The organism is Streptomyces sp. NPDC049915 (genome assembly GCF_040656475.1).
In the GTDB taxonomy this organism is placed as follows: Bacteria; Actinomycetota; Actinomycetes; order Streptomycetales; family Streptomycetaceae; genus Streptomyces.
Genome location: NZ_JBFAMH010000006.1, coordinates 1 through 56,246 on the forward strand (window position 1 = coordinate 1; position 56,246 = coordinate 56,246).

At 73.4% G+C, this 56,246-nt stretch carries 50 protein-coding genes and 2 pseudogenes (1 of these 52 running past the window's edge); 23 read left to right on the forward strand and 29 right to left on the reverse strand.

Annotated elements, in window-relative coordinates; genetic code table 11:
• Positions 1–315: 315 nt before the first annotated feature.
• Both AB0J12_RS12110 and AB0J12_RS12115 read left to right on the forward strand, forming a co-directional pair.
• Entirely contained in the window at positions 316–552 is a 237-nt protein-coding gene (locus AB0J12_RS12110; protein WP_361632579.1) for a hypothetical protein, read from the forward strand.
• A 169-nt stretch (positions 553–721) separates the two neighbouring features.
• On the forward strand, positions 722–1,249 hold the full coding sequence (locus AB0J12_RS12115; protein ID WP_363264183.1) for a hypothetical protein: 528 nt from the start codon (positions 722–724) through the stop codon (positions 1,247–1,249).
• A 251-nt stretch (positions 1,250–1,500) separates the two neighbouring features.
• Here the strand turns inward: AB0J12_RS12115 and AB0J12_RS12120 are convergent, their stop codons facing one another.
• A complete protein-coding gene (locus AB0J12_RS12120; protein WP_363264184.1) occupies positions 1,501–2,868 on the reverse strand; it encodes an MFS transporter in 1,368 nt (455 codons plus the stop codon).
• Positions 2,869–3,276: 408 nt separating this feature from the next.
• On the opposite strand from AB0J12_RS12120, the gene AB0J12_RS12125 reads away from it, so the two are divergent.
• Both AB0J12_RS12125 and AB0J12_RS12130 read left to right on the forward strand, forming a co-directional pair.
• Positions 3,277–4,302: an NAD-dependent epimerase/dehydratase family protein gene (locus tag AB0J12_RS12125; protein ID WP_363264185.1), complete on the forward strand. Its 1,026-nt coding sequence runs from the start codon at positions 3,277–3,279 to the stop codon at positions 4,300–4,302.
• Entirely contained in the window at positions 4,299–5,249 is a 951-nt protein-coding gene (locus AB0J12_RS12130; RefSeq protein ID WP_363264186.1) for a glycosyltransferase family 9 protein, read from the forward strand. The genes AB0J12_RS12125 and AB0J12_RS12130 overlap by 4 nt, the downstream gene beginning before the upstream one ends.
• A 97-nt stretch (positions 5,250–5,346) precedes the next feature.
• Here the strand turns inward: AB0J12_RS12130 and AB0J12_RS12135 are convergent, their stop codons facing one another.
• Entirely contained in the window at positions 5,347–5,913 is a 567-nt protein-coding gene (locus AB0J12_RS12135) for a hemerythrin domain-containing protein (protein ID WP_363264187.1), read from the reverse strand.
• 270 nt (positions 5,914–6,183) lie between these two features.
• Between AB0J12_RS12135 and AB0J12_RS12140 the strand changes: the two genes are divergently transcribed.
• Positions 6,184–7,344 (forward strand): CoA transferase, encoded by a 1,161-nt coding sequence (locus AB0J12_RS12140; protein WP_363264188.1) that lies wholly within the window; start codon positions 6,184–6,186, stop codon positions 7,342–7,344.
• Positions 7,345–7,385: 41 nt separating this feature from the next.
• Here AB0J12_RS12140 and AB0J12_RS12145 read toward each other — a convergent pair whose 3' ends face one another.
• A complete protein-coding gene (locus tag AB0J12_RS12145) occupies positions 7,386–8,276 on the reverse strand; it encodes a hypothetical protein (RefSeq protein WP_363264189.1) in 891 nt (296 codons plus the stop codon).
• A gap of 196 nt (positions 8,277–8,472) precedes the next feature.
• Here AB0J12_RS12145 and AB0J12_RS12150 point away from each other — a divergent pair, with 196 nt between their 5' ends.
• The 3 genes from AB0J12_RS12150 to AB0J12_RS12160 all read left to right on the forward strand — a co-directional run bounded on the left by AB0J12_RS12150 (position 8,473) and on the right by AB0J12_RS12160 (position 11,914).
• The gene (locus AB0J12_RS12150; RefSeq protein ID WP_363264190.1) at positions 8,473–10,056 is read left to right on the forward strand and encodes a hypothetical protein; all 1,584 of its coding nucleotides are present in this window, start codon (positions 8,473–8,475) and stop codon (positions 10,054–10,056) included.
• A gap of 259 nt (positions 10,057–10,315) precedes the next feature.
• Positions 10,316–11,641, forward strand: coding sequence for a lipase family protein (locus AB0J12_RS12155; RefSeq protein ID WP_363264191.1), 1,326 nt, complete (start codon positions 10,316–10,318; stop codon positions 11,639–11,641).
• Positions 11,642–11,692: 51 nt separating this feature from the next.
• The gene (locus AB0J12_RS12160; protein ID WP_363264192.1) at positions 11,693–11,914 is read left to right on the forward strand and encodes a hypothetical protein; all 222 of its coding nucleotides are present in this window, start codon (positions 11,693–11,695) and stop codon (positions 11,912–11,914) included.
• Between the two features lie 68 nt (positions 11,915–11,982).
• Here the strand turns inward: AB0J12_RS12160 and AB0J12_RS12165 are convergent, their stop codons facing one another.
• Positions 11,983–12,312 (reverse strand): ANTAR domain-containing protein, encoded by a 330-nt coding sequence (locus tag AB0J12_RS12165; RefSeq protein ID WP_363264193.1) that lies wholly within the window; start codon positions 12,310–12,312, stop codon positions 11,983–11,985.
• Positions 12,313–12,772: 460 nt separating this feature from the next.
• Between AB0J12_RS12165 and asnB the strand changes: the two genes are divergently transcribed.
• On the forward strand, positions 12,773–14,614 hold the full coding sequence (asnB, locus tag AB0J12_RS12170; protein WP_363264194.1) for an asparagine synthase (glutamine-hydrolyzing): 1,842 nt from the start codon (positions 12,773–12,775) through the stop codon (positions 14,612–14,614).
• Positions 14,615–14,621: 7 nt separating this feature from the next.
• Here asnB and AB0J12_RS12175 read toward each other — a convergent pair whose 3' ends face one another.
• The 8 genes from AB0J12_RS12175 to AB0J12_RS12210 all read right to left on the reverse strand — a co-directional run bounded on the left by AB0J12_RS12175 (position 14,622) and on the right by AB0J12_RS12210 (position 23,406).
• Positions 14,622–15,404 carry a maleylpyruvate isomerase family mycothiol-dependent enzyme gene (locus AB0J12_RS12175; protein ID WP_363264195.1) on the reverse strand — a complete coding sequence of 261 codons (783 nt, stop codon included), beginning with the start codon at positions 15,402–15,404 and terminating at the stop codon, positions 14,622–14,624.
• Between the two features lie 45 nt (positions 15,405–15,449).
• Positions 15,450–17,342, reverse strand: a complete 1,893-nt coding sequence (locus tag AB0J12_RS12180) for a DUF2264 domain-containing protein (protein WP_363264196.1) — start codon at positions 17,340–17,342, stop codon at positions 15,450–15,452.
• Positions 17,339–18,370: a hydroxyacid dehydrogenase gene (locus tag AB0J12_RS12185; RefSeq protein WP_363264197.1), complete on the reverse strand. Its 1,032-nt coding sequence runs from the start codon at positions 18,368–18,370 to the stop codon at positions 17,339–17,341. The genes AB0J12_RS12180 and AB0J12_RS12185 overlap by 4 nt, the downstream gene beginning before the upstream one ends.
• Positions 18,371–18,391: 21 nt before the next feature.
• The gene (locus AB0J12_RS12190; RefSeq protein WP_363264198.1) at positions 18,392–19,255 is read right to left on the reverse strand and encodes a carbohydrate ABC transporter permease; all 864 of its coding nucleotides are present in this window, start codon (positions 19,253–19,255) and stop codon (positions 18,392–18,394) included.
• Complete coding sequence (locus AB0J12_RS12195; RefSeq protein ID WP_363264564.1) at positions 19,252–20,214, reverse strand: sugar ABC transporter permease; 963 nt, start codon at positions 20,212–20,214, stop codon at positions 19,252–19,254. Before AB0J12_RS12195 ends, AB0J12_RS12190 begins: the two co-directional genes overlap by 4 nt.
• Before the next feature lie 33 nt (positions 20,215–20,247).
• A complete protein-coding gene (locus tag AB0J12_RS12200) occupies positions 20,248–21,588 on the reverse strand; it encodes a sugar ABC transporter substrate-binding protein (RefSeq protein WP_363264199.1) in 1,341 nt (446 codons plus the stop codon).
• Positions 21,589–21,710: 122 nt separating this feature from the next.
• Positions 21,711–22,814: a substrate-binding domain-containing protein gene (locus tag AB0J12_RS12205; RefSeq protein WP_363264200.1), complete on the reverse strand. Its 1,104-nt coding sequence runs from the start codon at positions 22,812–22,814 to the stop codon at positions 21,711–21,713.
• A gap of 139 nt (positions 22,815–22,953) precedes the next feature.
• The gene (locus tag AB0J12_RS12210) at positions 22,954–23,406 is read right to left on the reverse strand and encodes a hypothetical protein (protein ID WP_363264201.1); all 453 of its coding nucleotides are present in this window, start codon (positions 23,404–23,406) and stop codon (positions 22,954–22,956) included.
• A gap of 226 nt (positions 23,407–23,632) precedes the next feature.
• On the opposite strand from AB0J12_RS12210, the gene AB0J12_RS12215 reads away from it, so the two are divergent.
• From AB0J12_RS12215 to AB0J12_RS12230, 4 genes are all read left to right on the forward strand, one after another.
• On the forward strand, positions 23,633–24,466 hold the full coding sequence (locus tag AB0J12_RS12215) for a PP2C family protein-serine/threonine phosphatase (protein ID WP_363264202.1): 834 nt from the start codon (positions 23,633–23,635) through the stop codon (positions 24,464–24,466).
• A 680-nt stretch (positions 24,467–25,146) separates the two neighbouring features.
• Complete coding sequence (locus AB0J12_RS12220) at positions 25,147–26,130, forward strand: MASE1 domain-containing protein (protein ID WP_363264203.1); 984 nt, start codon at positions 25,147–25,149, stop codon at positions 26,128–26,130.
• Positions 26,131–26,243: 113 nt separating this feature from the next.
• Positions 26,244–27,884 carry a phosphoglucomutase (alpha-D-glucose-1,6-bisphosphate-dependent) gene (pgm, locus tag AB0J12_RS12225; protein WP_363264204.1) on the forward strand — a complete coding sequence of 547 codons (1,641 nt, stop codon included), beginning with the start codon at positions 26,244–26,246 and terminating at the stop codon, positions 27,882–27,884.
• Positions 27,885–28,043: 159 nt separating this feature from the next.
• Entirely contained in the window at positions 28,044–28,721 is a 678-nt protein-coding gene (locus tag AB0J12_RS12230) for a ScbR family autoregulator-binding transcription factor (RefSeq protein WP_363264205.1), read from the forward strand.
• Between the two features lie 33 nt (positions 28,722–28,754).
• Here the strand turns inward: AB0J12_RS12230 and AB0J12_RS12235 are convergent, their stop codons facing one another.
• Positions 28,755–29,453: an alpha/beta hydrolase gene (locus AB0J12_RS12235; protein WP_363264206.1), complete on the reverse strand. Its 699-nt coding sequence runs from the start codon at positions 29,451–29,453 to the stop codon at positions 28,755–28,757.
• Positions 29,454–29,856: 403 nt separating this feature from the next.
• On the opposite strand from AB0J12_RS12235, the gene AB0J12_RS12240 reads away from it, so the two are divergent.
• The 3 genes from AB0J12_RS12240 to AB0J12_RS12250 all read left to right on the forward strand — a co-directional run bounded on the left by AB0J12_RS12240 (position 29,857) and on the right by AB0J12_RS12250 (position 33,592).
• Positions 29,857–30,924: a YihY/virulence factor BrkB family protein gene (locus AB0J12_RS12240; protein WP_363264207.1), complete on the forward strand. Its 1,068-nt coding sequence runs from the start codon at positions 29,857–29,859 to the stop codon at positions 30,922–30,924.
• A 240-nt stretch (positions 30,925–31,164) separates the two neighbouring features.
• On the forward strand, positions 31,165–33,222 hold the full coding sequence (locus AB0J12_RS12245) for a hypothetical protein (protein WP_363264208.1): 2,058 nt from the start codon (positions 31,165–31,167) through the stop codon (positions 33,220–33,222).
• A gap of 10 nt (positions 33,223–33,232) precedes the next feature.
• Positions 33,233–33,592 carry a transglycosylase family protein gene (locus AB0J12_RS12250; RefSeq protein WP_363264209.1) on the forward strand — a complete coding sequence of 120 codons (360 nt, stop codon included), beginning with the start codon at positions 33,233–33,235 and terminating at the stop codon, positions 33,590–33,592.
• Positions 33,593–33,596: 4 nt separating this feature from the next.
• Here the strand turns inward: AB0J12_RS12250 and AB0J12_RS12255 are convergent.
• The 8 genes and pseudogenes from AB0J12_RS12255 to AB0J12_RS12290 form a co-directional block, all read right to left on the reverse strand.
• Positions 33,597–33,953, reverse strand: a pseudogene (locus tag AB0J12_RS12255) (response regulator transcription factor); the annotation flags it as partial.
• Positions 33,954–34,121: 168 nt separating this feature from the next.
• A complete protein-coding gene (locus AB0J12_RS12260; protein ID WP_363264210.1) occupies positions 34,122–34,490 on the reverse strand; it encodes a DUF4190 domain-containing protein in 369 nt (122 codons plus the stop codon).
• Positions 34,491–34,564: 74 nt separating this feature from the next.
• Complete coding sequence (locus AB0J12_RS12265) at positions 34,565–35,020, reverse strand: TerB family tellurite resistance protein (RefSeq protein WP_363264211.1); 456 nt, start codon at positions 35,018–35,020, stop codon at positions 34,565–34,567.
• Positions 35,021–35,284: 264 nt separating this feature from the next.
• Positions 35,285–35,944: a hypothetical protein gene (locus tag AB0J12_RS12270; protein ID WP_363264212.1), complete on the reverse strand. Its 660-nt coding sequence runs from the start codon at positions 35,942–35,944 to the stop codon at positions 35,285–35,287.
• A complete protein-coding gene (locus tag AB0J12_RS12275) occupies positions 35,941–36,540 on the reverse strand; it encodes a DUF6114 domain-containing protein (RefSeq protein WP_363264213.1) in 600 nt (199 codons plus the stop codon). Before AB0J12_RS12275 ends, AB0J12_RS12270 begins: the two co-directional genes overlap by 4 nt.
• Entirely contained in the window at positions 36,531–37,151 is a 621-nt protein-coding gene (locus AB0J12_RS12280) for a DUF6230 family protein (RefSeq protein WP_363264214.1), read from the reverse strand. The genes AB0J12_RS12275 and AB0J12_RS12280 overlap by 10 nt, the downstream gene beginning before the upstream one ends.
• Positions 37,152–37,466: 315 nt before the next feature.
• Positions 37,467–39,047 carry a glycerol-3-phosphate dehydrogenase/oxidase gene (locus AB0J12_RS12285; protein WP_363264215.1) on the reverse strand — a complete coding sequence of 527 codons (1,581 nt, stop codon included), beginning with the start codon at positions 39,045–39,047 and terminating at the stop codon, positions 37,467–37,469.
• On the reverse strand, positions 39,044–39,643 hold the full coding sequence (locus AB0J12_RS12290; RefSeq protein ID WP_363264216.1) for a TetR/AcrR family transcriptional regulator: 600 nt from the start codon (positions 39,641–39,643) through the stop codon (positions 39,044–39,046). Before AB0J12_RS12290 ends, AB0J12_RS12285 begins: the two co-directional genes overlap by 4 nt.
• A gap of 146 nt (positions 39,644–39,789) precedes the next feature.
• Here AB0J12_RS12290 and AB0J12_RS12295 point away from each other — a divergent pair, with 146 nt between their 5' ends.
• The 4 genes from AB0J12_RS12295 to AB0J12_RS12310 all read left to right on the forward strand — a co-directional run bounded on the left by AB0J12_RS12295 (position 39,790) and on the right by AB0J12_RS12310 (position 43,612).
• Positions 39,790–41,388 carry an FAD-binding oxidoreductase gene (locus AB0J12_RS12295; protein ID WP_363264565.1) on the forward strand — a complete coding sequence of 533 codons (1,599 nt, stop codon included), beginning with the start codon at positions 39,790–39,792 and terminating at the stop codon, positions 41,386–41,388.
• A 69-nt stretch (positions 41,389–41,457) separates the two neighbouring features.
• A complete protein-coding gene (locus AB0J12_RS12300; RefSeq protein ID WP_363264217.1) occupies positions 41,458–42,339 on the forward strand; it encodes a YegS/Rv2252/BmrU family lipid kinase in 882 nt (293 codons plus the stop codon).
• A gap of 183 nt (positions 42,340–42,522) precedes the next feature.
• Entirely contained in the window at positions 42,523–43,011 is a 489-nt protein-coding gene (locus tag AB0J12_RS12305; protein ID WP_363264218.1) for an SRPBCC family protein, read from the forward strand.
• 97 nt (positions 43,012–43,108) lie between these two features.
• Positions 43,109–43,612, forward strand: a complete 504-nt coding sequence (locus AB0J12_RS12310; protein WP_363264566.1) for a hypothetical protein — start codon at positions 43,109–43,111, stop codon at positions 43,610–43,612.
• Positions 43,613–43,722: 110 nt separating this feature from the next.
• Here the strand turns inward: AB0J12_RS12310 and AB0J12_RS12315 are convergent, their stop codons facing one another.
• The gene (locus tag AB0J12_RS12315; protein ID WP_363264219.1) at positions 43,723–44,277 is read right to left on the reverse strand and encodes a hypothetical protein; all 555 of its coding nucleotides are present in this window, start codon (positions 44,275–44,277) and stop codon (positions 43,723–43,725) included.
• A gap of 230 nt (positions 44,278–44,507) precedes the next feature.
• The gene (locus AB0J12_RS12320) at positions 44,508–44,879 is read right to left on the reverse strand and encodes a hotdog domain-containing protein (RefSeq protein WP_363264220.1); all 372 of its coding nucleotides are present in this window, start codon (positions 44,877–44,879) and stop codon (positions 44,508–44,510) included.
• Between the two features lie 187 nt (positions 44,880–45,066).
• Here AB0J12_RS12320 and AB0J12_RS12325 point away from each other — a divergent pair, with 187 nt between their 5' ends.
• Positions 45,067–47,394 carry an FdhF/YdeP family oxidoreductase gene (locus tag AB0J12_RS12325; protein WP_363264221.1) on the forward strand — a complete coding sequence of 776 codons (2,328 nt, stop codon included), beginning with the start codon at positions 45,067–45,069 and terminating at the stop codon, positions 47,392–47,394.
• Positions 47,382–48,215, forward strand: a complete 834-nt coding sequence (fdhD, locus tag AB0J12_RS12330; protein WP_363264222.1) for a formate dehydrogenase accessory sulfurtransferase FdhD — start codon at positions 47,382–47,384, stop codon at positions 48,213–48,215. The genes AB0J12_RS12325 and fdhD overlap by 13 nt, the downstream gene beginning before the upstream one ends.
• On the opposite strand, the gene AB0J12_RS12335 is transcribed toward fdhD, so the two are convergent.
• Together AB0J12_RS12335 and AB0J12_RS12340 are read right to left on the reverse strand one after the other, a co-directional pair.
• Positions 48,210–49,139, reverse strand: a complete 930-nt coding sequence (locus tag AB0J12_RS12335) for a LysR family transcriptional regulator (RefSeq protein ID WP_363264223.1) — start codon at positions 49,137–49,139, stop codon at positions 48,210–48,212. The genes fdhD and AB0J12_RS12335 overlap by 6 nt on opposite strands.
• 226 nt (positions 49,140–49,365) lie before the next feature.
• Positions 49,366–50,109 carry a hypothetical protein gene (locus tag AB0J12_RS12340; RefSeq protein ID WP_363264224.1) on the reverse strand — a complete coding sequence of 248 codons (744 nt, stop codon included), beginning with the start codon at positions 50,107–50,109 and terminating at the stop codon, positions 49,366–49,368.
• Positions 50,110–50,302: 193 nt separating this feature from the next.
• Here AB0J12_RS12340 and AB0J12_RS12345 point away from each other — a divergent pair, with 193 nt between their 5' ends.
• Positions 50,303–51,766 carry an NAD(P)/FAD-dependent oxidoreductase gene (locus AB0J12_RS12345; RefSeq protein WP_363264225.1) on the forward strand — a complete coding sequence of 488 codons (1,464 nt, stop codon included), beginning with the start codon at positions 50,303–50,305 and terminating at the stop codon, positions 51,764–51,766.
• Here AB0J12_RS12345 and AB0J12_RS12350 read toward each other — a convergent pair.
• From AB0J12_RS12350 to mdlC, 4 genes and pseudogenes are all read right to left on the reverse strand, one after another.
• Positions 51,747–52,121 (reverse strand): VOC family protein, encoded by a 375-nt coding sequence (locus AB0J12_RS12350; protein WP_363264226.1) that lies wholly within the window; start codon positions 52,119–52,121, stop codon positions 51,747–51,749. The genes AB0J12_RS12345 and AB0J12_RS12350 overlap by 20 nt on opposite strands.
• 211 nt (positions 52,122–52,332) lie before the next feature.
• Positions 52,333–53,576, reverse strand: a pseudogene (locus tag AB0J12_RS12355) (aromatic acid/H+ symport family MFS transporter).
• A gap of 54 nt (positions 53,577–53,630) precedes the next feature.
• Complete coding sequence (locus AB0J12_RS12360) at positions 53,631–55,085, reverse strand: benzaldehyde dehydrogenase (RefSeq protein WP_363264227.1); 1,455 nt, start codon at positions 55,083–55,085, stop codon at positions 53,631–53,633.
• A gap of 31 nt (positions 55,086–55,116) precedes the next feature.
• A protein-coding gene (gene mdlC, locus AB0J12_RS12365) for a benzoylformate decarboxylase (RefSeq protein WP_363264228.1) crosses the window boundary here: on the reverse strand, positions 55,117–56,246 show its 3' portion. 451 nt of this gene lie beyond the right edge of the window; 1,130 of the gene's 1,581 nt are visible here — the last part of the coding sequence; its start codon lies off the right edge, out of view; it ends in the stop codon at positions 55,117–55,119.

The window sequence follows — 56,246 nt, forward strand, 5'->3', positions numbered from 1 at the left end:
GTCCGCCCGCAGCGGCCGGCACCGGCACACTGAGCGCTCGTCGGGAACGGGCGGCCGGACCGAGGACGGACACCCCCCACCCCGGCCCCGACCCACAACGAACCGAAGGCGCCAGGCACGCCACGACGCACCGCAACGGGCCGCCGCAGGCACAAAAGGGGCGCGGGAACGACGCGACCAGCCACAACGAAACCCGCACCCGAAACACGACCCGGCGCCGCAGGCACCGGCAGGCAAAGGCGTGTGGCAGCACCCCGCACGGGTACCCGCCCGTCACACGGACGGCAACCGCTGAATCGGACGGAGGATGCCCGCATGACCAGCAACACGGAGACCGGCGGCGTCACCGGCACGCAGGACAAGGACTACAACCTGATCTGGTACGTCGAGGCGTGCCTGAGCAACGCGCTCCGGCTGGAGAACTACATCCAGGACGCCGAGCGCGAGAAGGACACCGAGGTCGCCGACCTGTTCCGCAAGGCCCAGGCGGACAGCCGCAAGGGCGCCGAGCTGGGCAAGGAGCTGCTGCGTGCGCGGCTGAGCGGCAGCTGAACCCCGCGGACGAGGATGGGCCCGTATCCGGAGAAGGGTGCGGGCCTTTTCGCGTCCCGTTGCGGTGGATGTGGTCGAAACCACGCCGTCGGCGGGGACCGGGGCGGCGGGGGCAGGGGCTACCGTTCTGTGCATCCCCCTTCCTCCAGCGGCTTCGGACGGCCTCGCAGTGCACGCAGACCTCTCCCCGCTCATCGCGGCGACCTCCCACTGGCTGACCAGCGCCTACCCGGCCTGCGGCGGCGCGCTCTCGTCCGCCCTGTGCGAGGTCCAGGCCCGGCAGGCCGTGACGGTCGCCGCCTGGCTGCGCTACCCGACCGTGATGGACGCCGCCCTCGTCGGGATGGCGGGGCCCGGTGGCTCGGCCCGGCTCGACTGGATCACCGGCGCGGACGGGGCCGCGGCGGCGGACGGCGATGAGGACGCCTGGCGCAGCTGGGTCGACGAGGTCGTGGCCAGCTGGGCGGCCTGCCTGCTGGTGGACGCGGAACTGGCCGCGCTGGCCGTGGCCGCGCTCATGGAGGGCGATCACGCGACCGGCCTGCCGGTGGAGTTCCGCCGCCTGGTCACCCCCGACGACGGCGACCGCCGCGCTGCGGCACTGCTGCGGCACCCGGATCTGCTCGCCCCCGTGGCCGAGCTGCACCACGCCCCACTGCTGGACCTGCTCCGGCCGGGACAGGCACTCATCGCCTGAGCGAGGGGCGCCGCCGGTTGATCTCCGGCGGCCGCACGGGCCTCGCTCATCCAGCCGAGGCCCTCACCCCGCAGAATGCCCTCACCTCGGTAGAGGGCCCGGGCCCTCATCTCGCAGAAAGCTCTCGCCTCGGTAGACGGCCCCTCACCCCGCAGAAGGCCCTCACCTCGGTAGAAGGCCTCCGCCCGGCGCAATGCCCCCGCCCCGGTAGAAAACCCTCGCCCCGGAGACCCCACCCCCCGGAGAAAGCCTCACGCCGCCGTGCTCAGCGACTCGCGCCCGGTCAGGTCGCCCTCCTGGGGCCGCAGGGTCACCGGCGTCGTGGCGCGGCGGTCGCGCAGCAGCAGGCCCGCGCCGATCGTGCCGGCGATGAGGAGACCGCCCGCGACCAGGGCGCCGCGCGCGCCCGCCCACTCCATCAGCAGACCGAGCGCCGGCGGCCCGCCGAGGCCCCACACCGTGCCGATGCTGCCCCACACGCCCAGCACCCGGCCGCGCAGATGGGCCGGCGGGTCCGTCTGGAGCACGGCCGTGCCCGCGGTGTCGGAGACGGACTCCACCACGGCCATCGGCAGCACCATCACCAGCAGCACCGCCAGCGACGGCGACAGCCCGGCGATCGCCTGCAGCAGCCCGCCCGCGGCGGCCAGCATGCCCACCAGCCACACCGACGGCCGGTGCAGTCGTGCGCCGAGGACCGCGCCGAGCATGCCACCGACGGCGAGCACGGTGGAGACGGTGCCGAAGGAAGCCGCGCCGCCCGCGAGGGGTCCGGTGACGAGGACGGCGAGCGTCAGCTGGTAGTTGCGGCCGAAGACCGCGCTGATGCCGGTGATGCCGGCCAGCGCCAGCAGCCTGGGCCGGCGGGCGAAGAACGCGAGCCCCTGCCGCACGGTCATGTCCTGCCCCCGGTCGCGCCGCGGCGCCGTGGCCAGGCGCGCCGCACCCTCGCCGCGCCCGGGCGCCCCGGGTGCGGGTCGCAGGAAGGGGATCACGGCGGCGACGAACAGGAACGACAGTCCGTTCCCGGCGTACGCGGCGGCCGTCCCGAGGAAGCCGACGGTGACGCCCGCCAGGGCCGCGCCGGTGAGCCGGCCGGCGTTGTGCACGAGGGCGCCCACGCCGATGGCGGAGGGGAGGTCCTCCACGGGCACGAGGTCGTTGCCGAGCAGGGCGCACGCCGGTCCGTCGACCGTGGCGACCAGGCCCGTGACGGCCGCGAGGATCATCAGCGAGGTCATGTCCAGCCGGTCCAGCGCCACCAGCAGCGCCGTCACGAAGGCCACGGCCCCGAGCAGTGCCTGGCTGACGGCCGCCGTCACCTTCCGTGGCCAGCGGTCGACGGCCGCGCCGCCCACCAGGCTCATGAACAGCGCGGGCGCGGCCTGCACCGACATCGAGAGGCCGGTCGCGGCGGCTGACCCGGTGATCTGCAGGACCAGCAGGTTCTGCACGGTGAGCTGCATCCACGTACCGGCGTTGGAGACGAAGTTCGCCAGCGACCACCAGCGCATGCTGCGGTGGCGCAGGGCGCGCCAGGGCGAGCGGGACGCGCGGGAGCGCGGCGCGGCGGCGATGTGGGCAGGACTGGGCAGGGCGGGGTGAGGCGAGGAAGACACAGTGCGGCACTCGAAGACGAGTCGGGGCCCGGAGGGGCGCGTCGGCGGTCACAGGGAACGCCGGCTGCGCTGCACGGTCGTTCGGATGCCGGATCACGGCGCGGACCATCGTGGCAGAAGGGGATGCCGAGTGCTGGCCACCGCCCGCCGAGCGACCGTCCGGAAGCCCCCAAAGGGCCTGAGGCATACGGCATTTGAGAGGCGAGTGGGTTTGCTCACAGAGATCGACGAGCCGGTGCGGGAGCCGCCGGCCGTGTGGCGGCCGTCACCCTGTGACACCTGCGGGACCCCACTGGCCCCACCGACCCCCTCTCCACCAGACGTCAGAGCATGAAAGCGACTCGGAGGGGCACCCGGGAGCGGCGCCAGCGCGGCGGCAGGCACCACCGGGGAAGGAGGGTCCTTCTCATGACGTCGGCACCCACGCTCGGCTCTGCGCCCCCGTGGCGCCGGGCCCTGGTCACGGGGGGAGCCGGTTTCCTCGGCTCGCACCTCGTGACGCGCCTGCTGGATTCAGGGGTCGAAGTCGACTGTCTCGACGATCTGTCGACGGGCCGCCCGGAGAACGTCGCCCCGGTGGCCGACCACCCCGGTTTCCGCTTCCTCGAGCTGGACGTGGCCGACTCCGGCTGCCTCGACATCCTGAGCGGCCCTTACGACCTGGTCCTGCACCTCGCCGGTCCCGCCTCGCCCGCCGACTGCCGGCGCCGCCCGCTGCAGACGCTGGACGCCGGCAGCCTCGGCACCCGCCACGCGCTCGCCGTGGCCGAACGTGACGGGGCCCGCTTCCTGTTCGCCTCCGCCTGCGAGGCGTGCGAACTCGCCGGTGGGTCCGGGGGCCCGTGCACCGGCGACGGACACGCCTATGCCGACCCGGTCGACCCGTGCGGTGCCTACGCCGAGACCAAGCGCTTCTCCGAGGCGCTGGTCGCCGCCCATGCCGGCGCCCGCGGCAGCAACGCCGGCATCGTGCGGGTCTTCGACACCTACGGCCCGCGGATGCGCGCCGACGACGACCGCCCGCTCTCCCGGCTGCTGGCCCAGGCCGAGCGCGGCGAGCCCGTCACCGTGGCCGGTGACGGCAGCCGGACCGTGTCGCTGTGCTACGTCGACGACGCCGTGGACGGAATGCTGCGGGTGGCCGCCGGCCGTTCGGTACGGCCCCTCGACATCGGCGGCGAGGAGCAGGTGCCGCTCGGGGAGCTGGCCCGCCGGGTGATCGAGCTGACCGGATGCGGCGCGCCGCTGGAGTTCGCGGACGGTACGGCCGGCGCACCCGGCCCGCGCCGACCGGACACCGGCTTCGCGCGTGAACTCTTCGGCTGGCGGCCCAGGGTCTCCTGGCAGGAGGGCCTGGAGCGCACCGTGGCCGCCGCCCGGCCCGCGCCCGCCCCCGTGACCGTGGCAGCGGGCGGCAGCGGGTGGCTGTCGTGACGGCGCTCGTCGCACGGCTCGACGGATTCGACGGCGTCCTGCTCACGGGACCGGCCGTGCGGGCGGTGGCCGCTCGCAGCGGTGCCGTCACGATGCTCTGCACCCCCGCCGGAGCACCCGCGGCCCGGCTGCTGCCGCACGTGGACGACGTCGTCGTATGGGAACCGGCCGGCCCCGAGAGCGCGGGAGGCCGCGATGCGGAGCTGCTGCGGCGGCTGCGGACGACGGCGTACGACACCGCGGTGGTGCTCACCCCGTCCGGGCACAGTCCGCTGCCCGTCGCCCGGCTGCTGCGTTCGGTGCGCGGGGCGGCCCGGATCGGGGCCGAGGGGGACGAGTCCGCCGGTGTCCTCGATGTCTGCCACCGGCGCGAGCCCGGCCGGCACGAGGCCCAGGCGGCCCTCGACACGGCCGCCGCGATGGGGTTCCGGCCCCGGACGGGTGACGACGGCCGGCTGCGGGTACTGCCCGCGCCGGACACCGCTCAGCTGACCGGCGGCAACGGGCCGTACGTCGTGCTGCATCCCGGAGCGGCGGCGCGGTCCCCGGAGTGGGGTACCGAGCGCTGTGCGCGGACCGCCGCCCTGCTCGCGGACGCCGGGCACCGGGTCGCCGTGACCGGGACCGCGCAGGAGGCCGCCGTCACCGGGCGGGTCGCCGGTGACACCGCCGTAGACCTGGGCGGGCGGACCTCACCGCGCACGCTCGCCGGAGTGCTGCGCAACGCTGACTGCGTGCTCGCCGGGGACGCGGACACCGCCCACCTGGCGGCGGCCGTCGGCACCCCCGTCGTCTCGCTGCCTTCGAAGGCGGCACCTGTGGGGGACGACCGGGCGCCGTACAAGGTGCCCGCGGTCCTCTTCGGGGACGACACCTGCGCCGGGGCGGAGCGGGAGGCCACCCCGCGGGACATCGTCGAGGCCGTGGGACGGTTGCTGACCGGGTGAGGTGCCCCGCGCCTGCGCGCAACACGAGGTGGTCACGTGGAAAGGGCCCGCCGTCCCCGAGACGGCGGGCCCTTCCCTGTCTGATCCCTGTGTGACGTCAGGCGTGCTTGCCGCGTCCGGACAGGGCGTCCCGGATCCGGTCCACCAGTCCCGTGCCGGGCGCCAGCATCTTGTTCGCCGGCGGCTTGTCCGGCGCCATGGGGTGCGGGCGGGTCGGGGCCATCTTCTTCGCCTGGCGCACCTTGTCGCCCAGCTGGTCGAGGGCCTGCGGGGGGCACGCGGCGCGCAGCTTGGGGAAGAGGTTGCCCTCCTCGTCGGCCACGTGCGAGCGGATCTCGGTCATGAGCCTGCCGATGAGCCGGTCGAACTCCGGGTCGGTCGCGTCGCAACCCTCCAGATCCTTCATGATCTGCTCGGCCTCGGCGTGGTCCTCGAGCTCCTTGTCGGCGATGGCGTCACCGCCGGGCACGTGCTCGCGCACGGCCGGGTAGAGGTAGGCCTCCTCCGCCACCGAGTGCCGTACCAGTTCCATCGTCACCTTGTCGGCCAGGAGCTTTCGGTCCTTGCTGCCGGGCGGCAGCGCCTCGATCTGGCCGAACATCTCCTCGACTTCCCGGTGATCGGTCACCAGTTCGTCGATGACGTTTCCTCCATGGCCAGCCATGTTCTTTCACCTCCGGGGCAGGGCGCGCGGCGGTCCCGGCCGGAACCGCCGTGCGCCACGAGTGCCCCCGCGCCCCCAGGGCTAACGCCCTGCCGGGGCGCGTGACACGTCCGGCCGTGCGGCCGTCCATTGGACACGGCGGCGTGCGGGCAGGGGGCGGTGCGGGACATTCCGTCGAGTGCGGCGCCGCCGCCCCGCCCGGAGAATGACCGCCGCACGCCCCACGTCCCGCCCCGGGCGCGATGAGCGCCCGCTCGGAAAGGCACGCCGATGCCGCACAGCGCAGCAGCCCGCAGTCCTCTGGCCGGAGTCCTCGTCGCCGACTTCGGACGCGTCCTGGCCGCCCCGTACGCCACCATGCTGCTGGCCGACCTCGGCGCCGACGTGATCAAGGTGGAGCATCCGGACACCGGCGACGACACCCGGGCCTGGGGACCGCCGCACGCCCACGGCGAAGCCACGTACTACCTGTCCGTCAACCGCAACAAGCGCTCCGTCGGGCTCGATCTGCGCGACGAGCGCGACCGTGCACGCGCGCGGGAGCTGGTGCGCCGCGCCGACGTCCTGTTCGAGAACTTCCGCCCCGGCACGATGGACAAGTACGGCCTCGGGCCCGGACCGGCGCACGCGCTCAACCCGGGCCTGGTGTACTGCTCGGTGACCGGTTTCGGCGACGGTCCGGGCGCGGCCCTGCCCGGGTACGACCTGCTCGTGCAGGCGGTGGGCGGGCTGATGAGCGTCACCGGAGCGGAGCCGGGGCAGCCCGTGAAGACGGGCGTGGCCGTCGTCGACGTCCTGACCGGGCTGCACGCGGCCGTCGGCGTGCTGTCCGCCCTGCGCCACCGTGACGCCACCGGCGAGGGGCAGCACGTCCAGGTCGATCTGTTGTCCTGTCTGCTCTTCAGCCTCGTCAACCAGGCAGCCGGCTACACCCTCGCCGGCAGCGTGCCGGGCATCCTCGGCAACCGGCATCCCTCGATCGCGCCGTACGAGGTGTTCCGGGCGAAGGACCGGCCGTTCGTCGTCGCCGTCGGCAACGACCGTCAGTTCGCGGCCCTGTGCCGGGGCCTGGACGCGCCGCACCTCGCCGCAGATCCGCGCTTCGTGAGCAACGCCGACCGGGTGGCGCACGTCGGCGCACTCGCCGAGCTGCTGGGAGCGGCGCTGGCCCAGCGCACCGCGGCCGACTGGTTCGACCGGCTCACTCCGCTCGGTGTGCCGTGCGGGCCGGTCAACGACGTGGCCCAGGCGTTCGACCTGGCCGACACGCTCGGCCTGCACCCCCGCGCCACGGTCACCGGACCCGACGGAACGCCGATGGACCTGGTCGCCAACCCGATCGGCCTCTCCCGCACCCCGGCCCGCTACGACCGCCGCCCGCCCCGGCTCGGCGAACACACGGACGACATCCGGGCGTGGCTGGACAGCTGACAGCTGACAGCTGACAGCTCACAGCCCGGCCGGGCCGCGGATCACGCAGGCCCGTCACCGCCCGACCGCCACAGCTGCCCGGTCAGCCCCACCGGGTTGCCGGCCGGGATCAGGCGGCTGCCGAGGACCCGCCGGGCCAGGGGCTCCAGCAGGGCCGCCAGGCGCAGGGCCGCGTCCTCGCCGACGGCCTGCCACGGCTGATGTGCGGCCGCGTCGGTGTGTGCCTCCACCGCCCCGCGCAGCGCGGTGCCTTCGGCGGTGAGGGTGCCCGCGGGGTCCAGCAGGCCGCGGGCGCGCAGTTCCTCCTCCGTGGCCTGCCAGGTGGCGCGGTCCCACTTGCGGCCCTCCCGCAGCAGTGCCGCCTCCGACTCGCCCGCCGCGGCCTTGAGGACCATCGCGGCGACCGGGCCCAGCCCGCTGGTCACCAGCGCGGCGACATGGCCGTCACCGCGGTGCTCCCGCAGCGTGGTCAGCGCCTGCCACAGGCGTACATGCGGCAGCCGGGGCGCGGGCAGGGCCTGGTTCGCGGCTCCGAGCACCCGCCCCGCCGTGTCCGCGGCCGCCGCCGCGGCCCAGGCCAGCTCCGCTGCCTCGGCCACCTCCGGCGAGGACACGGTGTCCGCGCCCAGCACCCGCGTCATCGCGGCGTCCATGGCTTCCTGCCGCGCCGCGAGCACGGCCTCCGGCGTCGCGTACCGCCACGCGTCCGGCAGTGCCCGCGCCACCCGGTCGGCGTGGAAGACGTAGAAACTGCTGGTCACGACCGGTGCCGCCACGGGGCCGAGCGGGGCGGCGCGCAGCGCGAAGTAGCCCATCCAAAAGCCGCGCAACCCGAGGCCGTCGGCGGCGCGCCGGGCCTCGGGGGCGAAGTGGACAAGGTCGTGCACCGGTTCGTACCGCTCCCACAGCACCCGCGCCAGTCCGTCGCTCACTGCGTCCTCCTGTCCTGGGCCGTCGTCCGCCGGCACCGGCCGGTGCCGGACGCCGCCACTGACAGCAGCATCCGCCATGACGACTGTCATAACAAGCACCCTCGTCGGGTGCGGGCAGCGCTCTGTCGACCGGGCCGTGCGGGCCGTACACTCCCAAAGCGCCCACATGCGGGCGTAGTTGACGGGGGGAGCCGCCATGTCCGGGTATCCGTACGGCCCGAGCGGGCCGCAGGCCGTGCCACCGCTGCCGCCCATGCCTCCGGGCCCGCCCGCCCCACCACCCGCGCCGGCGGACGGTCTGCGGGCCGCCGCCGTCGGTCTGCTCAACCTCTGCGGCCTCGGGCTCGGTTACGCACTGCTGCGCCGATGGCTCGCCATGGCCGCCTGCTGGGTGGCGACCGCGGTGCTGCTCCTGGTGGCGCTGCCCGCCGAAGCGGACGGCGTGCCGGGTGCTGCCCTCGTCCTGTACGCCGCGTTCCTGGTGGCCGCCGCCGTCCACGGTGCCCTCGCCGGGCTGCGCACCCCGCTCACCCGGCCGTCCCGCGCCCCCGTCGCCCTGCTGCTCGGCGTGGTGCTGCTCGCCGTACCGGCCGGGGGAGTGGTGCTGTACGACCGTGCCCGCGACGAGGCCGTGGAGAAGATGCTGCTGGACCGGCTCGACGAGGCCGACCGGCTCGTGCGGGCCGGGGGTACGCAGTCCTTCACCGCCGCCGAGTCCGGCTACCGGCAGGCCCTGACCTCCTACCGCGACCTCGACGCGAACCACCCTGGCTCCCGCGCCGCCGGCAAGGTGCCCGACCGGCTGCGTGCCTACTACGCGACGATCGGCGCGCCGTACGAGCGCAAGGACTACTGCGGGGCCGTGGCGCCGCTCGCCTATCTGCGCACGGTGCCGCGGACGATGCCCGCCCGCAGCCTCGGCGCGCTGGCCGCCTGGCCGGACGACCGGCTGGCCACCTCGCTGTACGAGTGCGGGGCGACCGCGCTCGCGGGCGGCGACGCCACGTGGGTGGACCGGTTCGCGGACCTGCTGACCGCCTTCTCCGGCTCGCCGCAGGCCGCGCGTGTCGAACCGGCGGTGCGGGCCGCCGTGGGCCGGGCCGAGCAGGACGTGCGCGGCACCGACCCGTGCGCCGCCGTCGAGCGGTTGCGCGGTCTCGGCGCCCGGATCACCGACCTGTCCGGCAGGAGCTCGGGCGGGCGCGAGGCGCTGGCGCGGGACGCCGGGCGTGCCTCCGGCAGCGCGGACGCGGGCGCTTATCCCTGCGGCGTCGACCAGTACAGGGACGGTGACTTCGCGGGGGCGCAGAAGACCATGGAGGACTTCGCCGCCCGGCACCGGGGCGACCGCAACCGCGCCCTGGCCGAGAAGATCGCCATCGCCGCGGAGGTTGCGCAGACCCTGCCCGCGGCGGGCAAGCACCTGCCCACCACCGCCGGCGGCGGCAGCGTCTCGGTGACCGTCAAGAACGACAGTCCCGACGACATCCGGGTGCTGTACACCGGCCCGGTCACCGGCTCGTTCACCATCAAGGGCTGCGGCAACTGCACTGCGTACTCCTGGAGCAGCACCCTCAATCCGGCGTTCAAGCCGTGCGACGACAGCGGCAAGGACTATCCACAGCGCACCCTGCAACTGCCTCCCGGCACCACCTGGTTCGTGCACAAGCCGGTCGGCGGCACCACCACAGCGGGCTCGGACACGGCCAAGCTGTCCTCCGACTACGTCTACACGGAGTGCGCCTACACGACGCAGAGCTTCGGGTCCACCACCTCCTGAGGCCCGGTTCTGGTACGGGAACTAGCTCTGCGCAGCCGTAATCAGACGCTGAGTCAAATTACTGAACCGTAACCTACCGGCCAGTACCGGCGGTAACCCCAGGCCGGATAGCGTCCCGGCAAGCCACCACCAGCGGTGGCGCGGGGGCGGGTCCGTGGGCGACGGACGCCCCTGCGCCGCCGGCTCCGGGGTGCCCGGGCGACGCGCGGTGCCCGGCACACCGGAGACTTCCTGCCGGCCGCTTCACAGGAGGTTCCCCATGCCCGCATCCAGACGGCTCCTGGCCGTGGCGGTCACCACCGCCGCCTGCCTCGGCGCCCAGGCCCTCGGCGCCACGGCCGCCCGGGCGGCCGACCCGGTCGTCTCCCGGGGCGTCACCATCCCCGCCTTCTACACCCCGCCCGCCGCCCTGCCCCACGCCGACGGCACCCTCGTACGCAGCGAACCGCTCCCGCTGGCCCTGAGCCTGCCGAGCCTGCACGGACCGCTGCCCGGGAAGGCGACGCGGCTGATGTACAAGTCGACCGACGGCAACGGGCAGCCGATGGCCGTCACCGGCGCCTACATCGAGCCGGCGGCAGCCTGGAAGGGCGACGGCCCCCGCCCGCTCGTCGTGGTCGCGCCCGGCACGATGGGCCAGGGCGACCAGTGCGCCGCCTCCCTCGGCCTGGAGCACCCCCTGCGGTTCAACGGCCGCACAGTCTCCGTCGGTTACGAGGATCTGTCCGTCTACCGCCTGCTCGCCTCCGGCACCGCCGTCGTCGTCACGGACTACGCGGGCCTCGGCGCCACCGACCGGCTGCACACCTACGTCAACCGGGTGGACGAGGCCCACGCCGTCCTGGACGCCGCCCGCGCCGCCCGCTCGGTGCGCGGCGCCTCGGTCACCGCCGCCTCCCGCGTGGGCCTGTTCGGCTACAGCCAGGGCGGCGGAGCCACCGCCGCGGCCGCCGAACTGCAGCCCGCGTACGCCCCCGACGTCCACCTCGCCGGAACGTACTCCGGAGCGCCGCCCGCCGACCTGACGGAGGTCACCAAGGGCATCGACGGCACCGAACTGACCGGCGCCCTCGGCTGGTCCCTCAACGGCTTCCTGCAGTCCGACCCGTCCCTGAAGCCCCTCGCCGACGCGCACCTGAACGCCGCCGGCCGGGCGGCCCTCGCCGACCTGTCCACCATGTGCGTCGGTGACGCCCTCTTCCGTTACGGCTACCGGCGCAGCACCCGGTGGACCACCGACGGCTCCTCGCTGGGCGAGATCATCGCCGCCACCCCGAGGCTGCAGGCGTTCCTGGACACGCAGCGGATCGGCAAGCTGAAGCCGGCCGGTCCAGTGCGGGTGGCGACCGGCGTGAACGACAACCTCGTGCCGCACGCCCAGGCCCGCCGGCTCGCCGTCGACTGGTGCGCCCTGGGTGCCGACGTGACGTACCGGCCCGTGAACCTGCCGAACCTGGTCAGCCCGCTGATCAACCACTTCGGGCCGTTGCTCGCCGACCAGGGCGACGCGGTGACCTGGCTGACGGACCGGCTCTCGGGCCGGCCTGCCCAGAACACCTGCGCGAGCCTGCCGGGGCAGCACTGAAAAGGTGCGGGAGGGGATGCGCGGCGGCCATGGGCGGGTGATCCTTGACCCATGTCCGCCCAGCGTCCCGTGATCGTGCATCCGCCGTCCCCGACGGGGGGACGACGTGTGCGGGTGGACGGTGAGATCCTCGGTCTCGCGCACAGCCGGGCGGACGTCGTGGAGTTCCTGCGCCGGGCGGGCCTGGAGATCGAGGCCGAGGAACTGGCCGACTCCCCGCTGATCGACTGGCGCGGCGTGGGCCCCGACGACTGGGGCACCGACCGCCCGTGAGCCGGGCCCGGCAGGCCTGCAGCACCTCTTCCGAGGCCTGCCGCGACCTCTTCCGTGGGTGTGCGCGCTCAGCCTGGGCCGCGCCGGCCCAGTCGTGCCGTCAGGTGCGCCCGCACGTCCGCGGGGAGGACGCCGGTGCGGGCCCAGGTGACGACCAGTTGGGCCACCCGGCGCAGTTTGACGTTCGTGCACATCGACGTCTCGCGCAGCGCGTCCCACGCCTCGGCCGGCGGCACGCGGCCGACCGCGACGACCACTCCGATCGCCTGGTCGATGACGGCGTGCGAGGTCACGGCCTGCCGCAGCTGGGCGACCGTCTCCTCCAGTTCACGGATGCGCTCGGCTGTGTTCTGCGGCTCCCGGAGCGCACCGGGGAGCCGCTCGGCGTGGACGTCCACATGGCCTCCGCGGGAATCGGGAAGGGTGTCTGCGGCCCGGTGTCATGCGCCTGCCCCGGAGGGACACAGGGTAAGCGCGGCGGCGACGGGACCGTGTCGAACGCCGTACCCCCGAGGCGGTCGGGCCTCCTCCACCGTCACATCACCGGCCGCGCTCGGCAACAGCGGCGCACCGGGACGGCTCAAGCCGGGATGTTTTCACAACTCTTTACCGATGGCCGATTCCTGACGACCGACGGCCGGGGCTGAGCCTCCGACGGCTTTCGCGAACGTAAAGCGCGGCTGAAAAGCCCAGGTCGGCCGGTCTGCGCGGGGGACGGCCGCGTTGACCGGCGCCGGGTCGGTGGCGCACGGTCGAAATGTGGATGGCGCATACAACTGATTCGCCGGGGCAACCTCGCTGATCGCGCGGACACGGATCGGCGATGTGCCCCGGCGCACCGGAAGCAGGAGGCGGGACATGTGCGGTATCACCGGCTGGGTCTCTTTCGACCGTGACCTGAACACAGAGCGCACCTCACTGGACGCGATGACCGAGACGATGGCCTGCCGCGGCCCCGACGACGCCGGCACCTGGGCCCAGGGACCGGCCGCGCTGGGCCACCGCAGGCTCGCGATCATCGACCTGCCCGGCGGGCGCCAGCCGATGACCGCCGACACCCCCGAGGGCACCGTCGCCCTGGTCTACTCCGGCGAGACCTACAACTTCACCGAGCTGCGCCGCGAACTCACTGGCCGCGGCCACCGCTTCACCACCGGATCCGACACCGAGGTCGTCCTGCGCGGCTACCTGGAGTGGGGCGAGGCCCTCGCCGAACGCCTCAACGGCATGTACGCCTTCGCCGTCTGGGACGCACGGCACGACAAGCTCGTGATGGTGCGCGACCGCATGGGCATCAAGCCCTTCTACTACCACCCCACCTCCGACGGCGTCCTCTTCGGCTCCGAGCCCAAGGCGATCCTCGCCAACCCGCTCGCCCGGGCCCGGGTGCGCCTGGACGGCCTGCGCGAGCTGTTCACCATGATCAAGACGCCCGGGCACGCCGTCTGGGACGGCATGCGCGAGGTCGAGCCGGGCACCGTCGTCACCGTCGACCGCACGGGGCTGCGCACCCGCGCCTACTGGAGCCTCGACACCCGGCCGCACACCGACGACCGTGACACCACCGTCGGTACCGTCCGTACCCTGCTCGACGACATCGTGCGCCGCCAGCTGGTCGCCGACGTGCCCCGCTGCACCCTGCTCTCCGGAGGTCTCGACTCCTCCGCCATGACCGCGCTCGCCGCCCGGCAGCTCGCCGAGCACGGCGAGAAGGTGCGCAGCTTCGCCGTCGACTTCGCCGGCCAGAGCGATCACTTCGTCGCCGACGAACTGCGCGGCACCCCCGACACCCCCTTCGTGCACGACGTCGCCCGCACCGCGCACACCGAGCACCAGGACATCGTGCTCGACGCTCAGGCGCTCGCCGATCCCGAGGTGCGGGCCAAGGTGATCCGCGCCCGCGACCTGCCCGCGGGCTTCGGCGACATGGACGCCTCCCTCTACCTGCTGTTCCGCGCCGTCCGCGAGCGCTCCACGGTCGCCCTGTCCGGCGAGTCCGCCGACGAGGTTTTCGGCGGCTATCTGCAGTTCTTCGACGAGGAGGCGCGTCGCGCCGACGCCTTCCCCTGGCTGGTGAGCATGGGCCGCCACTTCGGCGAGGACACCGAGGTGCTGCGCCCCGACCTGCTGGACTCCCTCGACCTGTCCGGATACCTCGCCGACGGCTACCGTACGGCCGTCTCCGGCATCGAACGCCTCACCGGCGAGAGCGACTTCGAGTACCGGATGCGGCAGATCTGCCATCTGCACCTGACCCGGTTCGTCCGCATCCTGCTCGACCGCAAGGACCGTGCCAGTATGGCCGTCGGCCTGGAGGTCCGCGTGCCGTTCTGCGACCACCGGCTCGTCGAGTACGTCTACAACACGCCCTGGGCGCTGAGGTCCTTCGACGGCCGCGAGAAGAGCCTGCTGCGCGAGGCCACCGCTGACCTGCTGCCGAAGTCCGTGTACGACCGGGTCAAGAGCCCCTATCCGTCCACGCAGGACCCGAAGTACGCGGCCGCCCTGCAGGAGCACGTCAAGGACCTGCTCAGCCGTCCCTCCCACCGGGTGTTCGACCTCGTCGACCCTGATCGGGTGCGCCGGATGGCCGAGCGCGACGAGCCGGTGAGCACGCAGGCCGAGCGGCGCGGCCTGGAGCGCACCCTCGACCTGGCGATGTGGCTGGACCTGTACACACCCGAGATCGTGCTCGACTGACAGCCGGTCAGTTCAGCCAGAACCCGGTCCGCCGCAGCCACAGGTCGACCAGAAGGCGATCGCCGTGGATCCGGAGGCGGTCGTGGACGGGCCGGCCGTACATGAGCAGCAGCAGGTCGGCGAGCGGGCCGCGCACCGTCGCCGCCGCCGGCCCGCCGGCGTGCTCCCAGCGGGGGCCGTCCGGGCCGAGGTCGACGAACCAGCCCGGCCCGGGGCGGTCGCTCGGCGTGAAGCACAGGCTGCGTCCCTCGCCGAGCAGCGGTTCGGCGCCGTCGCCTGCCTCGTACGCCTCGGGCAGCAGCCCGAAGCCCATCCACACATCGAGCCCGTGCCGGGCGACGGCCGGGTCCAGGGTGGAGGCCGCGCCGACGGTCCGGGCCGCGTCGGCGCGGTGTACGACGGTCTCGAACAGCGCGTGCCGGGCCCAGAACGTCACCGGCTGGTCCGGCATCGCGGTCCACACGCGCACGTCCTCACCGGCGGCCGTGAACGCCTCCACCAGTTCGCGCGCCCCGTCGGCCAGCCAACCGCCGAGGACCGCGGGGTCACAGTCGTCGTAGTGGAAGACGTCGTCGACCAGGTCGTGCGGCACCTCCTGGGTGGCCCGGGTCCGCACGACCGTCTCCGCCCACCGGTGCGCGCCGCCCACGTGCCGCAGCAACTGGCCGAGGTTCCAGGCGGGACAGGTGGGGACGCGGGCGGTGACGTCGGCGCCTTTCACAAGGGCGCGCAACCGGTCGGTCTCGTCGAGGATCGCGGCGCAGTACCGGTCGAGGCTCCAGTGCGTCATCCGCCCACCCTAGGAGAGGTCCCGGGCAGCCTGGAACCGTCGCGGCTACGGCACCTCGTGCACCACCCCGACCGGCTCGAACGCGACCCGGGTGCGCGCCGCGTCATCCGCCCAGACCACCTCGACCGCACGGCTCGTCACGGTCACGTCCCGCACCGCGCCCGCCAGACCGACGCCGTCCCCCGCACCGAGCGCGGCAAGGCACACGTGCAGGGACGTCCCGCCGGCCGCCCCGGTGAGCCGCGGGACCTCGACCCAGCGCGTGTACGCCGTGCCCTGCGGTGCGCGGACGGTCCCGGCAGCGCCGTCGAACCCGAACAGCGGGTGCAGCGCGGAGATCAGGTCCTCCTCCGGGCCGGTGGCCCACCCCGTCTGGGTGACGCGCGCCCCGGCCGGCGCGCCGACCACCCGGTGCACCCGCAGCTCGTACGGCCCCCTGGCCACGGTCACGCTCTCCACCCGCAGCCCGGGGACCATCGGCGGGCCGCCCGCGAACACCGGCCGGTGCCAGGACGCCGCCCAGCCCCAGCCGTCGCCGTGCCCGGCGCCGAGCGGATGCAGCCGGCGCCGCACGCTGCTCCGGTCGCCGACGTGCACCGACAGATGGTTGTCCGCGACGTTGTCCGGAGCGGTCGGCCCGGTCCGCGTCGAGTACGCCTGCCGCCCGTAGTGCGGATCGTCCTCGGCCGCCGTCTCGCCCTCGTGCGGGCGCACATGGTCGCTGCCGTGGTTGTGCAGCCGTACGATCCCGTCGGCGCGCGTCGCCTGCACCAGCAGCCCCGGCGCGGGCAGCGCCAGCACCCGGTCGGCCTCCTCCACCGGCGCCGGCTCTTCCACCGCGGTCCACAGCGCGTGGTCCGCCGGCGCGAGCAGCGCGACGAACGCCTTGGAGGCCCAGTAGGGGGACGCGGGACCGGAGTACGACTGCAGACTCGCCTCGTGCGGCCCGTGCCAGCCCAGCGTGAGCAGCCCGTCCTCGCTCAGCGCCCCGCGCTCCAGGAAGTAGCGCAGGCTGCCGCTCGCCAGCCGCCGCGACGCCCCGGGTGTGAGCGGGCTGTGCCCGGTCAGCGCGCCCAGCGACACGGCGGCGGAGGCCGCGAAGCGGTACGTCAGCGAGCGGCCGAAGTGCAGGGGCGCCCCGTCGGCGCCGAACATCAGGGCGTAGCCCTCCAGATGCTCGCGCAGCCGGGCGCCGTGGAGCTCCAGCATCTCGCGGTCGCCGGACAGGTGGGCGTCCAGGACCGGATACAGGTGCAGCGCCCAGCCGTTGTAGTGGTCGAAGGCCCGCCCGTCGCCGTCGGCGTACCAGCCGTCGCCCCGGTACCAGCCCTCCATCAGCTCCAGCGCCCGTTCCCGCGCCGCGGCGGTCTCCGCGTCGCCGCGGCCCACCGACTCCAGGAACCCGGCGACGGTGTACGGGAAGAGGTACCAGTTGTTCGGCGCGGGCGTGTGCCGCAGCGCCCCGCGCAGCCACTCCTCCGCCCGGTCCTGCACCCCGCCGTCCAGCTGTTTCCACAGCCAGGGCGCCGTCAGCCTCAGACCGAGGGCGACGGAGGCGGACTCCACCATCGGCTGGCCCTGCACCTCGTGGTCGAGGATCAGCGGCCACGACTCGGTGTCGTCCCGCCCGGCGGTGCGGGTGCCCGCGCCGAGCCCCTCGGCGTACCGCTCCAGCCAGCCGTGCGGATCCTCACCGCCCGCCCCGGCGACCCGGAAGGCGGCGGCGAGGAAGGTGCGGGCGTACCCCTCCAGACCATCGGAGCGCACCCCCGACCGGGAGGGGCGGCCGGGCAGGTCCAGCAGTGCGCCGCCCGGCGTGCGCCACCGCCAGGCCGCGGTGAGGAGCCCGTCCGCCACCGCCTCCCAGTGGGCGCGCGTGTACCCGGTGTGCGGGCTGGACGCCCGGTCCGCAGGCGGCAGTTCGAAGGGGATGCTCATGCGAGGAAGGCCAGCCTTTCGCGTCGTACGGGATGGAGGAAGCCGGCGCCCGAGGCCCAGCGGGCCGTCTCGGCGACGGCCAGATCGGCCAGGCGGCGCCACTCGTTGCCCTGGGAACCGGCGAGGTGCGGGGTGATCAGCACGTTCTCGCAGTCCCACAACGGGTGCTCCGGCGGCAGCACTTCGGGATCGGTGACGTCGAGGACGGCGCGGATACGGCCGGCGAGCGCGGCGTCCGTGAGCGCGTCCTGGTCGATCACCGCCCCCCGGGCGGTGTTGATCAGCACCGCGTCGGGCCGCATCGAGTCGATCAGCGTACGGCTGACCAGGCCCCGCGTGGTGGGCAGCAGCGGCGTGTGCACGCTGACGGTGTCCGCACGCCGGAACAGCTCGGCCAGCTCCACGCGGCGCACACCGAGCTCGGCCGCGTCGGCGTCGGTGACGTACGGGTCGTGCAGCAGCACCTCCACGTCGTGCGGGCGCAGCAGTTCGACGACGCGGCGGCCGATGAGCGACGCCGAGAGGATGCCGACGGTGCGGTGGTGGTTGCCGACCGAGCGGGGCGTAACCAGCGCGTCGATACGGCGGCGCACCGCGCGGTACTCGCGGGCCCGCTCCAGGGCGCGCTTGCCGGTGAGCAGGATCATCGACAGCGTGTACTCGGCCACCGGCAGCGCGTTCGCCGCGGCCGCCGAGGACACCTCGATGCCACGCTCCCAGCAGGCGTCGGTGACATGGCCGCGCACGCTGCCCGCGGTGTGCACGACCGCCCGCAGCCGGGGCGCCGCCGCGAGGACCGCCTCGTCCAGCGGCGGGCAGCCCCAGCCGGTGACCAGCACCTCGGCGTCGGCCAGCAGGGCCCGGGCCCGGGCGGTGGTCAGGTCGTCCAGCACCGGCGGGGGCGCGAGGTCGCAGACCGCGCCGAGCGCGGCCAGGGCGTCGGGGTCCAGGACGGCCGCGGCGGCGGCCCGGGACATGGCGAGGACGGTGCGCGGGCGAAAGCCGGGGCCCGGCGATGACACGGTCATGGATCTCCTGTCGTGCGCGGCTTACTTGACGGCGCCGGCGGTCAGGCCGCTGCGCCAGAAACGCTGGAGGAGGACGAAGGCGAGGATGAGGGGCAGGACGGCGAGCAGCGAACCCATGATCACCACCGGGTAGTACTCCGGCGACACCGACGCGGAGCTGTTCCACGTGTACAGGCCGAGACTGACCGGGTACAGGTCCTGGTCGGACAGCATGACCATGGGCAGGAAGAAGTTGTTCCAGATCGCCGTGAGCTGGAACAGGAACACGGTGACCAGCCCCGGCCCGAGCATCCTGAACGCCACGCGCGCGTACGTCGTCAGCTCGCCCGCCCCGTCGATGCGGGCCGCCTCCAGCACCTCGTCGGGCACATAGCCCTGCGCGAAGATCCGGCCGAGGTAGACGCCGAACGGGTTGAACAGCACCGGCACGAACACCGCCCAGAAGGTGTTGACCAGCCCGGCCTTCGAGGCCATCAGATACAGCGGCAGGGCGAGCACCGTCTGCGGCACCATCACGGCGGCCAGTACCACCCCGAACAGCTTCTCCTTGTGCCGGAAGCGGTACTTGTCGAAGGCGTACCCGCAGGCCACGCTCACCAGCGCGCCGATCGCGGCGCCGAGCACCGCGTACAGCAGGCTGTTGAGGTACCAGCGGCCGTACTGGCCGTCGTCCATCGTGAACAGGTCGCGCAGGTTGGCGCCGAAGGAGAAACCGCTCGGCGACAGCAGGTCGCTGCCGAACAGCGCGTCCCGGCTCTTGGCGGCGGCCAGTACCAGCCACAGCCCGGGCAGCACGGTGTACAGCACGGACAGACCGACCACGGCGTTGACGCCGGCCCGGCCCATCAGCCTCGGGCGCAGCAGGGTGCTGCCGGGGGCACTCATCGGGCCTCCTTCGCGTCGGCGCGGCCGGTGAACCGGGTCACGCCGTAGGACAGGGCGATCGTGCAGGCCAGCAGCACCACCGACGCGGCCGCCGCCAGACCGAAGTTGTTGCGGGTGAAGGCGGCGTCGTAGATGTACATGCTGGGCGAGAACCGGGAGTTGATCATGGGCGAGGACTGGCTGAGCAGCATCGGCTCGGTGAACAGCTGCAGTGCCCAGATCAGGGTGAACATCGCCACCATCACGAGTGAGGCGCGGATCAGCGGCGTCTTCACCTGCAGCGCGGTGCGCACGGGTCCGGCGCCGTCGACCACCGCCGCCTCGATCACCTCGCGGGGCACCGCTTGCAGTGCGGCGTAGAAGACCACCATGTTGTAACCGAGGTTGGACCACAGGGCGATGTTCACGATGGACGGCAGCACGGTGTGCAGGCCCAGGAAGTCGATGTGCAGGTCCGCCTTCGCGAACAGGTCGATGACCGGGCTGATGCCCGGCGTGTACAGGTACAGCCAGATCAGCGCGGCGATGATGCCGGGCACCGCGTGCGGCAGGAACAGCCCGAGCTGCGCCCACGCCCGCAGCCGTACGACACCCGAGTCCAGCAGCAGGGCCAGGGCGAGCGCGCCGGCGACCATGAGCGGGATGTAGATCAGGCAGTACAGCGCGACCGTGCCCAGCCCTGCGAGGAACGTCGGGTCGGTCAGGACGGCCGTGTAGCTGCGCAGGCCCACGAAGACCTGCCGTTCGGGGCCGAAGCCGAGGCCGGGCTGGTCGTCGCTGAAGAAGCTGAGGTAGAGGGCCGTCCCCACCGGGATCAGGAAGACGGTGACCAGCAGTGCGAAGAACGGCGTCATCAGCACGCCGCACGCGGTCAGTTGCCGGCGTTGGGCTGCCCGGCGGGCGCGCGCGGCGGGCGCCGCTGTGGCGGCGGTCGTCGTGCGCTGCGGGGTCGCGGTCATGGCCATGGGGTTCTCACCTGCCTTTCGGGCGGCTCAGGTGGTGTGCTCGGTGGTGGACAGGCCGAGGGCCTTGAGGTCGGGCATGGTGCCGTCCTGGGCCGTGCGCAGGGAGTCGAACAAGCTGCCCTGGCCGGCGCCGACTCGGGCGAAGGAGTCCTGCATGACCTTCTGCGTGGCGGTCATCCGCGGGCCCCACACCCAGCCGTCGCGGATCTTGGCGGCCTCCTGTTCGAAGAGGCGGTAGATGTCCTGGCCGCCGTAGTAGGAGCGGTCGAAGGCCTCCCGGCCGACGGCGACCAGCGCGGTCGCGGCCGGGTACTGGCTGGATGTGCCGCTGGACAAGCGGGCGCGCAGCGCGTCGGGGTGGGAGACCTGCCACTCGATGAACTCCATCGCGGCCTCGGGGTGCCGGCTGTCCTTCGTGACGGCGAAGGTGGAGCCGCCGTGCGTGCCCACGTAGGGCCGGCCGCCGTCCCACTGCGGCAGCGGGGCGATCCGCCACAGGCCCTTCTGGCCGGGCCGCGCCTTCATCTGCGCGCCCGCGTCCCAGGCGCCGCTCAGCCGGGTGAGCACCAGGCCGTTGGCGATCTGGGCGTCCGCCTGGCGGCTCTCCACCGCGTTCATGAACACGTCGCCGCGGTCGACGAGGCCCTGCCAGTAGTCCGCGACCCGCCGGGAGGGCGCGTCGGTGAGGGAGACGTTCCAGGCGCCGCCCCGGGTGTCGAACCAGTGCGCGCCCGCCTGCCAGGCGTACGCGGCGAACTGGGTGGCGCCGTCGGTCGGGAACAGCACCAGGCGGCGGCCGGGAGCCTTGCGCCGGACCGCCACGGCCAGCTCGTCGAACTCCTCCCAGGTGTGCGGGAGCCGAAGCCCGTACCGCTCGAACAGGTCGGCGCGGTAGTGCATGACCATCGGCTCGACGTCCAGCGGGACGCTGAACACACGGCCCTCGAACGTCGTCAGCCCCAGTGCCTGGGGCAGCAGCCTGGTCCGCAGCGTGTCGCTGACCAGACCGGTGATGTCCCGGGCGACGCCGTCGATGGCGAAGCCCGGCACCTGCGGATACTCGATGGTGGCGACGTCGGGCGCGTTGCCCGCCCGGGCGGCGTTGCTGAGCTTGGCGTAGCCGCCCTGCCCGCCGGAGGGGATCTGCTGGAAGTCGACCTGGACCGTGCGGTGTGTGCGGTTGAACGCGTCGACGACCTCCTTGCTGCCGCGCAGCGCGGACCAGAAGGTGATGCGCGTGACGGTGCTGCTGCGCGACCGTGCGTCGCCTGCGCCGCTGCACGCGCTCACGCCTGCGGCGAGCGGCGCGGCGGTCAGCGCGGCGAGCACGGATCGACGGGTGGGTCGACGGCTCGGTCGACCGGGCATGGTGCCTCCCGCGGCTCCTGCGTGTCCGGGACACGGCTGTTCGGGGACACCGGCATCCTCGGGCGGCCGACCGTAAACGGTCAATAGATCGATCAGAAGAAAATTAAACGCTCAAACGCTCATTATGGCTGCCGGTCGGCCGGAGCCCGGGTCGAGCCGCGCACCATCAGCGACGGCAGCAGCTCGACGCGCTGCACCGCCCCGGCCGCCGACCCGCCGGTGCGGCCCAGGCGGCGCAGCAGCAGTTCCGCGGCCACCCGGCCGACCTCCGCCTTCGGCGGGGCCACCGCCGTCAGCGGCGTGCTGCCGAGGGAAGCGACCACGTCGTCGTACGCCACGACTGAGCAGTCCTCCGGCACCCGCACCCCGTCGTCCGCGAGCCGCTGGACCAGCATCAGCGCGTCCACGTCGCCGTGCAGCACGGCGCCCGTCGCCCCCACCCTGCGCAGGATCGCCGCCAGTTCCGCGGTCTCCTGCCCGGTGTACGGCCCGTCCTGCCCCGCATCCGGGGCGCTGAGCAGCCATGCCCACTCCTCGATCAGCGGGTGCGCCTCGGCGATCTCCCGGAAGGCTGCCCGCAGCGAGCGCGCGGTCGGGCTGTCGTCGCGGGTGGCGAACACCAGGCGCCGGTGGCCCAGTCCCACCAGGTGCTCGACGGCGAGGCGGGCGCCATGGACGTGGTCGGAGCAGACGGAGTCCATCGCCTGCAGCGCACTGCCGGGCGGGGGGCGGCGTTCCATCAGCACGGCCGGCACCTCCAGTGCGGCCAGCCATGCGTAGTCGGCCTCCTCCACGGCCCGGCTGCGCCAGCGCGGCGCCAGCAGCAGCCCGCGCGCGCCGTCCGCGAGGGCCCGCTCCACCAGGGGCCGCTCGGCGCCCGCCACCTGCGGTGCGATGTGCAGCGCGATCCGCAGGCCGGCGTCCTCGAGCACCGTCCGGGCGCCGTGCAGGGTCTCGGAGAGATACGAATGCCGCTCGGGTACGACCACCGCGACCGCCTCGCCCTCCGCGACGCCCCCCGTGGGTACCTCCTGCGCCGCCAGCGCCGAGCGCACGACACCGTGCCCGCGGCGCAGCCTGCCCTCGCGGGTCAGCTCCTCCACGTCCCGGCGTACGGTGACCACCGACACCTGGAGCTCCGCCGCGAGGTCGCGCACCCGGGCGGAGCCGCGGGCCTGCACCGCGGCGAGGATGCGCTGACGCCTGAGATCGACCGGCTCCCGCACGTGTGCCTCCCCGAGCCGCGAATGTTCGTTTGAGCGATTGGGCTCATCATATCGATCGCCGACGGGGCGGGAGGCGGAACGGTGCACACGCTGCCGCGGTGGCTGCGGCGGGCGGGGTCTGACGTCGGGCGGCGGGGGTTCAGTCCCACAGCGGGTAGGTGACCACCCGCTCGAACCCGCTCGGCCGGCCGTCGGTGTAGGTCAGCGTCATCCGGGTGTAGTGCCGCGTCTGCGGGTGCTTCTTCCACGGCTTCGGCTGGTCGAGCCGTACCTTCACCGCGTAGGAGTGGAAGCGGCCCGCCGCGCAGTACGGCTTGCAGTCGTTGACCGCGTTGACGCCCTCGGCCACCGCCGAGCCCGTGCCCCACCGCTTCCAGTGCAGGGAGCCGAGGCGGCTGTTGCCGTCACCACAGGCCAGGATGAAGTCGGCGGGGCGCACCCGCGGATGCCACAGGCAGTCGACGAGCACCGGAGCGGGCGCGCGCCGCGCGGTGTGGACGGCAGGTGAGGCCGAGGACACCGGAGCCGTCGCCGCCGCGAGTGAGGCGGCGGCACAGAGAATCAAGGCCGCCCTCAGCGTGTGTGTGCGCATGGTCCGCTCCCGCTGTCGTCCGCATCGCGCCAGGTCGCCCGGCACGGCTGCACGACCGTCTCATGCCGGGCGACGAGGTCTGCTCCGACGCTACGACCGCGGCGCGAAACGCACCACTCGTCCGGAGCAACCGGTCCCTGACGGTGACATCCCCGTTATCATCACCTAAGCGCGAAAACAGATGATTTGTCCCTGAAGCGGGGCTTTCGTCCCGGCCGGAGTGATCATGTCCCTCAAGCGTCCGTCGGACGACGGCGATGAGCTGCTGGCCAGGCTCGGTGCCCTGACCGCCCAGGCGCGCGAGCGCGCGGAACTGCAGCGTTCACAGGTCGAACTGGCCATCGCCCTGCAGCGCGGCATGCTCCCGGCTCACCTGCCCACCGCGCCCGGCTTCCATCTGGCCGTGCAGTACACGCCGGCCAACTCGGGACTGAGCGTCGGCGGTGACTGGTACGACGCGTTCACCCTGCCCGACGGGCGTATCGGGCTGTCCATCGGCGATGTCCAGGGCCACAACATCGACGCCGCCGCCTTCATGGGCCAGGTCCGGGTCGCGCTGCGCGCGCTGGCCTCGGTCACCAGCCACCCGGGCGAACTGCTCACCCGCACGAACGACGTGTTGCTGTCGCTCGGCACGGATCTCTTCGCCACCTGCACCTTCATCCGGCTGGACCCGGCCACCGGGCTGCTGGAGAGCGCGAGGGCCGGCCACATACCGTTCGTCTGGGCCACGGCCGACGGCCGCTCCGGCATCGCCGAGGGGGAGGGCGGGCCGCCGCTGGGCGTCCTGGACGGCATCTCCTACCCGGTCGCCCGCCACCATCTGACCACCGGCGGGGTGTTCGTCCTGGTCACCGACGGCGTGGTCGAGGGCCCGGCACTCGGCGTCGACGAAGGCCTCGACCAGGTGGTCCGCCTCGCCGGGGTCGCCGCGGTCGCCGGCCTGGAGGCCACGTCGCTGGCCGCGGCGGTGATCAGAGGCGCGGAACGCGTCGGCCACGCCGACGACGCGGCGGTCCTGGTCGTCGGCCACGACGGCCTGCTGCCCCGGGAACGCTGAGAATCGCCGTCCGGCGCGGACCGGGCCGACGCGAGGGGCCCTCCGGGGTCCGGCCCCGCCCACCTTGGGCGGGAACGGTCCACAGGTGCCCGGCCTCCGCGGGGCGGGGCCCGCCCGAGGCGCGGTCCAGTCCCTCCCCGCGGAGTGGAGCAGCGCCGCACGGCAGGAGTGACCAGGCCCCCGCGGAGCGGCCCCGCGCCAACCTTCGCGGAGAGGCCCCCCGGGCCGAGCGGTCCGGTCCTCCCCGGGGAGTGGAGCGGCGCGGCGTCAGCCTTCGGGGAGCGGTCCCGCTCCCGGTGAGCGGCCCAGTCCCCGCGGGGAGTGGAGCGCCCCGGCACCAGCTCCGCGGACCGGCCCCGCCTCCAGCCAGCGGCCCACTCCCTCCCGCGGAGCGGATCGGCAAGGCACCAGCTCCGCCGACCGGTCCCGCCCTGGGCGAGCGGTCCAGTCCTCCCGCGGAGCGGATCGGCGCGGCACCAGCTCCGCGGACCGGTCCCGCCCCCGGCGAGCGGCCCAGCCTCCCCGCGGAGCGGATCACTGCGGCGCCAGCCTTCGCGGAGTGGCCAGGCCTCCGCGGAGCGGCCCCGCGCCAGTCCCGCCGACGCCCCCACTCAGCCATAGGGCGGGATCGCGGCGCGTCACGGGTCGCTGTCTTGGGGGTGGCGGTGTCTCATGGCGGTGTGGTGGCTTCCCGGGACCTGCGGCGACCGGCCGTGATCGTGCTTCAGGCGCTGGCCGTCGCCGCCTGCTATTACGCGGCCGCCCGGCTGGGGCTGATGCGGCAGCTGGTGGTCGAGAGCGCGGTCGTCACCCCCATCTACCCCGCCTCCGGCGTCGCCGTGGCCGCGCTGCTGATCCTCGGTCTGCACGTCTGGCCCGGCGTCGCCGTCGGCACGCTGGTGCTCATCGCGTCGATCGCCCCCGTCCAGCTCGACGTTCTCGGCACCGTCGCCGGCAACACGCTCGCCCCCGTCTGTGCCTGCCTGCTGCTGCGCCGCGCCGGCTTCCGGCTCAGCCTGAGCCGGTTACGCGACGGTCTCGCGCTCGTCTTCCTCGGCGCCCTGACCGCCATGCTGATCAGTGCCTTCGCGGGCGTCGGCCTGCTCGTCGCCAGCGGCAAACTCCCCGCTCCCGACTTCTGGCCGGTCTGGCTGGCCTGGTGGGTCGGCGACGCCATGGGTGTCCTGATCGTCACCCCGCTGCTGCTCATGCTGTACACCGTGCGCCTGCCGCTGGTGCTGACCCGGTGGAAGGAGGCCGTGCTCCTCACCCTCATCACCTGTGCGGTGGTCCCGCTGGCCACGCACTCCACCCTCAGCATGCTCTTCCTCGTCTACCCGCTGCTGATCTGGGTGGCCCTGCGCTTCCGCCTCGCCGGCAGCATGCTGGTCGCGCTGCTCACCTCCGTCCTGGCCACCGTCGCCGCCACCGACCGCGTCGGCCCCTTCGAGCAGCTCACCCGTATCGAGGTGATGGTCAAACTCCAGGCGTTCAACGGCTCCATGGCCCTGACCGCCCTCCTGCTGTCAGCGGTGATCACCGAGCAGCTCAACACCCGGCGCTCGGTGGAGAACGCCTGCCAGGAACTCGTCGAGGTCCTCGAACACCTCACCGCCGGCGAGCCCCCGCCCCCGCGCGCGCCCCGCGACCGCACCGACCGCTGACGCGGCCCCCCGCCCGGCGCCCACCCTCGCGGGATCCCCGTACGACCTGGAAAGATGAGCTGGGTCAGGAACGATCTACCAGGGACCGAACCCAACCGGAGGAGCGGGCACACATGCAGCACGAGCGAGCGGGCAAGCAGGCCGGACCCGAGGACCTCGTCGACGTCGCCCGGCTGGTCACCGCGTACTACACGCTGCACCCCGACCCGGCCGAACCGGGCCAGCGCGTGGCGTTCGGCACGTCCGGCCACCGGGGCTCGTCCCTGGCGACGGCCTTCAACGAGGACCACATCGCCGCCACCAGCCAGGCCATCTGCGAGTACCGGCAGGCCCAGGGCATCGACGGACCCCTCTTCCTCGGCGCCGACAGCCACGCGCTGTCCGAGCCCGCCAAGGCCACCGCCCTGGAGGTGTTCGCCGCCAACGACGTCACCGTCCTCATCGATACCGCGGACGGCTACACCCCCACCCCGGCGCTCTCGCACGCCATCCTCGCCCACAACCGCGGCCGCACCTCCGGCCTCGCCGACGGCGTCGTCGTCACCCCCTCGCACAACCCGCCCGCCGACGGCGGCTTCAAGTACAACCCGCCCAGCGGCGGCCCCGCCGGCTCCGATGCCACCTCCTGGATCCAGGACCGGGCCAACGACATCATCCGCGCCGGCCTGAAGGACGTCCGCCGCATCCCCTACGCCCGCGCCCTGACCGCCTCCACCACGGGGCGCTACGACTACCTCGGCACCTACGTCGCCGACCTGCCGAGCGTCCTCGACCTCGACGCGGTCCGCTCGGCCGGTGTGCGCATCGGCGCCGACCCGCTCGGCGGGGCGTCCGTGGCGTACTGGGGACGTATCGCCGAGGATCACCGCCTCGACCTGACCGTGGTCAACCCGCTCACCGACCCCACCTGGCGCTTCATGACGCTGGACTGGGACGGCAAGATCCGCATGGACTGCTCCTCGCCCAACGCCATGGCCTCGCTCATCGCCCAGCGCGACCGCTTCCAGATCGCCACCGGCAACGACGCGGACGCCGACCGGCACGGCATCGTCACCCCGGACGCCGGGCTGATGAACCCCAACCACTACCTCGCCGTCGCCATCGACTACCTCTACCGCCACCGCGAGCAGTGGCCGGCCGGCGCCGGTGTCGGCAAGACCCTGGTGTCGTCCGCGATGATCGACCGGGTCGCCGAGGGCCTCGGCCGCCGTCTGGTCGAAGTACCGGTCGGCTTCAAGTGGTTCGTCGACGGACTGCTCGACGGCTCCCTCGGCTTCGGCGGCGAGGAGTCGGCCGGCGCGTCCTTCCTGCGCCGCGACGGCTCGGTGTGGACCACGGACAAGGACGGCATCCTGCTCGCGCTGCTGGCCTCGGAGATCACCGCGGTCACCGGGCGGACCCCCTCGCAGCACTACACCGACCTCACCGCCCGCTACGGCGAGCCCGCCTACGCACGCACCGACGCCCCCGCCAACCGCGAGGAGAAGGCGCTGCTGGGCAAGTTGTCCCCGGCGCAGGTCGGCGCCGACACCCTGGCCGGTGAGGCCGTCACCGGTGTCCTCACCGAGGCGCCCGGCAACGGCGCGGCCATCGGCGGCATCAAGGTGAGCACGGCCAACGCCTGGTTCGCGGCCCGCCCCTCCGGCACCGAGGACGTGTACAAGATCTACGCCGAGTCCTTCCTCGGCGCCGACCACCTCGGCCGGGTCCAGGAGGAGGCCAAGGGCGTGGTGCTGGCGGCCCTGGGCGGCTGACGTGGTGCGACCGGTCGCCCGCCCGCCCCGGGCGACCGGTCCGGCGCGTCCGGTCCGGCCGGCGTGACTTGATCCCTTCGTCGGCCGGGTGACAGGATGCGGCTCGCCGGTTTGTTTACTTCGGGACAGTCGTCCGGAGCGAGCGCGGAGGGGTCGGCCGTGGCGCTGCAGGAACGTGCGGTCAGAACGCGCCGAACCATCCTCCTGGCCGCGGCCGCCGTCTTCGCCGAGGAGGGCTACGAGTCCGCGACCATCGCACAGATACTGCAGCGCGCCGGGGTGACCAAGGGCGCGCTGTACTTTCACTTCCCCTCCAAGCGCGAGCTGGCCGAGGCCGTGCTGGCCGACCAGCTCGGCGCCGTACCCGAGGTGCCCGCGCAGGACCTGGTGCTCCAGGAGGCCCTGGACACGACCTTCCTGGTCGCCCACCTCCTCAGCCGCGGCGACCCGCTGGTGCGGGGCAGCATCCGTCTCACCGTGGAACCGGGCGTCCTGTGCGAGGACTTCGACTCGCGGGCGCCGCTGCGCGGCTGGGTCGCACGCAGCGCCGGCATGCTGTCCCGGGCCAAGGCGCACGGCGAACTCCTGCCGCACATCGACGTGGACGCGGCGGCGCGGATGTTCGTCGCCGCGTTCACCGGCGTGCAGCTCCTGTCGAAGATCCTGACCGGCCACGCCGACCTGGCCGAGCGGACCGCCGACATGGAACGGCATCTGATGGCGAGCATCGCCGTCCCCGCCGTCCTGCTCCAGCTGGACATGGCACCCGACCGCGGCGCCCGCGTCCACGCGCAGCTGTGCGGCCGGGCGAACCGGCCCCTGGCTCGGCCGTCCTGACCGTCCGGCCGCCCGCTCGGCCGCACGCTGGGATCAGATCCAGCCGTCGAGCGCCTTGAGGAACCCTTCCAGATCGTCACGGTGGAGGGTGTGCCCGGCACCCGGCACGGCCCGCACCTCGAAACCACGGCCGCGCAGCAGTTCCGTGTCGCCCGGCCCGATCAGGAAGCTGGGCTCGGCGAGCGCCACCAGCGACGGGACTTCCGCACGTCGCGGCAGGAATCCCCGCAACTGCGCACCGCCCAGGAAGTGCGCGGTGCGCGGATCCCAGTCGGCGAGGGTGGCCAGTTCGACGTCCACGTCCTCGTCGGCCCAGCGCGGGTTGAGCGCGGTGATCTGCTCGCGGGTGGCGGACTTGAAACCGGCGAACACCGTCGGGTCGGCGGCTGCCTGCGGGTCGGCGGTGGACCACGCGGGGTCGGCGTACACCGCGCGGCCGGGCCGCAGCCGGTCCACGGCGAGCAGGAGCGACAGACCGCCGAGCGAGTGCCCGACGGCGAGGTCGGCGCCCGCAGGCAGCGTGTCGACCAGGTCGTCGGCGAACAGCTCGGGGGAGTAGGCGTCGGCGCGCGGCGAGCCGCCGTGTCCGCGCAGATCGACGGCGACGACGCGGTAGCCGCGGTCGGCGAGCAGCGGGCCGACCCGGTGCCAGGTGCGGGCGTCGGACATGATGCCGTGGACCAGCAGCGCGGTCCGCTCGCCGGTACCCCATTCACGGGTGTTGAGCAGCACGGTCGTGGTGTGTTCTTTCCTGTGTGCCCGCTCGCGCGGGCGGCTTGTGGTGTCCAGGGCTCAGTGGTGGTGCCCGGTGAGGTACGCCCGCGGCCGGCCGGCGGCGGTGGCCGTGGGGGACGAAAGGGCCACGATGCCCTCCTCGATCGTGTGGGAAGGCGGATCCGGGACCGTGACGGCCGGCGCGAGGCCGTGACGGACCAGGGAACGGCGGATGAGGGAATTGAATGAGTCACACGTGTCAGTAAGTCGTGTGGATCCATTTCTTAACAGTTGCGGGATGACCTGAAAAGACCCCCTGCACCGAAAAGATCCGAACTGAAACCAACAAAACACAGGGTCGTCATGGTGGGCTGGATCAATGCGGGGGCATGGGAGCGCCCGCGGGGGTTACCCGGCGGCCATGGCGAAGCTGCATCTTCCGGGACGGAAGGAATACGGCGACGGCGAGGCGGAGCACGCGCCCGCACCGGCGCCCGAGGACATGGGTCCCGGGCCCGAAGTGGAGCGCCGGGCGCCGGACACCCCGACGAAACTGCCGAAGGGAGCATGGCGGCGGATCCTCAAAGGGAGCCTGCGGGAGTTCAAGGACGACGAACTGACCGACCGGGCGGCCGCCCTGACGTACTACGGCGTGCTGGCCCTCTTCCCGGCGCTGCTGGTGCTGGTGTCCGTCCTCGGCCTCACGGGCCGTTCGACCACGGACAAGGTGCTGGACAACATCCGCAAGCTCGCCCCCGGCTCGGCGCGCGACATCCTCACCCGGGCCGTCGAGCAGTTGCAGGGGAGCGCCGGCCTCGGCTCCCTCATGGCGGTCGTCGGCGTGGTGGTGGCGCTGTGGTCCGCTTCCGGCTATGTGGCGGCGTTCATGCGCGCGGCCAACGCCGTCTACGACATGCCGGAGGGCCGGCCCGTGTGGAAGATCCTTCCGGTGCGGCTCGGTGTCACGGCCGTCCTGATGGTGCTGGCCGTGGTGAGCGCGCTGATCGTGGTCTTCACCGGAGGCATCGCCCGACGGGCCGGGGACGCCCTCGGTCTCGGCGACACCGCCCTGACGGTGTGGTCGATCGCGAAGTGGCCGGTGCTGGTCCTCCTGGTCACCGTGATGATCGCCCTGCTGTACTGGGCGGCCCCCAACGCCAAGGTCAAGGGGTTCAAGTGGATCACCCCGGGCAGCTTCCTGGCCCTGGTGATCTGGCTGATCGCATCCGCCGGATTCGCGATCTACGTCGCCAACTTCGCGTCGTACAACAAGACCTACGGCACCATGGCCGGCGTCGTCGTCTTCCTGGTGTGGCTGTGGATCGGCAACCTCGCGGTGCTGCTGGGCCTGGAGTTCGACGCGGAGACCGTGCGGCAGCGGGCCATCGCGGGCGGGCTGCCGGCCGACGCCGAACCGTACACCGAGCCCCGGGACACCCGGACCTGGGACGAGGAGGACCTGCGCCGCCTGGGCGACGGCGACCACTGACGCCCGCGCAGCATCGTCGCGTGCCGTTGTCCGGGACCACCGGGCAGCGGCATCGTCGTACACGCGTCCACCTGCTCACCGTCCGGTGTGGTCCGTCGCGCACCCGCGCCACCGTCGGTGGCCACGCCCCGTTGGGTAGCCGTGGCGCCGCGGCAGTGACGGTTCTGCACCCGGGACGGCCGGCCCCGGACCGCGGCGGCGTCGATCGCTGATGCCGTACGACGACGGGGAGTCATGCACGTGTGGACAAGTGTCGGCGCGCCGGAGCTGCCGCCCGCGCCCCTGGTCGGCCGCAGCAGGGACATCACCCGGCTCACCGGCTTGTTGACCCGTCACCGCCTGGTGACCGTCACCGGCACGGTCGGCCTCGGCAAGAGCCGGCTGGCCGCCACCGCGGTGACCCGGACGTCGGGCGAGCCCTGGGGGCCCGCCGTCACCGTGCGCGTCCAGGGCAGCGGACCCGCCGCCCCCGGCACGCTGACCGCCGCGGTCGTACAGGCCCTGGCCCTGCGAGGGCACATCCCGGGGGCACAGACGGCCTCGACGGGGCAGGCCCTGAGCGGGTGTCGACGCGCGCCGGCATCGGCCGCGTCCCAGGCCGTGACCGGAAGACCGGCCGCTTCCCGCGACCTGACCACCGTCCTGCCCGCCTCCCCGCTCCTGCTGCTCCTCGACGACGTCGACCCGGCCCACGCCGAGTGCACCGGGCTCGTGCAGCGGCTGCTGATGGCCGCGCCCGCCCTGCGCGTGCTCGTCACCTCGCGCCGCCCCCTCGGGCTCGGGGACGAACGCGTCCTGCGTCTCGCCCCGCTGCGCACCGAGCCCCGCGACGGCGCCCCGGCACCGGCGGTCCGGCTCTTCCTGGACCGTGCCCGGCGCGCGGCACCGGAGTTCGCCCCGGCGGACGGTGACCTGCCGGTGATCGGTGACATCTGCGGCCATCTGGAGGGCAATCCGCTGGCCATCGAACTCGCGGCGGCCCAGGTCGCCCACCACCCCCTGCGCCGGCTCGCCGCCCTGACCGCGCGCCGTCAGGGCTGGCTGTCCGACGCCGAGGCCCCCCTGCGGCGGCACCGCTCGCTGCGCGCGGCCGTCGGCGCGGACTACGTACTGTGCGACCGGGACCTGCGGATGGTGTGGGGCCGGGCCGGTGTCTTCGCCGGGTCCTTCGCCGAGTCGACGGCGGTGTTCCTGTGCGCGGGCGGCGGCGTCACACCCGACCAGGTCCCCTCCTGTCTGGCCCGGCTGGCCGTGGCCGGCATCCTCACGCCGGTCACCGACCCCGGCGGGGTCGTGCCCGTCCGCTACCGGATGACGCGGGCCGCCCGCGAGTTCGGCACCGAGCGGCTGCGTGAGGCGGGGGAGTACCCGGTCGCCGCGGAACGCCGGGCGCTCCACTGCCGCCGCGTCGCCGCCGTCGCCGCCGATCTGTGGCACGCCGGCAGCCAGCAGCAGGCGGTGCAGCTCGTGCGGGACGAGCACGCCGACGTCACCGCCGCCGTGCGGCACGCCCTCACCGAGCCCGGACAGACCGAGACGGCCCTGGAGACGGTGCTCGACCTGTGGTTCTGGTGGGGCGTGTACGACCACGCCGAGGAGGGCGGCGACCACCTCCTGCGGCTGCTCCCGCTCTACGACCCCGGCGGTCCCCTCGCGGTCCGGGCGCTGTGGCTGACGGCCTGGCTGCGGGCCGGCACCCATCCACGACAGGCCGGCGACCTGCTCGCCCGGGCCTGGCCGGCGGCCGTCCGGGCCGGTGACGACGCCACCGCCGGCCGGATCGCCCACGCCCAGGGCGTCCTCGCGCTGCACCGGCACGACCTGCGGGCGGCCGCCGCGCACTTCGAGGACGCCGCCCGGATCATCCCGCCCGGAGCGCCCGGCGGTCCGTCGGCGTCGGTCGCCCTGTCCGCCCTGGCCATCGCCCGGGCGGGCTTCGCGCCGCACGCCGCACGACGCAGCGCCCATCAAGCCCTCACCCGGCCCGAGACCCGGGACGACGCCTGGGCGTGCGCGGTCGCCCGCTACGCCCGGGCCTTCGTCGACCACCACCAGGGCCGCACCGCCCGCGCCTGGCGCCGCGCCGGCCGTGCCCTGGCGAACCTGGACGGGCAGCCCCCGCCGCTCGGCGCCGCAGCCCTGCGCCGGCTGCTGGCCGACCTCGAGACGGGAGCCCGGGACACACCCCGCGCACCCGTGCCGCGCCCCGGCGGCGCGGCACCGGAACGTCGCCCGAATGCAGTCGACATGACACGACCGGCCGAGGAGATGCCCGCTTCATATCGTCACATGATGTAACAGTACGGTCATGGAATCGCTGCAGAGTGTGATGAACCGTGCCGCCGGCCGCCCGTCCCGCCGTGCGAGGACAGCGCTGGTGCTCGTGACGACCCTGGCCGCGCTGAGCACGGCCGGGACGACGGCCGAGGCCGTTCCGCGGTTCGGGCCCGACTGGGACGCCATCGCGGCCTGCGAGTCCGGGGGCAACTGGCAGGCCAACACCGGCAACGGCTACTACGGCGGCCTGCAGTTCAGCCGGTCCAGTTGGCGGGCGGCCGGCGGGCTCAGATACGCGCCGCGCGCCGACCTCGCCACCCGGCGTCAGCAGATCAAGGTCGCCCGGCGCCTGGCCACCCAGCAGGGCATGTCGGCCTGGGGCTGCGCCTGACCCGTCAGCGGCGGATCAGGCCCAGGTCCGTGGCGAAGGCGACCGCGGCGGTGCGCGAGTCCACGCCGAGCTTGGCGTACACCCGCGCCAGATGCGACTTCACGGTCCCCTCGGTGAGGTGCAGCCGTCCGGCCACGGCCTGGTTCGACAACCCGTCGGCCACCAGGCCCAGCACCTCCGTCTCGCGCCGCGTCAACGACGTCCCGGGCGTGCGCAGCCGGTGCAGCAACCGGTCCGCGACCGCCGGGGCCAGTGCCGTACGGCCGGCCGCGGCGGTGCGCACGGCCGCGGCCAGGTCCTCGGGTCGCGCGTCCTTCAACAGGTAGCCGGTGGCCCCGGCCTCGATGGCCGGGAGGGTGTCGGGCGTCCACACGGCCGTCCTGGCCGCCGGCGCGCTGTGCGTCGTCGGCGCCCTGCTGGCCGCGGCCGGTGTACGTCGTACCCCCGAGCCGGCCCGGCACTGAGGGACGCCGGGACCCGGCCCCCCTGGCGTGAGCGGCGCCGCGGGGGCCACCGGGACGCCGGGTCGTCAGATGTGGTCCAGCACCACCGCGAGACCGGCGACGAGCCCCAGGAGGGCCAGCCCGGCCAGGACACACACCACCAGCACCAGCCAGCCCGTCAGGATGCCGGCCAGCGCCAGCCCGCGCCCCTCGCCGCCCAGCCGTCGGCCGCGGAAGCGGCCCACATGACCGGCGGGGATGGCGATCAGCGCGCACAGCACCGCCATGGCCACGAAGATGCCCGGGTTGATCCAGGCGAGGCCGGTGGCGAAGTTGCCGAGCGAGGCGACCGCGCCCAGCGCGAAGAAGCCGCTGACGTTCGCGGCACGGTTGCGACCCGCGGGCGAGGGCGTCGCGCCCTGGGCCGCCGGACGGCTGCGGTCCGTACTGCTCACGATCGGCCCCCCCGAAGTGCTTTCCGTCTACCGGCGAGCCGCTCCCGCCCGCCAGGTGATGCTATGGCATCGCGTCAGAGGTCGAACTCGTGCGGCGGCAGGTCCAGCGCGTAGCACGCCTCGCGGACCACGGCCTGCTCGTCCTTGTCGAAGTTGCCGTCGGCGCCGCCGATGACGATGCCGATCTGGATGACGGCGCGCGCCTCGGCGGGCTTCTTCTTCGCCTTGGCGATCTCCTGCAGGACGCTGACCTTGCCGAAGGCGAAGTCGGCGGTCAGCTTGTTCAGGTTGTCCTCGAACCGGCGGCGCAGGTCGTCCGCCGGGAAGTTCTGCAGCACCTCGTTGCCGGCGATGAGCTGGGCCACCCGCTGGCGCTCCGAGGGGTCGACGGTGCCGTCGGCGGCCGCGACGAGCGCGCACATCGCCATGCTCGCGTCGCGGAAGGCGCCGCTCTTCAGGTCGTTCTTCTTCGCCACGAGCTGCGTCTGCATCTGCGATGCCGAGTCCTTGATGCGGTCCCACAGGGCCATGCCGACTCCATACGAGTAGTGAGCTGTCCCCGGCCGGGGAGCGGCCGGGGCTGCCGTGAACTTCTACAGCGCTGTAGAAAACTATCAGGAGGGAAGGGGCGGGTCGTGCCGCTTCCCCTCCTTGATACGAACGACGGCCCCGCGACGTTCCGGGATCAGTCCTTCCTCTCCCTCGCCTGAGGGTGCGTCATACGAACGGCTGTAGAACGACTCGTACGTCATGGGGTGCGCAGGACGGAGCCTGCGCACCCCGGACCGGTCGGGTCAGGCGCCGACGGTGATCTGCTGGGCCGGATCGGTCGTGTCGGCCACGGTGTAGGCCAGGTTGACGGTGGAGGTCGTGGCGCTGGTCGGGCAGCCGAAGGTGCCGGTGACGGTCACGGGTACGACGGCGTTGGCGAAGGCCAGGCCGGAGGGCGCGCCGTTGGTCCAGCTGCCCGCGATGGGCGCCGGGCCGCTGGGCGCGGAGGTGATCGTGCAGGTGGCCAGGCCGCTCGTCTTGACGACCAGGCCGCCCCGGGGGACGGTCAGCGTCGCGCTGCTCGGCGCGCCGTTCTGGACCGAGATGCCCCACGTGCCGCTGGTGGTGACCGTGGGGGTGACGCCGGGCAGGCTGGATGTGCACGAGCCGAAGGTGGGAGCGGCGAGGGTGGAGGACACCGGGCCGGCGTCGTTGTGGTTGGCGGGCGCGGCGGGGACCTGGCCGGTCGTGGAGGAGACCGAACAGGTGAGGGTCACGGTGCCGGCCTTGAATGTGGCCTTGCCGGACAGCGTGGCCTTGTAGGCGTGCCCGGCCGGGGTGACCGTGGTCGACCCGGCGGCGGTCTGCGCCTCGGCGGCCGGGCCGGCGAGCAGCAGCGCTGCGGTGGCCGCGGCGCCGGTGGCCGCGGCGAGGAGCGCGCGGACACTGTGGGGAGGTGTCATGGTGTGGATCCCTTTCCGTGCGGAGCGGCTGACGGGACGGGAACGGTCGGTGCGATGTGGTGCACGGTGGCGCCTGTGGGGGGTGGCGTACCGGGGGTGCCGAGGCGGGGCTCGGCGGACTCGGCGGACTCGGTGGGTGTCGTCGTCGTGGGCTCGGCGGGCTCGGTGGTGGCCGGCGTCGCCGCGGGATCGGCGGCATCCGTGTCGGCCGGTGTTACGGCGGTCGGTTCGGCCGGAGCGTCCGCGGCCGGCACCGGCTGCCAGGCGAAGATCAAGGAGCCGCCCACGATGCCGAGGACGGTGCCGAACAGGAACCCGCCCAGGTTGGACATGACCAGGGCGGCGACGGCCAGGAGCACGGTGAGGACGCCCGCCAGGCCGCGGTGGTGCGGGGCGACCCACGCGGACAGGCCCAGCACGATCATGACCAGCCCGAACAGGACGGATGGCAGTCCGGCGACGCCCTGTTTGAGCATGACCTCGAGCGGGGCGAGCGGGAGGGCGCAGATCTCGCTCCCGGCGACGACCGTGGCCAGGCCGCCCCAGAAGGGACGGCTGCGGCGCCAGGTGCGCCACGCGCGCCGGCTCAGAAACATTCCTTCTTGCCCTTGGCGATCTTCATCTTGAGCCCGGACAGCTTGAACGTGCCGGCGTTGGCGGCCCATGCCACCTGCCTGAGGCCGTTGATCTGCAGGTCGTCGGCCTGCTGCGAGAAGGCGTCCTGCATGCCCTGCGCGCCGTCGGGCCCCTTGTCGAGGGTGGAGGCGTCGCGGCCGATCTCGATGGTGTGGAAGGCGGCGTCGCCCTCCAGCTGGGTGGCGTCGAGGAAGAGGTTCTCCGCCTCGACGGGCGTGTCCCCGGCGCCGGCGGTCAGGGTGAGCGAGATGTTGCCGAGGACGGGGAGCCTGGTGACCACCGACTGGCAGAGGTTGTTGATCCTCGCGGTGCGGATGCCGACGGTGGCGACCGGGAGGAGGTCGCCTCGGGCGTTGGTGTCGATGGTGCCGTACTGGGCGAACCCCTGACCGGTGAGACTGTCGGCGGACACCTTGAACTGCTGGCCCGAGACGGCGAACGAGGCGGCGACGGCGCCCTGCGCCAGCGCGATGCCGAGCGCGGCGGTGGCCGCACAGCCGGGAGCGGCGAGCAGTGCGAACCGCCGCCACCGGATCCGGCCGACCACCTGTCTGCCTTGCTGGTCTTTCATCCTCTGTGTCCTTTCGGTGCGGGTGCAGAAAAGGGCGCCCGGGGGCGAGAGGGGTGAGGGACCGGCGGCACGAGCGGGGGCACGCGAAGGCTGTGAGGGTCGGTCGCGCCGCAGGCAGTGCGGACTTACTGACGAGTCAGGTTAAAGGCGCCAGCGGCCGTTGGCATAGTTGCCGGAGGAACGCGGTTTCGGTCATGTTTCCGCGGTGCGAAAACGCGCTGAACGGCCAACTGGGGCCGCTCAGCGCGTAGTTGCTCTCTTCAGTGACCATGGCCGGTTCGCTGCCGAAGCGGACCGGCCCGGTATGCGCTTGCGTCAGCCGAGCGTGGCCAGGGCCTCGCCGACGATCTCCTCCGCGGCCGGCCGTGCCGCCTCGCGGTCCTCGGGCACCACTCCGATCCGGGTACGGCGGTCGAGGACGTCCGCGGCGTCGAGCGCGCCCTCGTGGCGCACGGCCCACAGCAGTTCGGCACCGGTGACCGGGTGGCCGGGCAGGACGCGTTCACCCAGGCGCGGGTCGTGCGCGGCGAGGGCCTGCACCGCGGCGGCCTCCGTGCCGTACCGCTGGACGAGGCGGCGTGGCGCGGGCAGCGCGCCGAGCCGGGCCGGAGCGGCGGCGCCGACCAGGGGCAGTGCGGCGGTGGGGGAGGGGCCGGCGGTGAGGCGGCGAGTGGCGACGGCGCGGTCGACGGCGTCCTCGGCCATGCGCCGGTAGGTGGTGAGCTTGCCGCCGACGATGGTGACCACCCCGTCGGAGGAGGTCAGCACGGCATGCCGGCGGGAGATGTCGGCGGTCCTGGCCGACGTACCGTCACCGGCCGTGTCCAGCAGAGGGCGCAGCCCCGCGAAGGCGCCCACGACGTCGGCGCGGTGCAGTGGGGTGTCCAGCGCGGAGCCGAGGATGTCGAGCAGGAAGCCGATGTCCGTCTCCGGCACCTCCGGCACGTTCGGCACCGGTCCCTCGACGGGTTCGTCGGTGAGGCCCACGTAGACCCGGCCGTCGCCCTGCGGAAGGACGAGGACGAAGCGGTTGGTCTCGCCGGGGACGGGGATGTGCAGGCCGGCCGGCAGCGGCCCGAGGCGGTCGGCGCGCAGTACCAGGTGGGTGCCGCGCGAGGGGCGGATCCGGATGCCGTCGACCAGGCCGTCCGCCCACACGCCGGTCGCGTTGATCACCGCGCGGGCGCGCAGGAAGCCCTCCTCGCCGGTGAGTTCGTCGCGGACCCGGGCGCCGGTGCCGGACAGCTCCAGGGCTCGCACCCGGGTCAGGACGCGCGCACCGTGTGCCGCCGCGGTGCGGGCGAGGGCGGTGACCAGGCGGGCGTCGTCGGTGAGCCTGCCGTCCCAGGAGAGCAGGCCGCCGCGCAGCCCGCCGGAGCGCAGGCCGGGGGCGAGGGTGCGGGTCTCCACCGCCGACAGGCGGCGCGGCGCCGGCAGTGTGGCGCGGGCCGTGCGCGCCGCCAGGCGCAGTGCGTCACCGGCCCGGAAGCCGGCCCACGCCAGCGCCGCCTGGCCCCGCGACACCAGCGGTGTCAGCGGCAGTACGAACGGCTGGGCGCGCACCAGGTGGGGGGCGGTGCGTTCCATCAGCACGCCGCGCTCCACGGCGCTCTCGTGCGCCACGTCGAACTGCGCGGAGGCGAGGTAGCGCAGGCCGCCGTGGATGAGCTTCGAGCTCCAGCGCGAGGTGCCGAAGGCCAGGTCGTGCGCGTCGACGGCGGCGACCGTGAGTCCCCGGGCGGCCGCGTCCAGGGCGACTCCCGCGCCGGTGGCGCCGAGCCCGACGACGAGGACGTCCACCGGCTCGGCGCCGACGGTCGCGGCGAGTTCGCGCGTGCGGCGCGCGGCGGACAGGGACGAGGCGGGGTGCGGGGCGTCGGTGCTCATGGCGCTCATGGGGTGAGGGTCCTCTCCAGAAGGGTCCGCAACTCCCCGAGCAGAGCGGCGGCGTTGAGGTCCGGGTCGTCCTCGTCGGTCATCGTCCGCAGCGACAGCGTGAAGGACTGGACGACGAGCAGCAGGGCGCGGGCCTGGCGTTCGGGATGGCCGGCGCGGACCGATCCATCGGCGTGACCGTCGCGCACGCCGTCGGTCAGCAGGTCCAGCAGGGCCTCCTGGCTCGCGCCGCGCCGGTCCAGCATGTACGGCAGGAGCAGTTCGGGGTCGACGTCGAGGATCTTGTTGAAGAGCGGATGGGCGCGGAAGGCCTCGACTCCGTGCGTCAGCCCCTCGACGATGAGTTCCCGCGCGCTGCGGCCCGGCGTGCGCTGAGGCATGGCGGCGGTCGCCACCCCGACCCACTCGCGCGTCATCAGGTCGCCGACCAGGGAGCGCACATCGGGCCAGCGCCGGTACAGCGTCATCCGGGAGACGCCCGCGCGGCGCGCCACGTCGGTCAGGGTCGTGCGGCGGACGCCGACGGCCAGAACGCAGTCGCGCACCGCGTCGAGCACCGGATCGTTGTCCCCATTGTTGTGACGAATAGGCGTCATGTGTCACAGTGTAACGCCCGCGCCGCGGTGACCGCCCCCGGGCGTCCCCGCGCCGCGCCGACCGACGCCGACCCGGCCGACAGATCGATGGATCGACAGATCGATGGATCGAGAGGTCAATCGACCGACAGATGAGGACAAGCGCCGTGGACATGCTGTGGAACGGCTGGGGCGATCCGGCCAAGGCGGCACCGCTGCCCGAGCCGGTGATCGGCCTGCTGCGCGAGATGCTGGGAGTCAAGCCCCGCGAGGCCGAGCCGCCGGGCCTGGCGGACATCACCGTCCCCGACTCGCCGCTCGATCCGGCGGTACTGCGGGAGCTGGCCGCCGCCGTCGGCGACGAGGACCACGTCCGCACGGACGCCGAGACCCGGCTGCGGCACACCCGCGGCAAGTCCACCCCCGACCTGCTGCGCATCCGCGCCGCCGACGTCAGCGACGTCCCGGCCGCCGTCGTACTCCCGGCCGGGCACGACGACGTCGTCGCCGTCCTGCGCGTCTGCGCCCGCCACCGGCTCCCCGCCGTACCGTTCGGCGGCGGCACCTCCGTCGTGGGCGGCCTCGCCCCCGAGCGGCGCGGGCCCTTCGTCGCCCTCGACCTGCGCCGCATGGACCAACTGCTCGACATCGACCCCGTCTCCCGCACGGCCACCCTGCAGCCCGGCCTGCGCGCCCCTCAGGCCGAAGCGCTGCTGGCCGAGCACGGGTTCACCCTCGGCCACTTCCCCCAGTCCTACGAGTGGGCCACCATCGGCGGCTTCGCCGCCGCACGCTCCAGCGGCCAGGCGTCCGCCGGTTACGGCCGCTTCGACGACATGGTGCTGGGCCTCACCCTCGCCACCCCCGAGGGCACCCTCGACGCGGGCCGCGCCCCCCGCTCGGCCGCCGGACCCGATCTGCGCCAGCTCGTCCTCGGCTCCGAGGGCGCCTTCGGCGTGATCACCTCCGTGACCCTGCGCCTTCGGCCGGTGCCGCAGGTCCGCCGCTACGAGGGCTGGCGCTTCGCCTCCTTCGCCGAGGGCGGCGCGGCCCTGCGCCGTCTCGCCCAGGACGGGCCGCGCCCCACCGTGCTGCGGCTGTCCGACGAGACGGAGACGCTCATCGGCCTCGCCCAGCCCGACGCCATCGGCGCGAACGGCCTGCCGAGCGACGCCGGCTGTCTGGCGATCGTCGGCTTCGAGGGCACCGAGGAGGACACCGCCCACCGCCGTGAGGGCGCCGCCGCCGTCCTCGCCGGACTCGGCGGCACCTGCCTCGGCGCGGAACCGGGCGAACGCTGGGCGCGCGGCCGCTACTCCGCCCCCTACCTGCGCGACTCCCTCCTCGACGCGGGTGCGTTCGCCGAGACGCTGGAGACCGCCGCCTTCTGGTCGCGCATCCCCGGCCTGTACACGGCCGTACGCGACGCGCTCACGGCGACGCTGACCGAGGCGGGCACCCCGCCGCTGGTGATGTGCCACATCTCCCACGTCTACGACAACGGCGCCTCGCTCTACTTCACCGTCGTGTCCGCGCAGGGCGAGGACGACCCCGTGGCGCACTGGACGCGGGCCAAGCACGCCGCCAACGAGGCGATCCTCGCCGCCGGTGGCACCATCAGCCATCACCACGGCGTGGGCACCGACCACCGCGACTGGTACGTGCGGGAGGCCGGCCCGCTCGGCGTGGCGGCGCTGCAGGCCGTCAAACGGCGACTGGACCCGCACGGACTGCTCAACCCCGGCGTCCTGCTCCCGACCGACTGAAACGCTTCGGCCGGTTCCCTCGGCCACATCCCCTCGGCCCGCCCGCTCGACCGCCCCGGAGGCTCACCCATGCGACAGTTCACCGCCGTCGTCAACCCCACCGCGGGCGGCTCGACCGCCGCGGCCGCGCTGCTGCGGGTCGCCCACGCGCTGCGGGCGGCCGGCGCCGACATGGACACCGAGTACAGCCGCAGCCTGGCCCACGCCCAGGACATCGCCCGCAGCGCCGGGGAAGCGGGCCGGGTCGTGCTCGCCGTCGGCGGCGACGGCATCGCCGGCGGCATCGGGGGCGCCCTCAGCGGCACCGGGTCGGTGCTCGGGCTGGTCCCCGCCGGCCGGGGCAACGACTTCGCCCGCGCCCTCGGTCTGCCGGACGAACCCGACGCCCTGGCACGGCTGCTGCTGGAGGGCGAGCCGCGCCCGGTGGACACCATCGAGGTCGAGTCCGCCGTCCACCACAAGGCGGTCGTGCTCGGCAGCGTGTACGCGGGCGTCGACGCGCTCGCCAACCGCCACGCCAACCACTCGCGCCTGCTGCGCGGCTCCGCCTCCTACTACGCCGGCGGGCTGCGCGCGGTGACCACCTGGCGGGCGGCGAACTACCGCGTCACCGTGGACGGTACGGAGCACACCCACCGCGGCTACACCGTCGTCGCCGCCAACTCCCCGTACTACGGCTCCGGCCGCATGATCGCCCCGGATGCCCGCGTCGACGACGGCCTGCTGGACGTCGTCATGATCGAGCACGCCCCCCGCCGGCTCTTCTTCGCCCTGATGAACGAACTGGCCACCGGCGCCCACGTGACCCGCCCCCAGGTGCGGGTGGTGCGCGGCCGCGAGATCCGCATCGAGGCCGACCGCCCGGTGCCGTACGGCGCCGACGGCGAGGTGGACGCCGTCCTGCCCGTCACGGCGCGGGTGCTGCCCGGGGCGCTGCGCGTCCTGTACTGACGGCGAGGATCGAAGACGACAGCGGTGACGTCGCGGACGGGATCTCGTGCCTCGGCAGCCCGCGGATCGTCCTCCGCCGTGAAGCGCCGGCAGAACGCGCTGCCCGCCACCGGCAGCTCCTGACACCGAACCCACGCACCGGCACCGACGGCCCGGTGTCGGCCTCCGGCCTAGGGTGGGTCCATGTACACGACCCGGCTTTCCCGGCATGTCCGTGCTCCCCGTCCGGCCGTCTACCGGGCCCTGCTCGACGCGGAGGCGATCGCGCGGTGGCGCGTGCCTGCCGGGATGACCAGCCGGGTCCATGAGTTCGACGCCCGCCCCGGGGGAGGCTTCCGCGTCTCCCTCAGCTACGACGCTCCCGGGACCGAGGGCAAGTCGGCCGCGCAGACGGACACTTACCGCGGCCACTTCGCCGAGCTGGTCCCGGACGCGAAGGTCGTGGAAGTGCTGGAGTTCGAGACCGACGACCCCGGCCTGCGCGGCCGCATGACGATGACGACCACCCTCACCGACGCGGAAGGCGGCGGCACGCACGTGCTCGTCGTGCACGAGGGCATCCCCGACGCCGTACGCCCCGAGGACAACGAGACCGGCACCCGCATGGCGCTCGACCGGCTCGCCCGCCTGGTCGAGAGCGGGGATGAACCGCCCTCTGGCCAACGCGCGTAGACCTCCGGCATCATCTCCCTGCACCACCTGCACAGTCACCTCACAGGACGCATGACTTCTCGCAGGGAGGTTCCACGTGCACCACGTGAAAACGCTCATGGGGCTGCGGATCAGATCGATCCTGACCGCTCTCGCCCTCGTCGTCGCCCCCGGCGCCGTCGTCCTCGGCACCGCCGGCGACGCGTTCGCCGTCACCAAGATCACTCACGCCACCGCCACGTCGATGTTCCGCGACGTCGGCATCACCTGGTCGTCCTCCGGCAACTGCTCCGACCGCAACAACTCGACCTGTACGTCCTTCGACCAGCTCAACCTCGCCACCGCGCAGGGCGCCCAGACCCTGAAGCGGGCCAGCGGGTGCGCGCTGAACATCACCGGCGGCACCGAGACCGGGCACGCGTCCGGGACGTACTCGCACTGGAACGGCTACAAGCTCGACTACAGCAAGTACACCTGCGTCGGGAACTACATCAAGAACACCTTCACCTACATCGGCCTGCGCGGTGACGGCGCCCCGCAGTGGAAGTCCGGCTCCGGCAACATCTACGCCGACGAGGGCAGCCACTGGGATGTCCTGTACTACAACTGCGGCGGCTGCTGACCCGGCTGTCCCGTAGGCGTCACGGGTGGGCGGGGACGGGGCCCCCGGCTCTCGCTCACCCGTTTCGGTCACAGGCGCCCGGCGTCGGGGCTCGTGCGCCGGTCCCTGCGTCACTGGTGGGCGACGGTCCGCCCTCCGATGACCCACAGTCCGGCCGGGACCGGGGCGCACTTCGTGGCCCGGGCGGGCCTGGTCGGGTCCGACAGGTCGGCGCCGGCCCAGCCGGCCCGGTGCTCGCCGTGCGCGTCGGACGGGAAGAAGGTGAGCCCCGTCTCGGGGTGCCAGTCGGCCGGCCCGGTGGTCGCCGGCCGGCCGACCGGGGTGGCGGTGGCCGTGGTGACCGGCCCGGTGACGGTGACGGCGCCACCGTCGAGGGTCAGGCAATCGACGTCGAACTCGACCCGGACGGTGCCCTGCCCGAAGAACACATGCTCGACGACGGCCCGCCCGCCAGTGCGGTCGCCGACGGTCCGGGCGTCCACCCAGGCGGTGAGCCGCTCACCGGGGTTGGCCCCGGAGCCGTGCTCATTGAGTGAGGTCCAGCTGCGCACGGCGAGGTGCTCGGCGGGCACCGGTGGCCGTGCCGCCGCAGCGGTTCCGGCGGTGCCGGTCAGGAGGGCGACGGCCGCGGTGACGAGTGCGACGGCGACGGTGAGCTTGCGCATGGGCAATCCTCCACGAGCAGAAGGCGGTCGGGCGTTCACCCGCTGCCGTCACACTCGCAGCTCACCCGGCCCGAGGCCTCACCCGCACGGAGGGACCAGCTCCCCCGGGCGGCGGAGGCCGCCCTCCTCCGTCTGGTGGTCGACGGACTCGGCCGCCCGCGGGCGGCACCCGTCATCGGTGACAAGGGCTACGGCGCAACACCACCGCCCGTGTCACCGCGAGGCCCGTGTCACCGCCCCGCAGCCGGCGCCGGCACGGCCGCCAGGAACCGCTCCCGGTCGACGACCGCCCGGTCGATCTCGCCGGTCGCGATCAGGTTGCCCGAGCCGTCGACCGCCTGCACCGGGAACGTCAGGCGCCGGCCGTCCGCGGTGGACGGCGACTGCGCGGTGACCTCCACCAGCTCGCCCACCCGCGACGCGCGCAGATGCCGGATCCGCACCGCCGTGCCCACGGTCGTGCGGCCCGCGCCGACGAAGGGCGCGGCGGCTTCCATCGTCGCCGCCTCCATCCACGCGATGAGTCGTGGCGTGGCGAGGACGGGCACATCACCGCTGCCCACCGTCGTCGCGGTGTCGGATTCGGTCACCTCATGGCGCATACGGCCACGCTATCGCGCGTCGGCCCCGAGCCGCACCGCACCCCGCCGGGCCGCCTCGCCGCAGCTCAGAGGCCAGATAAGCAGCGCCTATCAGGTGATCGAAAACCCCTCTTTGACACCTGACAGGCGACGGGACGAAGCTGCCGGTCGGTCATCGCGGAGCCGGCAGAAAGAGGCGGACGACACCATGAGCGGTATCGAGGACCCGAGCGACGATCTGTCGGTCACCCCGCCCAAGCGCTGGGCGACGGGCATGCCCGCGGTGACCCACGCCCTGGAGTACTCCCTGGAGCAGACCTCCGTGCGGCGCACCGCGCTGACGTTGCTGAACATCAACCAGGCCAAGGGGTTCGACTGCCCGGGCTGCGCCTGGCCGGAGCCCGCGCCGGGCAAACGCCACCGCAACGAGTACTGCGAGAACGGCGCCAAGCACATCGCCGACGAGGCCACCACGCGCCGGGTCACCGCCGACTTCTTCCGCCGCCACTCGATCGCCGAACTGGGCACCAGGTCCGACTACTGGCTCAACCAGCAGGGCCGGCTGACCGAACCCATGGTCAAGCGGCCCGGCGCACAGCACTACGAGCCCATCGGCTGGGACGAGGCGCTCGACCTGCTCGCGCGGGAACTGCGCAGCCTGGACTCACCGGACGAGGCCCTCTTCTACACCTCGGGACGGCTGAACAACGAGGCCGCCTTCCTGCTGCAGCTCTTCGCGCGCGCCCTCGGCACCAACAACCTGCCCGACTGCTCCAACATGTGCCACGAGTCCAGTGGTTCGGCACTGCAGGAGACCCTCGGCATCGGCAAGGGCAGCGTGTCGCTGGACGACATCCACCAGGCCGACCTGGTCTTCGTCGTCGGGCAGAACCCGGGCACCAACCACCCGCGGATGCTCACCGCGCTGGAGGAGACCAAGCGGGGCGGCGGCCGGGTCGTGGCGGTCAACCCGCTGCCCGAGGCCGGGCTGATCCGCTTCAAGCACCCGCAGAAGGCCCGCGGGATCATGGGCCGGGGCACCGCGATCGCCGACCGGTTCCTGCAGATCCGCCCCGGCGGTGACCTCGCCCTCTTCCAGGCGCTCAACCGGATGCTCCTGGAGGCGGAGGACGCCGCGCCGGGCACCGTGCTCGACCACAGGTTCATCGACACCCGCACCACCGGCTTCACCGACTTCGCCGAGCACGCGCGCAAGACCACCTGGGACGACGTGCTCGCCGCGACCGGGCTCACCCGCGAGGAGATCGAGGACGTCCACGATCTCGTCCTGCGGAGCAAGAAGATCATCGTGTGCTGGGCGATGGGCCTGACCCAGCACAAGCACGGCGTCCCCACCATCCGCGAAGTGGTCAACTTCCTTCTGCTGCGCGGCAACATCGGCCGGCCGGGCGCGGGCGTGTGCCCGGTGCGCGGGCACAGCAACGTCCAGGGCGACCGCACGATGGGCATCTGGGAGCGGATGCCGCAGTCCTTCCTCGACGCCCTGGGCCGCGAGTTCGGCTTCACCCCGCCGAGCCGGCACGGCCTGGACTCGGTCGACGCGATCAGGGCCATGCGCGACGGCCGGGCCAAGCTCTTCGTCGGCGTGGCCGGCAACTTCGTACGGGCCACACCCGACAGCCGGGTCACCGAGGAGGCGATGCGCAGGTGCCGCCTGACCGCGCACATCTCCACCAAGCTCAACCGGTCGCACACGGTCTGCGGCGAGACCGCGCTCATCCTGCCCACCCTCGGCCGCAGCGACCGCGACATCCAGGCGGCCGGTGAGCAGTTCGTCACCGTCGAGGACTCCATGAGCGAGGTGCACGCCTCGCGCGGACGCCTGGCGCCGGCCTCGCCGCACCTGCTCAGTGAGGTAGCGATCATCAGCCGGCTGGCCCGCCGTACCCTCGGCGGCACACCGGACATCCCGTGGGAGGAGTTCGAGGCGGACTACGGCACCGTCCGCGACCGGATCGCCCGTGTCGTCCCCGGCTTCGAGGACTTCAACGCGCGCGTGGCCAGGCCCGGCGGGTTCCGTCTGCCCAACCCCGTCAACGAGGGCGTCTTCCGCACACCGAGCGGCAAGGCCGTCTTCACCTGCAACGAGTTCACGATGCCGCACGTCCCGAAGGGACAGCTGCTGCTGCAGACGCTGCGCTCCCACGACCAGTGGAACACCGTCCCGTACGCGATGAACGACCGCTACCGCGGCATCCACAACGCCCGCCGCGTCGTGCTCGTCAACCCCGACGACCTGACCGCTCTCGGCCTCGCCGACCGTGACCCGGTGGACCTGGTGACGGTCTGGCACGACGGGGTGGAACGCCGGGCGGAGGACTTCCGCGTCGTCGCCTACCCCACCCCCCGCGGCTCCGCGGCCTCCTACTATCCCGAGACCAACGTCCTCGTCCCGCTGGACAGCGTCGCCGACATCAGCAACACCCCCACCTCCAAGGCCGTCCTGGTCCGGCTGGAGCCCGCCGGGGCGCGTTCCCGTACCGCCAGGGGAACGGAGCCCGCATGGGACGCGTGACCGCTCGGCGCAAGGTGCTGCGCATCCGCGACGGGGTGGCCTCCTACCGTCCGGACACCCTCGCCGCCGAGGAGCCGATGGAGATCCGGGTCGGCGGGCGCCCCCTGGCCGTCACCATGCGCACGCCGGGCGACGACTTCGACCTCGCCGCCGGATTCCTCGTCGGCGAAGGCGTCCTGCACACCGCCGCGGACGTCGCCGCGATCCGCTACTGCGCCGGCGCCACCGCGGACGGCGGCAATACGTACAACGTGGTGGACGTGGCCCTGGCGCCGGGCGTGCCCGCCCCCGACGCGTCACTGGAGCGGACCTTCTACACCACGTCGTCCTGCGGACTGTGCGGCAAGGCAGGCCTGGACGCGGTCCGCACGACGGCCGCCTGGTCCGTGGCCGGCGACCCGCTGCGCCTCGGCCCCGACCTGCTCGCGGCCCTGCCCGGAAAACTGCGCGCTGCGCAGAAGGTGTTCGACAGCACCGGTGGACTGCACGCGGCGGGACTGTTCACCGCCGACGGCGAACTGCTGTGTGTGCGCGAGGACGTGGGCCGGCACAACGCCGTGGACAAGGTCGTCGGACACGCACTGCGCACGGGAGTGCTTCCCCTGCGCGGGAGCGTGCTGATGGTCAGCGGCCGGGCCTCCTTCGAACTGGTGCAGAAGGCGGTGATGGCCGGCATCCCGATGCTCGCGGCCGTCTCCGCGCCCTCCTCGCTCGCCGTGGACCTGGCCGAGGAGAGCGGACTGACCCTGGTCGGCTTCCTGCGCGGCGAGTCCATGAACGTCTACGCCGGAGCCGAGCGCCTGGCGCCGCTGTGCTCATGACCGGCCCGGATCGGCGGGCAGGCGTTCCAGCGCGGCGGCGACATCGGTGCGCCGGGCGATGTCGAGGAGGGCCCGCGCCATGACCGACCCCGGCTCCCGGGCCATGACGACCAGCCCGACCGGCACCGTCCTGGCCGGCTCGACCAGCGGCACCGCCCGCATGCCGTACGGCACACCGAAGACGTGCAGCCAGGCGTGCGCCACGACGCTCGCCCACCGGCCCGTGCGGACGTGGGCGAACAACGCGGCCACCGAGTCGGTCTCCACCCGGGGCGAGGGCTGGGTCCCGGCCTCCGCGAACTGCTCGTCGAGCACCCGGCGGCCCTGCATCGACGGATTCAGCAGACACAGCGGCAGCCGGGACGCCTCCGCCCAGGTCGCGGTCGCGCGACGGGCCAGGGCGTCGGCCGCCGTGAGCAGCAGGACGTAGCGCTCCTCGTAGAGCGGGACGGAGTGGAACTGCTCCGGCAGCGCGTCGCGCACATAGGTCAGCCCGGCGTCGATCTCGAAGTTCTGCAGCTGCCGCAGGATGTCCACCGACTGCAGGTCCGCGATCACCTCCACCGTGGTCAGCGGATGCGCCGCGCAGAACGGATCCGTCAGCAGCGAGGCGGCCCCCGAAGCGGTCGGCACGGAGCCGATCCGCATCCGCCCGCTCAGCCCGCTGCGCAGGGCGCCGGCCTCGTCCTTCAGGGCGTCGCGGTCGGCCAGGATGCGCTGCGCCCATACGACGATGCGCTCACCCTCCGGGGTGAGACCCTCGAACTTGCGGCCGCGCCGCACCAGCGGCACGTCGAGTTCCTCCTCCAGCTTGCGGATGGCCTCCGACAGCGCGGGCTGGGAGACGTAGCAGGCCTGGGCGGCACGGGCGAAATGACGTTCCCGGGAGAGGGCCACCAAGTACTCGAGTTGGCGAAACAGCACGTCCTCGGTCTACCCGACGCCTCCGCGGAAAGCCAATCAGCCCCTCGGCGCGAGCGGTGGAGGGGTGACGAGCCCCGGAGTATGGTGATGACGGGTAGGCCAGTGACCTGTGTGTCTCCGTTCATGCCGTGGGAGGTCACCATGTCGTCCAAGCGACGCCGGAAGAAGAAGTCCCGCCGCAACCACGCCGCCAACCACGGGAAGCGCCCGCAGTGCTGACGGTGAGTCAGCTCTCCGGCTGAGCCTCCTGCTCGGCTGCCTTGGCGTCCGCGCCGGTCGTCTCGGGCGCCGCCTCGGAGGCGGTGTAGAACACCGACGTGCCCTGCTTCGACCGCTGGGCATGATTGCGGGCGACGAGGCTTTCGAGCGTGGTGCGCACGACCGTCGGCTTGATGCTGCGCTCGGGGTGCGCGTTGCCGAGCGCGTCGGCGATCTCCGCCGCCGAGCGCGGCTCCTTCTGCTCCGTGAGGTGCTGACGGACGAGTTCGACGAGCTTGGGCGCGCCGGCCGCAGCCGCCGGCGTCCTGGCGGCGGACTTCTTGGCGGGCTGCTTCTTGGCGGTGCCGCGCGACGCCGCCGGAGCCTTGGCCGTCCCGGTCGCCTTGGCCGTCTTGGCGGTGTTGGCCGCCTTGGCGCTCTTGGTCGTGGTCGCCCGGGTGCGCTTGCCTGCGGCGGGCTTGCGCCCGGCCGCCTTGCGCGGGGCGGGCACGACGACCGCCTCCGCCGGGCTCTCGGACGTCACCGACTCCGCTGCCGCCCGCGCCTCCTCGACGGCCGACGCACCCTGGAGCGCCTGGTACATGTTCTGCAGCACCGCGAAGTCGTGCTGGAGTGCGGCGAACTGCTCCTGCAGCGCGGCGATCTCCGCGCTGATGCGCTCGCGTTCCTTGGTGTTGTGCTCCAGGTCGCTCGTCACCTGGGCGAGGTACTGGGAGGTGAGTTCGGTGGCGGACACACTGCTGTCGGACATGGTGTCGGTTCTCCCTAGGTTTCCCGCGGTGTCACGCCAGGTCTCCCGCCGTGTCACAGCGCGATCAGTTGGGACACAGCATGGTGGGGCGGCTCCCCACCCTGCAAGGCCCTGGCCCAAGTCATGGTCGTCGTGCTAACGACTGCCCCCATGTCAGGAGACGACTCACCATGACGACCACACCCGTCCCGCGATGACATCGGCGGTCGTCGTCGGCAGTGGGCCCAACGGGCTCGCCGCCGCTGCCCTGCTCGCCGTCGCGGGGCTCGACGTGACCCTGCTGGAGGCCGCGGACGAGACCGGCGGCGGCACCCGCAGTTCCGAGGCCCTGGTACCGGGACTGCTGCACGACCATCACTCGGCCATGCACCCCATGGCCGTCACCTCACCGGCCCATCGCGCCCTCGGTCTCGACCGCCACGGCCTGCGCTGGCGCTGGGCCGCCGTCGACTGCGTACACCCGCTCGACGACGGCACCGCCGGGGTGCTCCTGCGGTCCGTCGCACAGACCGGTCACCTGCTCGGACCCGACGGCGCCCGTTACCGCGCACTGGTCGAGCCGTCCGTGCGCCACTGGGACGCGCTCGCCGCCGACATCATGGGCCCCCTGCTGCGCGTCCCCGCCCACCCACTGCTGCTGGCACGCTTCGGGCTGCCCACCGTCCTGCCCGCCGCCACCCTGGCCCGACTGTTCACGACGCCCCGGGCCAAGGCACTGTGGGCCGGTGTCGCGGCCCATGGTTTCCGTCCCCTGACCCGGCCCTTCACTTCGGCCTTGGGCCTCGGCGTCCTCGTCGCGGGGCACGCCACCGGATGGGCCGTCGCCGAAGGCGGCTCGCGGTCCATCGCCCGCGCCATGGAACATGTGCTGCGCGAGCACGGCGGCACGGTCCACACCGGCGTCCGCGTCACCCACCACCGGCAGATCCCGCCCGCCGACGTGACGCTGCTGGACCTCGACCCCGGCCAGGCCGCCGCCCTCTACGGCGACCGGCTCCCGGCCCGCACACGCGCCGCCTACCGGCGTTACCGTCGCGGCCCGGGCGCCTTCAAACTCGACCTCGCGGTCCGCGGCGGCGTCCCCTGGCGCAACGCAGATGCCCGCCGTGCCGTCACCGTCCATCTCGGCGGCCCCTTCGCCGAGGTCGCCCGCGCCGAGCGGGAGGTGGCGGCCGGGCGCATGCCCGAGCGCCCGTTCGTCCTGGTCGGCCAGCAGTACCTGGCGGACCCGTCCCGCTCTGCCGGTGACATCCACCCGGTGTGGGTCTACGCCCATGTCCCGTACGGCTATGACCTGGACGCCACCCGGGTGATCCTCGCGCAACTGGAGCGCTTCGCACCCGGCGTGCGCGACCGGATCGTCGGCCTGCGCGCCACCGGGCCCGCCGCCCTCGCCGCGGGCAATCCCAACTTCGCCGGCGGGGACATCCTCACCGGCGCCGAGACCGTCCCCCGCCTGCTCTTCGGCGCCCGCCCGGCACGCGACCCCTACGCCACGGGCCTGCCGGGGGTGTTCCTGTGCTCCGCGGCGACCCCGCCGGGCCCGGGCGCCCACGGCATGTGCGGTGCCGGGGCGGCGCAGTCCGCGCTGCGCCACCTCGGCATGCGGCCACTACTGCTGCCGCCCGCGGATCGCCCTACAGATACGGCCGGGTGATCAGTTCGATCGCATGCCCGGCGGGGTCCTTGAAGTAGACGCCCCGCCCGCCGTGCTCATGGTTGATCTCGCCCGCCCGGCGCATCTGCGGATCGGCCCAGTGTTCGACGCCGCGCTCGCACAGGCGCCGGTACGCCCGGTCGAACAGTTCGTCGTCGATCAGGAAGGCGTAGTGCTGCATCTGGATCTCCACCGGCGGCTCGGCGAACTGCAGCAGGACGCCGTCCGGGAGCTGGATGTTGGTGAACGGGCCCCAGGACGGTGCGGGCGCCACCTCCAGCAGTTCGCGGAAGAAGCGAGCGGATTCCTCGCGGTCCTTGGCGGCGATGATGGTGTGGTTGAAGCTGACGGACATGTTTCGGCAGACCTCGTGGTTCGGAACGGATACGGGCTCGTGGTTCACGAGCACCGGGAGGTCCGCGTGCCGAGGTGTGGGGGTGCGTGTCGCGCACCCGCGGTGGGATCAGCTCTCCACCGGGTCGCCGATCCGTGCATGGCGTAGAGCCGGTCCGGTGTTCACGATCCGGACCCTACGCGATCACGACGCGCCCCCACAACGCGGTTTGTCAGACGGCCGGTTCGGCGGCCGGCTCCGTGGCCGCCCGCGGGCCACGGCCGGGCAGCGTGAGCACCGCCAGTACGGCGAGAACGGCCACCGCGGTGAAGAAGTAGAAGCCCCACGGGTGCCCGATTCCCGCGGCCACCAGCGCCCCGCTCACCGACGGGCCGGCGATGGAACCGATCCGTCCGATGCCGGAGGCCGAGCCGAGCGCGGTGCCCCGCACGGCGGCCGGGTAGAAGGACGTCACATAGGCGTACACCAGCACCTGCGCGGAGAAGACGAACACTCCGGTGAGGAACACCACCGTGTCCAGCAGCAGGTCGCTGTCCGTCCTGACGCTCAGCAGCGCCAGCATGACCGCCGCCGCGGCGAACCAGCCCAGTGTGGTGCCCTTGATGCCCCGCCGGTCGGCGACGAATCCGGCCAGGACCAGACCGGCGACTCCGCCGACGTTGAGGACGAGCAGTAACGTCACGGCCGTCGGCACCGGGTAGCCGGCGTCGTTCATCAGCTTCGGCAGCCACGTGTTGAGGCCGTACACCAGCAGCAGCCCCATGAACGAGGCGAGCCAGATCCCCACGCCCGCCCGCAGATACGCCGGCTTCAGCAGCTCCGCGAAGGGGACGCGCGCGGAGGTCTCCTCGGCCCTGCGGGCCCGCACGAACGCCTCCGACTCCGGCAGCCGGAACCACTGGATCGCGGCGACGGCGAACCCCGCGACACCGAGGACGTAGAAGAGCACCTCCCAGTCGCCGGTGACCTGCAGTGCGAGCGGTGAGGTGATCACGGCACCGGTGTGGTAGCCGGTCATGGTCAGGGTGCTGGCCCGGGCCCGCCGCTCGGCCGGCATGTGCTCGGCCATCATCGTCAGGGACACCGGCATGCAGGCGCCCAGCCCCAGCCCCGCGGCCAGCCGCAGCAGGGCGAACACGGTGACCGAACCGGCCAGCGGCACCAGGACCGTGACAGCGAGAACATCACGACCGAGCCGATGAGCACCACTCTGCGGCCCAGCCGGTCCGCGAGCGGGCCGACGGACACAGCGCCGATCGCCACGCCCACCAGGGACAGCGTGGCGATCGTCGTGGCGTCCCCGGCGGTCATGCCGAGGTGATGGGTCTTCAGCAGGGTGGGGATGATGGCACCGAGTACGACGAGGTCGTAGCCCTCGAGCAGGACGGTGATCCAGCACAGGACCACCGTCCAGGCGCCGCGGCTCGGTATGGGGGAGGGGGGAGCGGACGTCATGGCGAGGCGTTCTCCTCGAAGGCGGCTGCGGGAGACGGCACGAGCGGGGACGTGTCAGTACGGGTAGTCGGCGATGTCGGGGCGGACGGTGAGCCACTGGGTCTCGGTGAACGCCTCGATGTTCGCGGCGGCACCCCCGAACCGGGACCCCGTCCCGGAGGCCTTGACCCCGTCGAAGGGGGCGTTCGGCTCGTCGTCGACGGTCTGTTCGTTGATGTGGACCTTGCCGGAGTCGATGCGGTCGGCGAGCCGCATGGCCGTCCCGACGTCACCGAGGATGCCGACGGACAGCCCGTAGGGGCAGTCGTCGACGATCCGGGCGGCTTCCTCCACCGTGGAGAAGCCGACGACGGGTGCGACAGGCCCGAAGATCTCCTCCTGCCAGGCCGGCATGTCCGTCGTCAGCCCGGTCAGCACGGTCGCGCGATAGCCCGCCCCGGCGATCTCGCCGCCCGCGGCGACCTTGGCCCCGGCGGCCACGCTGTCCGAGACGATCCGGTGGATCCGCTCCAGCTGGCGCCGGTCGATGATCGGGCCGAGCGCGACCTCCTCGCGCGCCGGATCCCCGACCGGCAGCGCCTCGGCCTTCGCCGCGAGCGCCGCGACGTAGTCGTCCAGCAGCGACTCGTGGACGATGTGCCGGCCGGTCGTCATGCAGATCTGCCCCTGGTGCAGATACGACCCGAAGGCGCCCGCGGACGCCGCCTTCGCCACGTCGGCACCCGGCAGCACCACCAGGGCGTTGTTCCCGCCGAGTTCCAGATGGGCCCGCTTCAGCAGCCGTCCGGTCTGCTCGCCGATGGCCCGCCCGACCGCTGTGGAGCCGGTGAACGACACCACCCGCACCTCGGGCGCCTCCACCACCGCCTGCCCCACCGAGCCGTCGCCCGGCAACAGGTGCAGCAGTCCGTCGGGCAGCCCGGCCTCCTCGAACACCCGCGCGATGACCACACCGCCGCTGACCGCGGTCCGCGGATCCGGCTTGAGCAGCACCGCGTTGCCCAGCGCGAGTGCCGGCGCCACCGAGCGCAACCCCAGGACGAGCGGGAAGTTGAACGGCGCGATCACGCTCACCACACCGGCGGGCCGACGGCGGGCGAGGGACCAGCGGGCCTCCTGAGAGGCGAGCACCTCACCCTGCGGATGCGTCGGCAGGCCCGCGCACTCGAAGCACTCGCCGATCGCGAGCCCTACCTCGAAACCCGCCTTGGCCCGCACCGAGCCGGCCTCCCGCACCAGCCAGTCCTCGATCTCCCCGGCGTGCCGGGTGAACAGCTCGCCCGCCCGCCGCAGCACGGCCGCCCGCTGCTGCGGCGAGGTCCGCGCCCACTCCCGCTGCGCCTCGGCGGCCCGGGCGGCAGCCCGGCGTACGTCGCCGGGGGCGACGACCCCGATGGTGCCGAGCCGGTCACCGGTGGCGGGTTCGAGCACCGGCTGCTCGGACGCGGAGCTGCGCCAGCCCCCGCTGAAGAACCTTCCGCTCCAGACGTCGCTGTCCAGAAGTGTCATCGGCCGTGCCTTTCTCGTCTTCTCGTCGCGATCAGTTGGGGGTGGTGAGCGCGGTGTCCACCTGGATCAGCCGCGGCCCCTCGGGGCGCACGGCGAGCAGGGCCCGCAGCTCCTCGGCACTGGACGCGTGCGCGGCCGGGACGCCGTATCCCTCGGCGATGCGGGTGAAGTCGAGGCCCGGGATGTCCAGTCCGGGCGCGTCGGGCACACCGAGCAGCCCGCCGAACCAGCGCAGCGCCCCGTACGTGCCGTTGCGCAGCAGCACCACGGTCAGGGGCAGCCGCAGCCGGGCCGCCGTCCACAGGGCCGTGATGCCGTAGTTGGCCGAGCCGTCACCGCTGACCGCGACGACGGGGCGGTCGGGACGGGCGAGCGCGACGCCGACCGCGCCGGGCAGCCCGAAGCCGAGCCCGCCGGCTGCCGGGAAGTAGTACGAGCCGGGCCGGCGCAGGTCCATCTGCCGCCACCACGCGGCGTTCGTCGACGTCGATTCGACCACGTACGCCGTGTCCTCGGGCAGCTCGTCGCGCAGCGCGGCGAAGACCTCCTCGGGGTGAAGGCACGCGTCCTCGGCCGTCTGCGGCGGCGGCACCGGCAGGTACGCGCCCGCGGGCTCGGCGGGAGGGTCGAGCGAGGCCAGCAGCAGCTCGATCACCGCACCGGGATCGGCCACCAGCGCCTCGCCCATCGGCGCCCGCGCCGCGGCCGAGGCATCGCCGGTGATCTGCACCAGACGGGTCTCCTCGGGCAGATAGCGCCCCGGCAGGTACTCGTGGTAGCGGAAGGCGGGCGCGCCGAGGACCAGCACCAGGTCATGGCCCTCGAAGGCCTCGCGGACCGGCTCGATGCCGGCGGGCAGCACACCGCGGAACAGCGGGTGCCGGTTGGGGAAGGGAAGCCGGAACAGTGACGGCGCCGCCCACACCGGGCCGCCGAGGGCCTCGGCCAGCCGGACGGCGGTGCCGAAGTGACCGTCGGTGTCGATGTCGCCGCCCAGCACGAGCGCCGGCCGCCGCGCCGACGCCACCCGGTCCACGAGCCACCGCGCCTGCTCGGCGCCGGGCGCGCCCGCCTGCCGCACCTGCCTGTCAAGGACGGCGAGGGCGTTGTCCCCGGCGTCCGCGGCCCAGTCGTCGTACGGCACGGACAGATACGTCGGAC

Excerpts from the sequence above, each read along its gene's own strand:
- AB0J12_RS12315 (WP_363264219.1), bottom strand. The coding sequence starts at position 44,277 with ATGCGCAAGCTCACCGTCGCCGTCGCACTCGTCACCGCGGCCGTCGCC.
- AB0J12_RS12200 (WP_363264199.1), bottom strand. The coding sequence starts at position 21,588 with ATGCCCGGTCGACCGAGCCGTCGACCCACCCGTCGATCCGTGCTCGCC.
- AB0J12_RS12190 (WP_363264198.1), bottom strand. The coding sequence starts at position 19,255 with ATGAGTGCCCCCGGCAGCACCCTGCTGCGCCCGAGGCTGATGGGCCGG.
- AB0J12_RS12310 (WP_363264566.1), top strand. The coding sequence starts at position 43,109 with ATGGGGCTGCGGATCAGATCGATCCTGACCGCTCTCGCCCTCGTCGTC.
- AB0J12_RS12265 (WP_363264211.1), bottom strand. The coding sequence starts at position 35,020 with ATGGCCCTGTGGGACCGCATCAAGGACTCGGCATCGCAGATGCAGACG.
- AB0J12_RS12350 (WP_363264226.1), bottom strand. The coding sequence starts at position 52,121 with ATGTCCGTCAGCTTCAACCACACCATCATCGCCGCCAAGGACCGCGAG.
- pgm (WP_363264204.1), top strand. The coding sequence starts at position 26,244 with ATGCAGCACGAGCGAGCGGGCAAGCAGGCCGGACCCGAGGACCTCGTC.
- AB0J12_RS12195 (WP_363264564.1), bottom strand. The coding sequence starts at position 20,214 with ATGACCGCGACCCCGCAGCGCACGACGACCGCCGCCACAGCGGCGCCC.
- AB0J12_RS12240 (WP_363264207.1), top strand. The coding sequence starts at position 29,857 with ATGGCGAAGCTGCATCTTCCGGGACGGAAGGAATACGGCGACGGCGAG.
- AB0J12_RS12300 (WP_363264217.1), top strand. The coding sequence starts at position 41,458 with ATGCGACAGTTCACCGCCGTCGTCAACCCCACCGCGGGCGGCTCGACC.
- AB0J12_RS12155 (WP_363264191.1), top strand. The coding sequence starts at position 10,316 with ATGCCCGCATCCAGACGGCTCCTGGCCGTGGCGGTCACCACCGCCGCC.
- AB0J12_RS12140 (WP_363264188.1), top strand. The coding sequence starts at position 6,184 with ATGCCGCACAGCGCAGCAGCCCGCAGTCCTCTGGCCGGAGTCCTCGTC.
- AB0J12_RS12215 (WP_363264202.1), top strand. The coding sequence starts at position 23,633 with ATGTCCCTCAAGCGTCCGTCGGACGACGGCGATGAGCTGCTGGCCAGG.
- asnB (WP_363264194.1), top strand. The coding sequence starts at position 12,773 with ATGTGCGGTATCACCGGCTGGGTCTCTTTCGACCGTGACCTGAACACA.
- AB0J12_RS12305 (WP_363264218.1), top strand. The coding sequence starts at position 42,523 with ATGTACACGACCCGGCTTTCCCGGCATGTCCGTGCTCCCCGTCCGGCC.
- AB0J12_RS12360 (WP_363264227.1), bottom strand. The coding sequence starts at position 55,085 with ATGACACTTCTGGACAGCGACGTCTGGAGCGGAAGGTTCTTCAGCGGG.
- AB0J12_RS12160 (WP_363264192.1), top strand. The coding sequence starts at position 11,693 with ATGTCCGCCCAGCGTCCCGTGATCGTGCATCCGCCGTCCCCGACGGGG.
- AB0J12_RS12185 (WP_363264197.1), bottom strand. The coding sequence starts at position 18,370 with ATGACCGTGTCATCGCCGGGCCCCGGCTTTCGCCCGCGCACCGTCCTC.
- AB0J12_RS12275 (WP_363264213.1), bottom strand. The coding sequence starts at position 36,540 with ATGTTTCTGAGCCGGCGCGCGTGGCGCACCTGGCGCCGCAGCCGTCCC.
- AB0J12_RS12345 (WP_363264225.1), top strand. The coding sequence starts at position 50,303 with ATGACATCGGCGGTCGTCGTCGGCAGTGGGCCCAACGGGCTCGCCGCC.
- AB0J12_RS12175 (WP_363264195.1), bottom strand. The coding sequence starts at position 15,404 with ATGACGCACTGGAGCCTCGACCGGTACTGCGCCGCGATCCTCGACGAG.
- AB0J12_RS12210 (WP_363264201.1), bottom strand. The coding sequence starts at position 23,406 with ATGCGCACACACACGCTGAGGGCGGCCTTGATTCTCTGTGCCGCCGCC.
- AB0J12_RS12150 (WP_363264190.1), top strand. The coding sequence starts at position 8,473 with ATGTCCGGGTATCCGTACGGCCCGAGCGGGCCGCAGGCCGTGCCACCG.
- AB0J12_RS12125 (WP_363264185.1), top strand. The coding sequence starts at position 3,277 with ATGACGTCGGCACCCACGCTCGGCTCTGCGCCCCCGTGGCGCCGGGCC.
- AB0J12_RS12290 (WP_363264216.1), bottom strand. The coding sequence starts at position 39,643 with ATGACGCCTATTCGTCACAACAATGGGGACAACGATCCGGTGCTCGAC.
- AB0J12_RS12270 (WP_363264212.1), bottom strand. The coding sequence starts at position 35,944 with ATGACACCTCCCCACAGTGTCCGCGCGCTCCTCGCCGCGGCCACCGGC.
- AB0J12_RS12180 (WP_363264196.1), bottom strand. The coding sequence starts at position 17,342 with ATGAGCATCCCCTTCGAACTGCCGCCTGCGGACCGGGCGTCCAGCCCG.
- AB0J12_RS12325 (WP_363264221.1), top strand. The coding sequence starts at position 45,067 with ATGAGCGGTATCGAGGACCCGAGCGACGATCTGTCGGTCACCCCGCCC.
- AB0J12_RS12320 (WP_363264220.1), bottom strand. The coding sequence starts at position 44,879 with ATGCGCCATGAGGTGACCGAATCCGACACCGCGACGACGGTGGGCAGC.
- AB0J12_RS12110 (WP_361632579.1), top strand. The coding sequence starts at position 316 with ATGACCAGCAACACGGAGACCGGCGGCGTCACCGGCACGCAGGACAAG.
- AB0J12_RS12285 (WP_363264215.1), bottom strand. The coding sequence starts at position 39,047 with ATGAGCGCCATGAGCACCGACGCCCCGCACCCCGCCTCGTCCCTGTCC.
- fdhD (WP_363264222.1), top strand. The coding sequence starts at position 47,382 with ATGGGACGCGTGACCGCTCGGCGCAAGGTGCTGCGCATCCGCGACGGG.
- AB0J12_RS12280 (WP_363264214.1), bottom strand. The coding sequence starts at position 37,151 with ATGAAAGACCAGCAAGGCAGACAGGTGGTCGGCCGGATCCGGTGGCGG.
- AB0J12_RS12135 (WP_363264187.1), bottom strand. The coding sequence starts at position 5,913 with ATGGCTGGCCATGGAGGAAACGTCATCGACGAACTGGTGACCGATCAC.
- AB0J12_RS12250 (WP_363264209.1), top strand. The coding sequence starts at position 33,233 with ATGGAATCGCTGCAGAGTGTGATGAACCGTGCCGCCGGCCGCCCGTCC.
- AB0J12_RS12340 (WP_363264224.1), bottom strand. The coding sequence starts at position 50,109 with ATGTCCGACAGCAGTGTGTCCGCCACCGAACTCACCTCCCAGTACCTC.